Source organism: Candidatus Berkiella cookevillensis (genome assembly GCF_001431315.2).
Lineage (GTDB): Bacteria > Pseudomonadota > Gammaproteobacteria > Berkiellales > Berkiellaceae > Berkiella_A > Berkiella_A cookevillensis.
On sequence record NZ_LKHV02000001.1, the window covers coordinates 2,595,217 to 2,652,887 of the forward strand.

Here is a 57,671-nt window from a genome sequence, read left to right on the forward strand (position 1 = left end):
ATCTTTAAAAACAAATTCAGGAATATCATTTGGGATTTGTTTTTCTTTAAACAAATGATTGAACGCTGCTTCAGCTTCTGCTGCTGCATCCACACTATGAAATCGTTCAATGATTTCTTTAGCTAATAATACTTTTACTTCTTTGGGATTTAAGCCAGCCTGCACTTGTGCTTTCAATGCTTTTATTTCTGCAAGTGATTTTAAACTGATCAAATCGTAGTATCGCCACATCAAATCATCTGAAAGCGACATGATTTTACCAAACATATCATTAGGCTGTTCTGCAATACCTATGTAGTTACCTAACGACTTAGACATCTTTTTAACACCATCTAAGCCTTCTAGTAATGGCATTGTCATAACCACTTGAGGTAACTGACCATTATTTTTTTGTAATTCTCGCCCTACTAATAGATTGAACTTCTGATCTGTTCCGCCCAATTCTATATCTGCTTTTAGTTCAACGGAGTCATATCCCTGAAGCAAAGGATAGAGAAATTCATGGATAGCAATGGGCTGGCCGTTTTTATAACGCGTTGAAAAGTCTTCTCGCTCTAACATACGAGCCACATTATATTGAGCAGCGAGCTGAATGAGATCTTTAGCCCCCAAAGCCCCTAGCCACTCAGAGTTAAACATTATCTTCGTTTTATCTTTGTCCAAGATTTTAAAAATTTGTGATGCATAGGTTTTCGCATTCTCTTGCACTTCTGCTTCTGTCAAAGGTTGGCGTGTAATATTTTTACCTGTTGGATCCCCAATTCTGCCAGTAAAGTCTCCTATCAAAAAAACAACTTCGTGGCCTAACATTTGGAATTGTTTTAACTTATTAATGAGCACGGTATGCCCAAGATGTAAATCAGGTGCGGTGGGATCAAAGCCAGCTTTGACACGCAAAGGACGATTTAATTTTAATTTTTCAATCAATTCATCTTTAACAAGCACTTCTTCTGTACCACGCAATATTTCATCTAACGCGGTTTTGTCACTATTCATTCTACGCCCTTATCGCTCAACATAAATTTAATTCTGCTTAAAACTAAATTAAGATAAAATACTAACCATATCAAAGATATTTGTATGCCACCAAACACAAAAATTGCATTTATCCCAATTGGGGATTAACTTAAGGTAGATATATTGTCAATGCAAGTTATTAGACATATTAAAACCGATTTTAAAAACAGCGTTTCTGCAATTTCAAAAACGCGCAAACGAAAAGTATCCCATTGGAAATGGCCCCTTGCTATAGGCCTGTTACTTTTTGCTGTTGTATGGCGCTCTGCTCAATGGTGGTCAACTACCTCTATTGATAACCCTACATTTGATGAAGAATCCTTATCCTTTTCTGTGGCTGTACCTGATTTCCCATCCGTGAATAGTTCTGATGAAATGCTCGACTATGAGCAAAATACAACAGAACCCGCAGAGGAAGTAAGCTCTGAAACCAAATCAAAAACCATCGATCCTGAACTCATTTCTTCTGTTGCAAAACTCAGTAGCCAAAGCTTTACCATCCAACCTGGCGGTAATTTAGCGCACTATTTTCAACAAGCAAATGTGTCTGCTGTTGAGCTGCATGAAGTCTTAAACACGGTCAAACATGCACAGCAACTCAAAAAGATTCAGCCTGGCCAAGAGTTAAACTTTGAATTCGATCTTGAAAACAAGCTAAAGAATCTCTGTTTGAAAATAGATGGTTTTAAAAGCTTGTTGATTAAAAGGGACAGTAACAATACTTTTACCAGTGAGATCATTAATAAGCCAGTTGAACGAAAAACCTCTTACGGCAGTAGCAAGATTACCGATTCTCTTTATATGGCGGGCAAAAAAGCAAAGCTAACAGACAAACTTATTATGGAGCTTGCCAAGATTTTTGCCTATGATATCGATTTTGCGCTTGATATCAGACCCGGAGATGCCTTTCGCGTTCTCTTTGAAGAACAATATGTTGAAGGTGAGAAAATTGGCGTAGGCCCTATCCTAGCGGCAGAATTTACTTCTCAAGGTAAAAAATACCACGCTTTTTATTACAAAGATGCGGATGGAAACAGTGGCTATTATGGCGCAGATGGGAACAGCCTGAAAAAAGCATTCATCAGAACCCCTGTAGAATATACAAGAATTAGTTCTCATTTTAATTTAAATCGCAAACACCCCATTTTACATAAAATCAGGGCGCACAAAGGCGTTGATTATGCAGCCCCGCATGGCACACCTGTCAAAGCAGCCGGCAATGGGAAAATCATCTTTGTGGGCAAAAAAGGTGGTTATGGAAATACCATTATTTTGCAACATGGCTCTCAATACAGCACCTTGTATGGTCATTTATCTCGCTTTGCAAAAGATCTCAAAGTAGGAAAGCCCGTGAAACAAGGACAACTGATTGGTTATGTCGGCAGCACAGGACTTGCCTCTGGCCCTCATTTACATTACGAATTTCGTATTAACAATGTGCATAAGAATCCACTTACTGTCACATTGCCAAATGCAAATGGTGTTCCAGACAATAGAAAGCGAGAGTATATAAAACAAACACAATCTTATCTTGCTGTAATGGATACCTATGAACGCGTACAGTTTGCAACCAATGAAGTTGCCAATAAAGGATAATTCATGTATAGCATCGGCTTAATGAGTGGCACGTCTATGGATGGCATTGATGCCGCTCTGATTGAAACAGATGGCACCCCTATGATGCTACAATCGATTGCTCATTTTTCTCTGTCCTACGATGCTTCTTTTGCACTACTACTCAAAGCAACTGAATATGCTATCAAACAAGCAAAAGGAAATCTGAGAAACGCGAATGCAAGTTATCATGAAAGCTTGTCACAGTATTTACAAAATACTTTATGCCTCACCGGCACAAAGCTCACCCAAACCATCATACAACTCTATGATTATTTAAAGATCGCCTATAAAACCACCCCCATACAAATTGAAGATGTAGTAAAGCATTCTACCCACCAACATGCTTTAGCAGTAAACGCGCTTTTAGAAAAAACAGGACTATCTGCCACTCAAATTAGGGTAATTGGCTACCACGGACAAGCCATGTTTCATCAGCCCCATGAAAAAATTTCTATTATCCTTGGCAATGGCCAATCACTTGCCAATCAACTCACCATACCTGTTATCAATGATTTTCGCAGCCAAGATATTGCCACGGGCGGACAAGGTGCACCTTTTGCCCCTATTTATCATCAAGCGCTCGCTATTCGTGATAAAAAAATTCCATTAGCCGTTGTTAATTGCGGCGGCATCGCAAATATCACCCTTATTAATGGCGAACAAAACTCAGATCTCATTGGTTTTGACACAGGTCCAGGCAATGGATTGGTTGATAGCCTTATTCGACAACGAACTGCCGGCACAGCCTTTATGGATAAAGACGGGCATTATGGAAAAAAAGGCGTGGTGCATCCCGAAGTGCTGCAAGCCTTATACGCAAAAAGTATTTTTAAAAACAATCAGAACTATTTTTCCCTACCACCACCTAAATCTCTTGATTATGGGGATTTAAGGCTTATTCCTGAAGTACAAGCCTTAAGCTTAGAAGATGCAGCCAGAACTTTAGAGGCTTTTACAGCTGATTCTATTATCAAAAGTGTGTTGGCTCTTAACATCCCTCCCCCTAGACATTGGGTGCTTGCAGGAGGTGGATGGCAAAATCCTGTCATATTAGAAGAAATGACAACACGCTTAAAAAGCTACTTAGATAAAAAAATTACAATCAATACGGCGGATGAAGTGGGTTGGAGTAGTACAGCAATGGAAGCTGAGTTATTTGCTTATTTGGCAGTTCGCTCTTTGCATAAGCTGCCCATTAGTTTTCCAAACACAACCGGCGTCAGAGCACCAAGCTGCGGAGGAACTTATTTTCCCCCTCAGCAGTAAAATCAAATTGTCACTTAAGCAAAGCTTAAAGATCCAAAGAAAAAGACGAACCACAACTACACGTTGTTTGTGCATTCGGGTTATTAATTTTAAAACGCGATCCTTGCAAATTCTCTACAAAGTCAATCTCCGCGCCCTCTAAATACGTCATGCTAACGGGATCGACGGCTATTTTGATGCTATTCGTTTGAGTCTCATCTAATGGGATTTCAGTAATAACATCATCGGGCTGCTGGGATGAATCAAAGGTAAAACCATACTGAAAACCAGCACAACCGCCGCCCGAAATATAAACGCGCAGCTGCAAAGCGGGATTTTCTTCGTCTTGAATCAACTCCTCTACGCGTTTAAGCGCAGCTGCACTGATTGAAAGTCCTGGATGGACATTGTTACTCATAAAACCTCATCATTTAAATGATATGCTTAGTGATTTATTGTAAGGCATTATAGGCTTTGTGCTTAATACCTGTCATATATTAAGTAGGTTATGTTAATTTCTTATATTTTACTACTATCTCATCTTCAGCAGCAATTTTTATCCTCAATGTACGCTTCACATTCGAATTTTAGGTTTTGCGTGTAGAATAGTGCCTTTCCTAAAATCTAAAAATAAGAGAAAAAATGCTTTGGGTTAAAGCTTTACATATTATTTTCATGGTGACTTGGTTTGCAGGCCTCTTCTACTTACCTAGATTATTTGTCTACCACTGTGAAATCACAAAGGATGAAACCGTGCATTACCAACGATTTTGCAAAATGGAGAAAAAACTCTTTTGGATTATTATGACCCCAGGCGCATTATTAACCATTGGTTTTGGTGTTTGGCTACTTACACTGCTTGGACATGAATACTTTGCGACTCAACCATGGCTGCATCTTAAAATGACGCTTGTCCTTGCTTTGATTATTTATCACTTTTATTTATTAAAACAACTTCTAAGCTTTCAAGCCGGCAAAAATACACACAGTGCTCGCTTCTATAGAATACTCAACGAGTTCCCGTCCATTATTTTATTTGCTGCGGTTTTACTCGCCGTTTTAAAGCCAAGCTTTTCTTAAAAAGAAAGCTTGGCCTCTTAATCTTAAATTTCAACCATTTCAAAATCTTCTTTCATTGCACCGCAGTCTGGGCAGCACCAAGTCAATGGGATCTCCTCCCATTTCGTGCCTGGCTCAATACCTTCATCAGGCCAGCCCAAAGCTTCATCATAGATAAAGCCACATAACAAACACATAAATTTTCTCATATTTAAGTTCTTAGTTTATAGAATGATATTTTTAAAGGCTGAAATTTTCTCACATCTAGTCGCTTAAGCGAAGAGCCAGCTATGTTACACTACTCAAAATTTACGGGCAAAAAATGTTAGTCAGATATATTTTATCTTGGCACTTTCAACACTTATATTTATAGACACAGGCAGACATAATGAGCTACTCAGAAATTCTATTTGAAAAAGCAAAAACCGTTATTCCAGGTGGCGTTAATTCACCCGTTCGCTCATTTAAAGGCGTTAACAGCACCCCCATCTTTTTCTCAAAAGCCAATGGCGCACACCTATATGATGTAGATGGTAAATCCTATATCGATTTTATAGGATCTTGGGGACCCATGATCTTGGGACATCAACATCCCGCTGTGCTTGAAAGCGTACGCTCTACACTGCAACAGTGTATGTCTTTTGGTGCCCCTTGCTCTCAGGAGGTTGAATTAGCAAATCTTATCTGCACTTTAATCCCTTCCATAGAAAAAGTACGCATGGTCAGTTCAGGCACCGAAGCAACAATGACAGCAATTCGTCTTGCAAGAGGCTATACCGGACGAGATAAAATTATCAAATTTGAAGGCTGCTATCATGGTCATAACGATAGTTTATTGGTTAAAGCAGGCTCAGGCGCACTGACTTTTGGACAGCCTAGCTCTCCAGGCATACCCAGCTCCCTCACAGAACATACGCTCAATCTCCCATTCAATGATAAAGAAAAATTATATGAAGTATTTTCACAAAATGGCGAAAATATTGCAGCGGTTATTATTGAACCCATTGCAGGCAATGTAGGCTGCATCCCTGCTGATACAGAATTTTTAATGGCTTTACGCAAACTGTGTGATGCTTATGGGGCTGTTCTGATCTTTGATGAAGTCATTACAGGCTTTAGAGTAGGCTTAACGGGTGCACAAGGTCACTATAATATTACGCCCGATCTCACGACGCTTGGAAAAATTATTGGTGGTGGCATGCCTGTGGGTGCCGTGGGTGGCAAAGCTGCTATTATGGATCATCTTGCGCCTGTTGGCCCTGTGTATCAAGCCGGCACCTTGTCTGGCAATCCTGTTGCGATGAGTGCGGGTATTGCAACACTCACACAATTGCAACAACCTGATTTTTATAAGCATTTACAAGCAAAGACCGAATTCTTTGTAAATACCTTAAGTGCTCAAGCAAAAGAGCATGGTATTCCACTTGTCATTAATGCGGTAACCGGAATGTTTAGCCTATTCTTTAGCAAAGAAGCTAAAGTAAACTCGTTCGAACAAGCCATGACAACCGATGTTGCGCAATTTCAACATATATACCACGTACTCCTAGAAAAAGGCATCTATTTAGGCCCCTCTGCTTATGAAAGCGCATTTTTATCTAGCGCACATGATCAAGCAGTGCTTGACGAAGCATTATCTGCTTTTGATGCTGCTTTTCTGAGCTTAAAAACACATTTGGGTTAGGAGAAAAAAAATGGATGCTTCATTCATTCAGACGCTGCAAAACCCTCGTATTTATCCGCATGAAATTCATCAATTTGAAATGATCCAAACACATTTGTCTTGGATCATTTTAACAGGTAACTACGCCTATAAAATCAAAAAACCTCTAAATTTAGGTTTCCAGGATTTTACTACTTTAGAAAAACGCAAATACTATTGCGAACTTGAAACCACACTGAACAAGCGACTTGCCCCTGATCTTTACATCGATGTTGTTGCAATTACAGGGACAACAATAAATCCTGAACTGAATGGCACTTCTGCACCGATTGAATATGCAATTAAGATGCATCAATTTAGCCAAGAACATATGCTGTCATTCATGGCATCTGAAAATCGTTTAACAGCAAAAATAATAAAAGGTATTGCAGAGCAACTCGCATCCTTTCATATTAACGCAGAAAAGGCTGCACCAGAAAGCGCATATGGCACACTCACAGCAGTCATTGCCCCCATGCGAGATAATTTTCAAGCACTTTTTAATATGCCCATTACCCAACCGTGGCATGCAACACTCAAAAAATTATCATCTATTACTGAAGAAAAAAATAAATCCCTGCAAAATATTCTAGAGCGTAGAAAAAAGGATGGGTGGATTCGTGCAACTCATGGCGATGTTCACTTAGGTAATATTGTCCTTATCAATGATACGCCAGTTATTTTTGACTGCATTGAGTTTAATGAAGATTTTCGTTGGACCGATACAATGAATGATGTGGGTTTTCTTTTTATGGATTTAATGCATAAAAATTTACCCGATCTTGCCTATATGTTTATTAATCATTATCTTGAAATCAGTGGCGATTATGAGGGGTTGGCCTTACTATCTTTTTATGCTTGTTACAGAGCAATGGTTCGCGCAAAGATCACAGGCTTTCAAATGGCACAAACGGATCCTGCGTCATCTCAATATCAACAACTGTATCAAGAACTAGGCACCTTCATTCATCTTGCAGAAAAATTCTTAGCAGAAAATCAACCCACTTTAAGCATTACGGTTGGCGTCTCAGGTTCTGGAAAATCTAGCTACACACAAAAATTGATGACACAACAAGGCGCTCTTCGTTTGCGTTCAGATGTTGTGCGCAAACAATTACTCAACTTGCCACTCTATGAGCCTACACCAGACACGCAAAAAGCCATTGTTTATAGCGAGGAAACATCGCAAACTGTTTTTGAAAAATTAAGAGAATATGCAAAACTTTATCTCCACCAAGGGCAATCCGTCATTATTGATGCGACTTGTATTAAGTTTTGGCAACGCGCTTTATTTGCTTCTCTTGCACAAGACCTAAAAGTACCCTTCAAAATATTTGCTTTTGATGCAGACTTAAATGAACTTGTCGCACGATTAGAAAAAAGGCAAAAATTAAAGCAAGTATCCGATGCAACCATTGAGGTTGTTCGTTCTCAATTGAACAATTTTGATGCACTAACGCCGCAAGAGAAAAGCATAACAACTTTTGTCACAAACAATGAAGTCATAGATGCTATAGGGGATTAACATGAAGCAATTAACTGAACAAGAAACCCTATGTGTTGCGGGGGGTAACCTAATCACCGCAGTAACCGTTCTGTCTCTTAGTCACATTTTTGATTAAGCTACAGAGTTATATTTTTAACAGAACGCTTGATGAGCGAAGCGAATAAAAAATCCCACTTTTTGAAGGGGGACGCGCACTGACAAGTGCGCAAGGGGGATTTATGCTGTGGATTTAAGGTCAAACAGCTAAATCCCTCTGCTCGGTGCAGCTACGCCGCACGAGCCTCTCCCTTTACAAAGTGAGAACATGTTCGCTTTGCGAACGAAGAAAGCAACGTAGTATAAAGTAAAACTGCAAAGAGCATTAATCACTTTTTTCAGAGCGAGGCGTATACAGCATCCTCGCAGGAATGCACACTTCCACAGGTTCGGTGACGACCATTTCTTCTAAAGTAATATGAACTCGATAAGCCATCACTTCTACCCCACGAATAACAGCTTGTCTTAATAAGCAGCCAAAATCAGGATTGATATGATCGGCGGGAAATATTTTATTAATACCTGTATTCATTACACAATATACCCAAACTGCACGATACCCCAGCTCTTTGGCAGCAATTAAGGCAGATAATTGTTTGGTAATACGCTTATCATCTGTATCTGGGTAAAAACCACGATGAATTTCATCTCCCATGGTGACACTTTGCACAACGACAAAACAATTGTCATGTTTAGGAGCCTCTGACAGTTTCTCTTTGTCATTAAAATGTGGATATTCTGATAATAAGAAATCAAATTTCTGATTGTTAAATTTTACATCAGACAATACATGCTGATAGCCACTTAGGGGGGCAATTACATTTGTGGCAATACCATCTAAGATAATTTGTTTAGCACGTTGATGATTTACACAGACCAACTTACCTCCCTCTATTTCTACAAGTTCCCAAGTATCATGGTAAGTTTTATTTGGATTTGAGCAACGAGAAAACCATACTCGGCTCCCCAAAACATTACAGCCAATCAAATTACCGGCATTGGGACAATAAATGGTGTGCTTCTCTTGATTTGCTAACACAATATCTGCCAAAAAGCGTTTATAACGCTTTAGTAAGATGGCTTCTTGTAATGGGCTTGGAAACTTCATATCTGTTTTCTTGTGTATTTTATATAAGTTTATCACCTAATTATAAATGTAGACTAGTTTCAGTTATTATTTAAACTTAAATTTATAAGCAGTGTGTATAAGTACGGTATTGTTTAAGGGTAATTAGCTATAGCCATTATAATTTATTACGTGTATATTCGCTCCTTATAATGAAAAAAACATAGTTTTATCAGCTGCATAATAAATCTTATGATTGGGAACTTAATCTGAAATTTGCCATTCATAGATAAAACTGATATAGATGTTCGTCGTTCCAAGGCGACCTGTTACTTCAGGAAGGAGAGTGCCATGTCTACAGAAGTTAAACGCGATGGTACAGAAAAGAAAAAAAATACAAAATCATCCAATCCGTCTGAACCCAGCACATCACAGACGCTGCTCTCTTATGGGGTAAAACCTTATGAGTCTAAAGCAGACGAAGAATATATGTGTAAGGCGCAACTAGATCATTTCCGAAATTTATTAAATATTTGGAAAAATGCCTTATTACAGGGCGGCGACGATACCATTCATGAGCTAAAATCACAGGCGGCTGAAGTCCCAGCAGATGTCAGCGATCAAGCAACGCTTGAAGAGACATTTGCATTACGCTTACGTGCCCGTGATCGCGAATACAAACTCATCAACAAAATCGATTCATCTATTAAATTGGTAGATAGTGGTGATTATGGTTTTTGTGAAGAATGTGGCATTGAAATCGGTATACGTCGATTAGAAGCCAGACCTACAGCAACGTTATGCATTGACTGCAAAACACTGGCCGAAGTCAGAGAAAAGCAAGGTCGATAGTTCAGTTCACAAACAACTAAAAGATAAATTTTTATTTTATGGATGTTATTTCTGCAATCAAAGAAAGGCGCTCTGTTCGGGCTTTTCTTGATAAGCCTGTATCGCAAGACACGATCGCTCAAGTTCTAGAGATCGCTAGGTGGGCTCCCTCGGGTGTGAACACCCAACCCTGGCGTGTTGCAGTACTTGGCGATCGTGTACGCAAACAAATCACTGAACGCTTCATTCTTGCGCGAGAAACGGGTGTGGCAGAAAATCCTGACTACCCATATTACCCAAGCAATTGGTTTGATCCCTACAAAACAAGACGCCAGCAATGTGGCATGGCATTGTATGGTGCCTTAAACATTCGTAAAGATGATATAGAAAAACGAAAAGCCCAATGGTATAAAAATTATGCTTTTTTTGATGCGCCCTGTGCCATGATTGTGTATATGGATGCAAAGCTTTGTACGGGTTCATGGATGGACATCGGTATGTTTATTCAAAACATCATGCTAGCTGCCCGAGGCCTAGGACTGGAAACCTGTCCTCAAGCCGCACTTGCAGAGTATCCTGATATTATTCGAGCACTGTTAGGGTTATCAACGCAATTTCATATTGTCTGCGGGCTTTCTATTGGATTTGCTGATTGGTCAGAAGCTGTTAATCAATACAGAACTGAACGAGAGACGGTTGAATCATTTACAACATGGCATGAATAATAATGCGCACAGCTCAAAAACCAGTTAACAAACTTGACTTTGCTTGTTTCCAAACGTTACACTGAGTCCACGATCGTACTCAAATCTTATTTCAAGGCTCTACTTGCATGAAGTTTTATAGCGCGTATGCACTCTTAATCACCACTTGGGTAATCTTGAGTATCACCGCTATTAATCTATGTGTGGCAAATCCCGAATTCACATCTATGCTATACACATTCTTAGTCAGCCCCTTATGGGGCTTTAGCTTATTGGGGATGGGCTTAGGATTCATCATCCTATTGATTGCAACGCTCTTTAGCTGGGTTCAGCTCTATTTATTAATTACAGGCAGCATTGATCCACATTTGGCTCAATCAGATTTTTTTAAAGCACTGGAAATTTTTATGAAAACGTTATTCGGCTACAAAGCGGGATAACTACTATCAAAATTTTCAGGGCAAACACACTGTGTTCACCCTGATATAATCAGATTAAGAGCAACGCTTTACTATTTTTGTGTTGTCTTTAAATCTGGCTTGTTAAATTGGCTGGCATATTTCTGATAAAACTTACCACACTCTTTAATGCCTTCTTGCGCTGTTGCAAGTGTTTGCTCAGCGTATTCAAAAGCCTTAGGTGCTTGTTTATTAGCCCATTTCGTTTGCTGTGCCATAAACTCTTCAGGGCTTTTAGCTTGTGCTAAATGACCTAACTGTTCAGATTGAGACTGAACAAAGTCACTACCCGCTTGCAAATTTTGTTTAGCAAGATCGCTCCAGAAACGAGTACATAGCGCACCAAACTCAAGCATGGGTTCCGTTGTTGATTTACTCATTTTAGCCCACTGTTCAAACATATTCGCTGTCATTGGATTCTCCCTTTGTTCTATTTTTGCATTGCAGCAGCTTGTGATTTCAAGGATAGACTCAATCAATCAAGTCAGTCAAACAAATTTCACACTGTTTATTTTTCACTCATTTCTGGCTCTTTGGCCACATGGCTAAAATCCGCTGGATCCTTCTGATTGTTAAAAGAAGTTGCCCAGCCTTGGAAATTCTGCAACCACATTTTTTGAAATTGCTGCCATTGATTTACATTGTTTTTGGTAAATTCTGAAAGTGCCTGTGCTGGATCGGTGCTACTCGTAGGTGCTGCGGATTGCGCAAAAATATTTTTTTGCCATGCTTGTTGTTGCTGTGAAAAATATTTCATACCTTGCTCAAACATGTCGCCAAACATGTTATGCATAGAATCACCATAAAATCGAATCATTTGCTGCAATAATTCGGTTGTGAATAAAGGAGGGCCATTCTCTTCTTGCTCTAAAATAATTTGTAATAATGTGTTATGCGTAATATCTGCTTGCGTTCTTGCTTCGATAACACGAATTGCAACTTGCTCAATTACTAATCGTTTTACATCTTCAAGTGTAATATAGCTACTAATCGCTGTATCATACAGTCTTCTGTTTGGGTATTTTTTGATGATGCGAAAATCTTTTTCTGTATCCAAACTTGTTTCATTTGTGGTGTCAATCATTGATCATTATCCTAATTTTAATGGTAACTACTCATTCCGGATCACGGAACGTCCCTTCTTGAGCCATATTGAACAGAAAACAAACGTTCTTTTCGTCTATCGGGATTAGGGGGCGAATAGCCACTTTGTTATGAAATTCCTAATAACGAGAACTCATAGATTAATACATGTGTTGGCCACCATTAATGGCAAAATTTGAACCTGTAATAAATCCTGAGGCATCCTCTGCAAGAAATGCAACAAGGCGTGCAATTTCATCTGGATTGGCCAATCTGCCCACAGGAATCTGAGCAACAATTTGTTCAATCACTTTTTCCGGCATTTGTTTAACCATTTCAGTCGCAACATAGCCAGGAGAAACGGCATTCACGGTTACACCTTTATTGGCAACTTCCAAAGCAAGTGACTTGGTAAATCCATATATACCTGCTTTTGCAGCCGCATAATTGGTTTGTCCAAATTGCCCCTTTTGGCCATTGATAGATGAAATACTAATAATTCTACCAAATCCTCTGTCCATCATGCCTTGAATCACTTGGCGCGTAACATTAAAAATTGAATCTAAATTTGTGCGCAATACCATGTCCCAATTGATGAGATCCATTTTTTTTAAGGTTGTATCTCGTGTGATCCCTGCATTATTGACAAGAATATCTATAGGGCCTACATTTTTTTCAACCGCTTCAATCAATCCAGCAGCGGATTCAAAGTTTGAAACATCACCATAAAATACTTCTATATTAAAATCTAATTCTCGCATTTTTGCTTGCCACGCTAACGCAGCCGCACTATTGCCACCACCATTATAACCCGCTACAACACGCGCACCTCGTTTATATAATGCTTTACATATTTCTGTACCTATCCCACCTGTTCCGCCGGTAACAAGCGCTACTTTTGCTTTCATTGTGCGAATCCCTTTTGCTGATTGGCCATAAACTGAAGTTTTAACATAATACAAGATCAACTGCCAAACTAAACTATTTTTTTGACTTATGTTTTATTAAGTCTTCTATCACATCTGCTTCTGCCAGTGTAGAAACATCACCCAGCTGATCCAGTTCATTATTAGCTATTTTTCTAAGTATTCTTCTCATAATTTTACCAGAGCGCGTCTTCGGTAATCGAGGTGCCCACTGAATAGCTTCAGGTCTAGCGAATTTTCCAATTGTATGTGCTACCAAGTCTTGCAATGCATTTTCAAGTGCTAAAGACCACTGTTCCTTGTTATTCAATGTAACAAAAGCATATAAAGCTTCCCCCTTAATTTCATGCGGCACACCAACAACAGCAGCTTCACTGACTTTTGGATGTTGTATTAATGCACTTTCAATTTCAGCAGTGCCTAAACGATGCCCAGACACATTAATGACATCATCCATTCGGCCTGTTATCCAGTAATCTCCCTCAGCATCGCAATAAGCGCCATCTCCTGTACAATATTTGCCCGGAAATTGTTTAAAGTAAGTGTTCTGAAACCGAGCATGATCTTGATACACCGTTCTCATTTGTCCTGGCCAACTGCTCTCAATCAGTAGTGCGCCTTTTTCATTTGCAGTACAATTTTTCCCCTCTTGAGAAATGATGCTAGGTTTGATCCCAAAAAAAGGTAAACACGCAGCCCCAGGCTTTTGATGACTGATGTAAGGCAAAGGTGCCATTAAAACGCCCCCTGTTTCCGTTTGCCACCATGTATCAACAATCCAACACTTCGCATTACCTACAGAATGATGGTACCAATGCCAAGCTTCTGGGTTAATGGGTTCTCCGACTGTTCCCAGGACACGCAAGCTATCCCTTTTAGAAGTTGTTAATGGTTGCTCACCTTGTGCCATCAAGGCACGAATAGCTGTAGGTGCCGTATAAAAAATATTGACTTGATAGCGATCAATTAATTTCCATACCAAACTAGGATCAGGACCTGTCAAAACGCCTTCATAAATAACACTACTTGCACCATTGGCCAATGGACCATACACGGTATAGCTATGCCCTGTTATCCAGCCAATATCTGCCGTACACCAATACACATCATTGATTCGATAATCAAATACATAACGATGCGTCATTGCTGCATAAAGCAAATATCCTCCCTGTGTATGCACCACACCCTTAGGTCTGCCAGTTGAACCAGATGTATACAAAATAAATAAAGGATCTTCGGCATCCATCCACTCTGGCTCACAGACAGATGATTCATGTAATGAATATTCGTGATACCAATAATCTCTCTTGGAATGCATTTTTATTTTGCGTCCGCTGTTCTTCAGCACCAATACTTTGGCCTTGTGTGCATAGAGTGCTAATGCTTCGTCTACACCTTCTTTGAGCGGAAACATTTTATTGCCACGCACAGCATCATCTGCAGTCACAATATATTTACAATTTGCATCTACAATTCTTTGGCCGAGCGCATGCGCTGAGAATCCTGCAAAAACAACTGAATGAATCGCACCGATCCTTGCACATGCCAACATTGCTACAATTGTGCTTACTATCATAGGCATGTATACACAAACAACGTCACCCTTTTGAACGCCTAATTTTTTAAGCGTGTTTGCAAATTGGCATACTTGCTCATAAAGCTCACCGTAAGTAATGGCCTGTTGACGCTGCGCACCATCTCCTTCCCAATAGTACGCAATTTGATTTTGACGTTGCGGCAAATGTCTATCCAGACAATTATAAGAAACATTCAGTTTTGCATCCAAAAACCAATTAATTTTTGCCTCAGATAAATCAATTTCAGAAACTTCTTGCCAAGGTTTAAACCAAGTGACAAAACGCTTAGCTTGCTCACTCCAAAATAAATCTGGATTCTTCAGAGAATCTGTATACCATTTTTCATAAGTTGCAAGATCCAAGGCTTTTCCTATCGCATTCTGAGCATCTATAGTTTGTTTATTTACTTCTGTTATTGATTGAACTGTCATCGTTTCCCTCATTTTTTAGCACATTTTTAGCATTTTTTGTTTTTATTTCTCTAACTATCTGTGGATAAGTCGCAAAATTTTGACGTAACGAAAAAACATAGGTACATTGCATCCGTACATTGTAGATGTATACACATTTTTTTAAAAACGCAGCGCGAGGTATGGAATTATGCGTACATTAAGTCAAATGGAACTTCAATCAATTTCTGGTGGTAATTTAGATAAACCATTGCTGCAATCAAGCTTTTCTGATGCTGCAACTTTCTATGGAATCTTTAGCGGTTTTACTTATGGGTTGGCTCAGGGTGCAGAACTATTCAGCTACACTGTGCGCGGATTTGATGTTGGTAAACTGCTTAGCCAAACTGCAGGTGGCGCAGCTGGCGCAGCAATAGGTGGTTTACTTGCTAGCTTAGCTACTCATTATGTTATTCCTGCTGCAACAGGTCTCATTGGAGACTAAAAGCAACACAAATCACTTTGTATTGCTTTTTGCCACACAGCATTGATGTTTAATTAATTGATGCTGTGTTAATTCTTCTCAATAACTGCATAGTAGAGCTGTCAACAGGCTCTTTAGCTTCTTTGCCGTTTACTATGTTTGTTAAATCGTCTGCTAATTTCTTACCAAGTTCAACACCGGGTTGATCAAAAGAATTGATTTGCCAAATGATTCCTTGCACAAATACTTTATGCTCATACAAAGCAATTAATTGACCTAAGGCATAAGGATCTAAGGCTTCAAGCATTAAGGTATTGCTTGGTTTATTGCCTTGCATTTGATTAATGCTCACATCTGCGCTTTGCAAAGCTCTATTCCCTTCCATCAATGCTTTAGCTTGCGCCAAACAATTGATAACTAATTGCTGATGTTGCACTTTGTCTTTGGCTTTGGTGTTCTGTGCGACAATAAAATCAACGGGGATAAAATGTCTGCCTTGATGCAATAATTGATAAAAAGCATGTTGCGCATTGGTGCCTTCTCCCCCCCAAATAATAGGCGCGGTATCTTTAGCAACCATATCGCCATTGGGTTGTTGTGATTTCCCATTACTTTCCATGTCTAACTGTTGAATATAATCCGCAAAGCGTCTCAAAGAATAACTATAGGAACACAAAGCATGTGTGGGTGCCTGCCAAAAGTTGCGATACCAAATACCCAATAAGGCTAATAAAACAGGCATGTTTTCTGCTAATGGCGAATTGCTAAAATGCTTATCCATATCATGCCCGCCTTCTAAGAATTGCTTAAACCCTTGCACACCAATCAATAAAGCAACTGGAAAACCAATACTAGACCATATCGAGAATCTTCCACCAACCCACTCCCAAAATGGCAACACAAATTCTTTTGCAATACCCCATGCGATCGCACGCGCCGGATTTGCTGTGATTGCAACAAAATGCTGCGTTAACTGCTTGGTATGTAGCTTATTTTCCAACCATTGCTTTGCAAGTTGTGCATTAGCTAAAGTTTCTGAAGTTGTAAAAGATTTTGAGGATAACAAGAACAATGTAGTTTCAGGATTTAGATTTGCTGTTACTGCTTCAAATTGAACGGGATCAATATTTGCAATAAAATGTACATTGAGATTTGTGTTCCAATATGGCTTTAAAGCTTGTGTCAACATTTGTGGCCCTAAATCCGATCCACCAATGCCAATATTCACAACATCTGTGATAGCTTGCTCTGTCGCACCTAACCATGCGCCTGATTGCAATTTCTCAACAAAATTAAACATTTTATTTCGGATTTCTGTTATATCTGTAACAAGATTCTTAGCATTTACCATTAAGCTTTCTGTTTCAGGCAAACGCAGTGCCGTATGTAAAGCAGCTCGATCTTCTGTGACATTAACATGCACACCAGACATCATTTGATGAATTGCATTCTGAATATCATAGCTTTCAGCAAGTGCGATTAACGCTGCAAGAATATCTTTGCTAATAAAATTCTTTGAATAATCTAAAAATAAACTATTTACCTGCAATGAAAACGCTTCAGCGCGCTGCGAATCAGCCCCAAATAATTCAGAGAGATGGGTTGTTTGTATATTTTCAAACATCTGTTGCAACTGCATCCATACCATTTCTCGCTCACTTTGTTTGGAACTAACACTTCTTAAAGCACTTTGCATCAAGGAATCAACAACCGGCATAACAAACCTCTATAGTTTCATATATTCATCAGGGTTAAACTGCTCGACCAATGTCTGCAAGCTTTTCCCATCGTTAAAGATAAAATTTGGCGCAATTTCGAAAAACGGTATAAGCACGAAGCTTCTCTTTGTCATCTCAGGGTGAGGCACTGTCAAGGCAGGTATTTGGATTGATTGATTGCCATACAATAGAATATCGCAATCTAAAATGCGTGGCCCCCATTTTATTTCTCGCTTCCTGCCACGACTTGCTTCAATGTTTAACAATGTATCGAGTAATTCCATCGGCCTCAAACTTGTTAAAATACTGATAACGGCATTCACAAAATCAGGTTGTTTGGGTCCTAATGGCTTTGTTTGATACAGCGACGATTGGTGCTGCAATGTAATGTCTTTGATTTGACTTATTTCATCTATCGCAGACTTGACCTGATACACAGGATCTTCAAGATTACTGCCTAAGCCAATATATGCTACTTCAGGAATCATTTTTTTTCTGTATCTTCTTTTTTCCGCTTCTTCTTTTTGGGTTTCCCTGATGCTTTTTTAACCAAATTGCGACGTTCGGAAGGATCTGCTTCCACATAGACTTGCCACCAATCTGCCAATTCCTTGATAGGCTCACCCGACGTTGAGCGCAACAAAAGAAAATCATAGGCCGCTCTGAAACGTGGCTCAAGCATCATGCGTTCAGCTCTTTTTCCCGCCCTATTTTGCATTCTAGATTGCAACATCCAGATCTCTTTTGCCCCGAATGAAATACGCTTGGGCATACTAATACGCTTAATCTGTTCTGATAAGCATATTTCCATTGCCTTGAGTCTTGCGGAATACAGACTCATACCATCGTCCATATATTTTTGTGCCAATTTTAAAATAGGATGCCATAATAATGCAGCAATAATAAAAACAGGCGTCACACCTTTATCTTCACGAATACGCTTGTCTGTATTTGTAAATACATCTGTCAAAAGCGCTTTTGTTGGATAAACATCATCCTGTAAGCATGCGAAAGTTTGCGGAAATAATGCCTCAAACAAACCATATTCTAATAATTGCTCAAAGGCTGGGTAGGCTGCACCCGAATGGAAAAGCTTTATCACTTCTTCAAAGAGTCTTGCAGGCGGGACATGCGTGATCAAAGATCTTGAAGCTAACATTGGCGCGACTAGCTCATCACTGAAACTCAAGTCTAACTTACTTGCAAAACGAATTGCTCTTAACATTCTTACGGGATCTTCACGAAAACGTGTCGCCGTGTCCCCAATCATACGCAGCTTTCTATCTTTTAGATCTTGAATACCGCCGGTAAAGTCTACAACAGAAAAATCTGCAATATTGTAATATAAAGCATTGATGGTGAAATCTCGACGCCAGGCATCTTCCTCTATCGAACCATATACGTTATCTCTTAAGACCATGCCTGCGGCAGAATGCGCAACCTCTTCATGCGCATGCTCAACCTGTTTTCTAAAGGTTGCCACTTCTATAATATCTCGACCAAAATGCACATGCGCTAAACGGAAACGACGCCCAATCAAACGACAATTTGAAAATATTTTACGGATCTCTTCAGGCAAAGCATTGGTTGCCACATCAAAGTCTTTTGGATGCTTATTGAGTAATAAGTCTCGCACACCACCACCCACCAAATAAGCTTGGTAGCCATGTTTCTTCAAACGATAAAGCACTTTTAGTGTATTTTCACTAATGTCCTTGCGAGAGATACTGTGATCTTGGCGCGTTAAAACCATCGGCGCTTTAGTACGAGGTGACATTGAAGAGGCAGTCGGCTTGGATGGCCGCCTACACATCAGCAATTTGGCTTTCTTAATTAGTCCGGTTATCATGCATTATCATGTAAAAGCTAGGTAGAAATGAATTTTCTGTCGTTAAAATGATGGGATATGATATCATTGCCACGGGTTTAAGGTAAACGAAACACCTAAAATATACCAAAAAAATTGAAATTTAAGGCGATACACGCGGATTGCGAAATCCTAAAGACAACAACGCCTAAAGCTTGATCGAGATTTTTTTATACTCGAGCGAGGAAGTTTTAGGCTAGGCGTCAAGGGTTGAGCAACCGAAATGTACAACAGGTACATGAGGATTGCGAAATCCCGAAGACAACAACGCCTAAAGCTTGATCGCAATTTTTATACTCGAGCGAGGAAGTTTTAGGCTAGGCGTCAAGGGTTGAGCAACCGGAATGTACAACAGGTACATGAGGATTGCGAAATCCCGAAGACAACAACGCCTAAAGCTTGATCGAGAAGAGTATTTAGCTCCCTTCGTCTAGTGGCCTAGGACACCGCCCTCTCACGGCGTAAACAGGGGTTCGAGTCCCCTAGGGAGCGCCAATTTAGTAATATGATGTTTTTTAGTAGGAAGCCAATGCCAAGGAAATCAAAAATGCTCGCAGAAGAATTTTTTAACGATGCTATTAATACTTATGTTGAACACGCCACAAGCGATGAATCTGCTTTACTTAAAAATCTTCGTATAGAAACACGCACACAAACCAACATGATTAACATGTTAAGTGGCCCTGTTGAAGGTCGACTGCTGCAATTACTTGTTTCTTTATCCAAAGCAAAAAATTGCTTAGAAGTTGGTACTTTTACAGGCTACTCTGCTCTCAATATTGCTGCCAGCTTACCCGCAGAAGGCAAATTATATACCTTAGAATTTAACCCAGAATATGCAAAAATTGCCCAAAAATTCTTCAATTTGTCTCCTGACGGACACAAAATTGAATTATTGCTCGGCAAAGCCGAAGATAGCATCCGCAACCTGGATGTTCAATTTGATTTTGCATTCATTGATGCAGATAAACAAAATTACCCTTTGTATTATGATTTAATTCTTCCTAAACTACGTTCTGGTGGCCTCATTATCGTTGATAATGCATTATGGGGTGGTGAAGTGGTTGCGCCCGTTGAGAAACAAGCGCATGCTATTCATGCGCTGAATCAAAAAGCAAAAAATGATCCACACGTAGAAACCGTTATGCTCACTGTGCGCGATGGTATTTTTATTATTCGTAAGAAGTAAAGCTTTTTTTAACCCTCACCTGGCTTTCAGCCACCCTCTCCCAAAATTGGTAGAGGCGTTTTGATTCGCTACGCTCATCGATAAGAGAAAGCGGAAAGGTACACAGTGAATGATTTTCTTCCCTTGGAATCAAGAGAAGAGGCTTACTAGAGTAAGCAGATGGATTTTTTTAAATCTATGTTTTAAAAATCCCTCCGCCGCAGACGGCGACTCCCTTTGATTCCAAAGGGAGTATACCGGCGCTTTGCGCCTGACTGGTGCCAGCCTTCGCTAACATGACATATTGACTGAATTTTTCAGTATAAAAATCTTGTGGAGATCACTCAGATTGCGAGAAGCGTAACGACGAAGCAATCTATTCTTAAAATATACCTATCTGAGTTTAGAAACAGCCGCAAAATCCTTCATTTAACAACTAAAATTTAATTCTTCTATAATTCTTTATATTATTCTCAAAAAATAATATATTTAATGCCCCTATTATTATCAGTTATTTTATATCTCTTGCTCATTCCCTTCAGCTTTGCAGCGAAGGAAGAGAACTATCAGCTTAAAATTGTTTATCCTTATAAACACCCTATTCCCCATCAAATATCATTAGAGAATGCAACAGAAACCGTGCAATTACAGTCTAAATCCGGTTTACTATTTGTCAGCACGATGCTTAATGGCAAAGGCCCTTATTTATTTTGGCTCGATACTGGCTCTGAAATCAGCATCATTTCAAAAGAGGTGGTTGATGATTTAAAACTACCTTTATTAACCAAAACACGACATAACATTCAAGCCTCTCATGGCAGCGAAATATTGACGAGCTATTTAAGTCTTGCACCCAGTTTAGAAATTGGTAAAACGACTTTTAAAAATGCGCCATTTATCACGGTTGATAAAAATCACAACGCAAATACACTTTTTACAAATTTAGGTGTGGTTGGCATGTTGGGGATCAATTTATTTCATGGTATTACTATTACCATTAATTTTCCTCAAAAAACTTTATCCTTTCAAAAGCATTATGTACCCGACAAAAACAATATGCAGATGAACAGCGTTTATTTTTTTCCTGTTGTCTCTGGCAAGGTATTTCATAACAAAACTGAAAAGGCCTATTCTTTTTTGATTGATACTGGATTTAATGGTTCCATTGAAATGCCCAACTGCAATAAAGAAAAATTGCAAAATGTTAAGACCAATAATTCAATAGATTTTTTTAATAATATTGAGACGGGATTTCTATCAACACTCAATGGTATGATTCGTTTTGGGCAGCTAAGCCAAATCAATCCTGTTGTACGCTATGCCGATAGCTATTGCAAAAAGCCACGTTCCTTTGGATTGATTGGTACGCAATTCCTGAAAGACAAAACACTCACTATCAATCTGGAAAAAAGAATACTGAGTATTGTGCCTGCAAAATAGCACTTAAGTTGTGCTCAACTCCATCAATACTTCTGATAAAGCAATTGCCTTAATCGCCGTATTATAATGGTACATTGTTCTATCTTGACTCGGCCAATGACCTGCCTCATCTTGTGTGGATACAATCTGTTCTGCGCCTTTTTTTGCCTTATGAATGTAACGCGCTTCCTTTGTTATATTGGCTAAAATAGCAGCACCCCACACCATGTTTGGCTCTATGGATGGATGATACTGATAAGCTGTTTCAAAATAGGATTGTGCAGTTCTTAAATAAGACTCCTCATGCGTGGCCTGATACAGTTTGGCTAAGAAGATCACCGGCGTAGAGAGATAATGCACATTATGATCGGTGTTTTGCGCAGTCACCATATAAAATCTTGATTGCTCAGAAGGGAAGCTCGTAATAATGCGACCATCTTGCTCCAAACGCAGATAAAAAATCTGATCCTTCGTACTTTGCAAAGAAATACATCGTTGTAAAAAATTGCCTGCTCTTTGCGCTTTTTTCATATCGCCTGTATACAAAGCAAACCAACCCAACATCGTTGAACTAAATAAATCCAATACGGCATCAATGCTGCCGTAAGGTGCAATCGTTGTGAATGCACCTTGATCGGGATCATAATAGCGTCTCAAATATTTTGAATAAGTATAAGAAACATCAAAACGACCTATAGCATGCGCAGCAATCGCTATCCAGCTCATGATTTTAGGTAGCTGCTCCGCAAGTGGTTGATGCGTGGAATCAGATAACTTACGCCGCAATCCTCCATCTTGGGTAGAAAAAGAATGCAGCAAATAATTGATCATCCGATAAGCTTCTTCTTTTAACCCCAAATTGGCATATAAATAAGGCAAGGCATAATAGGCTAATAAATCATCTATATTACCTTCTAAGTTGCCTTCAACAGTGATGGATTTTAAGCTCCATAACTTTGCTCTGTCCAAACACTGTTTGTATTGCGTCATCAGTTGTAAATCCATGACATCTATCCTTTATTTTTTGTGTTAGTTAATAACGCCACACGCAATGCGCGCACCGCCACCACCTAAGGGTAAAGGTTCATCAGAATAATTATCGCCCTTTTCATGAATAATGAAGGCACGATTCATAATATCAGCGATTTTAAGATCTGGAGCGATCATTTCCTGTTCAACAATATTGTCTTGATTAGCAATGAGCTTTTGTAAATCACCTAAATGGCCTTTTTGACCAGGGCCTGCATGTATTTTTGTGTGATGAGGATCATAATGCCCACCCGCCAAAGCACCGGATACTACTTTTCCGTCTTGGATCTGGAAAGCACAGGAAGGATTTTCATGGATATGAAAACCATGCTCACCTGCAGGAATGTCTTTTAGGCGTATCGTGAGTGCCATTCCTTCTGGCGTATCTTTAAGCGTCACTGAACCAATCGCCTCACCAATACCTTGAGTCGACTTATTTTGATTGAGCGCATGTATTTGGATTATTTTTTCATCTTGTACTTTCTCATCTTGTTGCGCGAGTAACGCGGTTGATAATAAAGTACTCAATAATAATATCTTAGCTTTAAATATGAGATTTTGTCGCATTCCCTTTCTTCCTTGATAGCTAAACCTTGCTGAAAGAGAATATTCACACAAGCTATTGTGTAAATCCACCCTATTCGCAACCGTGTTTTTGAATATATTGCTCAATCTCATGACAATACTATTATAAGTATGGTAAATTTCTACTACATTATCTAATATGCTGAGTAAATAACTACAATATTATGGAATATTTGAACCTTTCTGGATATCAATTTAAGAAGTTAACTAATTTGGAAACTCTAAGAGAAGATCTGAAGCATTACTGTAGAGAAATTGGTCTCAAAGGCAGCATTTTACTCAGCCATGAAGGCATCAATGCTTTTGTAGCAGGCCCTCAAGAAGTCATCGATCGCTTTCAAGCAAGCTTAGAGCGCTTTAACTTACTCAAATTAAATTTCAAAATAAGCTACTCTGACAATATTCCTTTTAAGCGTATGTTGGTAAAAATCAAACCAGAAATTATATCAATGGGCGAAAAAGATATTGATCCTGAAATGCACCCTGCACCTTATATTTCTCCTGAAACACTGAAACAATGGATAGACGAAGATAAAGATATTGTTATTTTAGATACACGTAATGATTATGAAGTACATCTAGGTAAATTTAAAAACGCCGTTGATTTGAATATTGATCATTTTCGTAAATTCCCTGCGGCATGCCAAAACCTACCCAGTGAATGGAAAAATAAACCCATTGTTACCTATTGCACAGGTGGTATTCGTTGTGAAAAAGCAGCGCCTTACCTACAATCCTTAGGTTTTAACGATGTCTATCAGCTAGATGGTGGTATTTTAAGTTACTTTGAAAAATGTGATAAAACACACTTCGAAGGTGAATGCTTTGTCTTTGATAAACGTATTGCAGTTGATAATACACTTGCAGAAACTGCAACAATACAATGTTATCAATGTCGTATGCCAGTGACAGCAGAAGCGCAACAATCAGAACATTATCGCATTCGTGAATATTGCCCAAGCTGCTATCCTAATCAGGGTGAAAAACCTTAAGTTTGGCTAAGATTAAAGCATACAAGAAATAATTTAGTTGATAAACAAAAAATAGCACCAATCAAACATGAATACACAGACTGCCATAAAGGCGTATAATGATCTTCGCACATGACCTTTACTCGTAGTAGAAGGCGTGTGCTGTGACAACAAGACTTCAGATTTCATTTTTATTCATTACTCACATTGCAATTTTAAAGGTTTTTACATGGGCTTATCTCTCGTAACAGCTGGGCAGAATCTTCCACATGATATTAATGTCATTATTGAAATTCCTGCGCATAGCGAACCCATCAAGTATGAAGTAGACAAGAAAACAGGTGCCTTGTTTGTTGATAGATTTCTCTCAACCTGCATGCATTATCCCTGTGACTATGGCTATATTCCCAAAACACTTTCAAGTGACGGTGATCCTGTTGATGTATTGGTGATTACCCCCATCCCTGTTAACCGAGGAAGTGTAATCCGCTGCCGTCCTATCGGTATGCTGATGATGGAAGACGAAGCAGGACACGATCAAAAAATTCTTGCTGTACCAACCAGCAAACTAACAAAATTATATGAGCACGTACATAAACCTGAAGATTTGCCCGCACTGCTCTTAAAACAAATTGCACATTTCTTTACCCACTACAAAGATTTGGAAACAGACAAATGGGTAAAACTGGAAGGCTGGGCTGGTAGAGAAGCAGCTGAACAGGTCATTTTAGAAAGCATTAAGAGCTATCAAGCGACTGAGATAAAGCCACCGTTTTAGGATTTTTTAGAGGGCGGGCACAGAGACCCGCCCCTACATGCACCTATTCAATAACAGCCAAACGACATTCAGCCCACTGATAAAGAATTAATATTCTGATAAGCAGCATTTGGCTATTAGATTAGTCTGATGTATGATTGCTACCTTAATAATGCATACTAAACAGAATGATAAATAACTCATTATTTTTGCTCAGTTTATTCTTGATCACAGCTTGTGCATGGGGATTCTTGAGGCTCGGCAAAAGTGCGCTCATTACGTGGATAGCCTTCATTAGCTTATTTGCGAATCTCTTTGTCTTAAAACAAATTACACTCTTTGGATTGAATGCAACTGCAAGCGATATTTTTGCGGTAGGCGGACTGTTTGGACTCAATTTACTACAAGAATATTATGGCAAAGCGGCAGCCAAATCAGCAGCATGGCTTTCTTGTGCCTGTCTCTTTTTCTTTACCTTAATGAGCCAAATACATCTCTATTATGAACCCAGCGCTTTTGATACCACGCAACAGGCTTACCAACATATTTTCCAACACGCGCCACGTATTATCCTTGCCTCACTCTTTACTTTGTTTATCGTGCAACAATTCGATATACGACTCTATCCATTGATTAGAGGCTTTTTTCCAAAGTTACCACTCTTGTTTGCCAGCGCGAGTTCTATATTGATCAGCCAAACTTTAGACACAGCGTTATTCACTGTGCTCGGCTTGTATGGGATTGCAGAAGCATTGTGGCAAATTTTTATCGTTAGTCTCAGTATTAAATTATTAACGATTGTATGTTTACCTTTTATGGCTCAAATAAGTAAGAAATTAATACGTTATGATCGAATCACAGCCCCAAATTAATAGCACTTTTCAATTTGAAATTTTGTATCAATCCAAACATTCTCAAGCGCGGGTGGGTCGTATTCATACGCCTCACGGTATCATTGATACACCCAATTTCGTAGCAGTTGGCACCAACGGTACACTGAAGGCATTACCAAATCATTGGTTAGATGAACTCGGTTTACAGCTTATGTTTTGTAATACTTATCATTTGTTAGTGCAGCCTGGCACAGAGGTGATTCAACAGGCGGGCGGGTTACACAACTTTATTCAGCGCAAACGCCCTATCATTACGGATTCGGGCGGCTTTCAGGTCTTTAGTCTTGCTTATGGTGGTATTGCGAATGAATTGAAAAGCAAAGGCACCAAGAAATACACGGGCTCAGTCTTAAAAATTACCGAAGAAGGTGTGGTATTTCGCTCCTACTTTAACGGCGAGAAAATTTGCTTAACGCCTGAATCCTCTGTACAAGCGCAAAAAGCATTTGGTGCAGATATTATTATCCCACTTGATGAATTAACGCCTTATCATATCAGTGATGAAGCGTTGTTAGATTCTTTTAAGCGCACACATCGCTGGGAATTACGCTCTTTAGCAGAACACAGGAAAAATCCCAATAACCAAGCCATGTATTCGGTGATTCATGGTGGTATCCATCCAGAATTGAGACATAAAAGCTGTGAAATATTAGATAATGCTGATTTTGATGGTCATGCCATTGGAGGTAGCTTAGGCAAAAATATTACGGAGCTTTATGCCACGGTACAGACAACCACGCCCAAGCTGTCCCCTGAAAAACCACGCCATTTATTAGGTATTGGTGATTTACCCTCTATTGATCAATGTGTGCCACTCGGGATTGATACCTTTGATAGTGCTTACCCCACACGTTCAGCACGTCATGGTGTACTGTTTAGTTTTGATGGACCCATCAAGATTGATAGACAAATACACCGTTTTGAACATTTTCCAGTCGATAAGGACTGCCACTGCCATTTGTGTCAAAACTATACACGTGCTTATTTATATCATTTGTTTAAAGCCAAAGAGCCTACCGCAATGCTACTTGCAAGCACGCACAATGTGGCCTTTATGATGCGCCGAATGGAAAGCTATCGTAATCAGATCTTAAGTGGGCTGATTTAGTTACTTACCGTCTAGGATTGATGAGCGCGCGAATCAAATTCCCACTTTTGTAAAGGGGGAATGATGCCCTTAGGCATCAAGGGGGATTTATACCCCAATACCCGCCAGTGCGGTTAAATCTCCCTTGCGCCCCGCGCTTTCCCTCTTTACAAAGAGGGAAGATTTATTCGCTATGCTCATTATTGAGATCAAAAAAAAGGGAGCCGAAGCTCCCTTTATTGTACCCTTTGATTGTTCTTGCAAAAGGCTTAGGCGTCTGCACCACCAATGGTGACACGTAAGAAAGGTCCGACTCTACCGAAGTCATGAGAAGCACCTGTCCATTGCGCAAAGTTTTGAGCATTGCCATTTAAAGCAGATGGATTCCAAGAAGTATTGCCTGCTTTAAAAGCATTGATAGCATTGACATAACGAACACCTAAAGCAGCGTGGAACAATACACGTGCCATATCGCTATTGATAACACGACGATAATCGACACCAAACTCAGCATCTAATTTAGCAACCACTGAATGACTGTCTTCTGGGTTATAGAAGTAGCTAGTTGCTGCAGCACCAGTACTGTTTGTTTGTGCGTACTCATTTTGAGCATAGAGCAAAGATGTATTGGCACCACCAAAGATACCGAATTCTGGGCAGTAGCTAAATGGCGTACCACGTGCAGCGGCACCAAAACCAGGACCAAAGCCTTTCATTTCATCTTCCGTTGTTCTTGCATGATGAGCTGTTGCTTCACTGAATGATCTATCTAATTTCAAGTATTCTAAGAAACCATTTAAGGTTACATCCAATCTTTGACCAAAATGTAAAGTTTGGGTAACGCCCAATCTGAATTGTTCAGATTTTTGATCTAAAATAGCTTGGCTTCCAACACCATTACCACCTGCATTGCCAAGATTTCTTATGCCAGAAGCGCTTCTAACTTCATCATCAGAGAAATGATCATAGTCAAGATAAAGACGTGTGTCAGAGGCTGGGTTATTACCACCTAAGCGATAGCTTAAGCCAATACCAAAATCTAATTCATTATCAGGCTCAACCACAAAGGCGCGACGAAATTCTGGATTACCACCAGCGACGATTAAAGCATCGCCCATTGTTGCAGCATTGCTGGTTGCTTCTGTGTAGGTTGCTGTACCGGTTACAGCTACGCGATTCCATGAACCTGCTTGCGCTGTTGTAGCTGCAAAACCTGCTACTAACATTGTGCCAAGAGTTACTTTGATTGCTGTCTTCATATTACGATCTTCCTTTCCTAGAACTAAAAACCAAAGGGTGAAATTTTTATTTGCAGTTTCTACCCAACCTTAAAACCCAAACACAAGTACCAGTTCGAAGTTAGTATAGTAATCTCTGCAAGCTTTTCAACTTCGTGCTTACTTAAATCTATTTGCTTAAAGCATTCCGTGCGCACACTTAAATGAGGCCACACAATAGTAAGTAAGATAAACTAACAATTCTTGAACAATCAAGCGTAGATTATCACAACAAACGGGATTGTACACTCTATGTCTATATTTTTTGAGCTTAAATTTAAGGGCAAATCAAGTCTTAAATCATGAGAATTTGCGTTATTTTTGGGCTGAACGTGGTTGTTTAATCACAACTGTTAGAGTTGGATTTGAAAACAAAATTATTAATATGCCTGTTTTTTTCAATTTATTTTTATATTGGAAGATCAACTAAAAACAAAGCGCAAATATAATAAAGCAAAAGCGATGTATTAAAAAAGCACATACGCTCTTTGTTTTGCATAGGGAAAAGTCTTAAGGAAAAAAAAGCAAAAAACGATATTGATAAATAGGATTTGAGGCGTTTCTAAATTATTTAGACGCTTGTAACGGGGCAAAAATGGTGGGCCGTGATGGATTCGAACCATCGACCAACGGATTAAAAGTCCGCTGCTCTACCAGCTGAGCTAACGGCCCCGAAAACATTAGGGTGCAATAATACCCTAAGTTCAGGAAAATACAAGCCAGAATTTGCACTTAATTGTAAATTTCTTACATGAACCACAACTGTAGTGGTTATTTAGGCTTAGAAAGCCTTGAAGAACGACGTACCTGAGGCTCTTCTGTAGAACTTATACCACCATGTTTGTTTGATGGCTTCCCTATATTTGTAGGTATTATATCTTTTTGAGTTGCAGGGCGCGTTGCTGCTTTTGAGTCAGAACGCTTTGCCTCATAGTGTGGCAATATATTTTTTTGAGACTCTGAAGTCGACACAATGGGCGATGCAGAATGATTATTGCTCACGCCAGGTATTGGGCTCGTTGCGGGCTCAACAGCATCATTTGGCTGAGCAACAGGCGTCATCATGCGCTTAGTTACCCGCATCATCAAATGATTCATGTACTCTTGGCCATTTTTTATGAGACCTACCCCGCCCCCAACCAAAGCAGATAAACCAACGGTGCCTAATAAGTTGTTGTAAACCGTCATGCCTTGTGAGACACGTACTGCAAACCATATTGTAGGAATGATCCATGCGCCTACAACGTAAATTGTATCTACGAGAGAATGTCCTTCAACGGTGTTACGTTTAGGCTTGGCTTTTTCTTCTGGAAATAATTTATCAAGTAGTTCACAGACAATCGGGAAAGCAAAGATTGCAACCATAGAACCGACACAGATCAAGGTTGCATGAGGCGCTAACGCAGCTGGTAAAAGATTCGCAAATATACCCATAAATGCATTAAAAAACCCAGGCACAATCACACGACCCAGCACCGTATCATTGATTGCCCACCCCATTGTTAACAGGCTAGCAATACCTACGGCTTGCACCAATGCAGCTAAAGCACTTTTCAAAACCACACCCAAGATCCCAAAGAGATCTCGTCCAGACAATTCATTTTTCATCATTTGAAAAGGTGACTGCTGTGCTGCTGGCTGTTGTTGTTGCTTAGCAGCTGCGCCTGATTGGGGTAGCGTTACTGCTTGAGTAGAAGGTTTAGGTGTAGTGGGACCCGACTGCATAAGGACGTACATCTCTCAAAATTTAAGAAAGTAGACTTTATCACAATCCGCAAAAGAATAAAATAGCGACTATAAAGAGAGCCTGGAACAGGCTGTATGATTAAAAAACATATATAAAACAGATGGTTATTATATATTTTGCAGAGACAAGCACGCCGCTTAAAAGCTATAAGCGACCTTCTTGTTGCATTCTTTGTAGACGTGTATTAGCTAAACGTGCAGAAGCGGTGCCTGGAAACTGCGTCTGAACTTTGGCCAAGAGATTACCTGAATGCTGCCATTGACCTTTAGAATATTGAACATAACCTAATTTTAAAAGTGCATCCGATGCCTTAGTATGTTGCGGATAATCTTGATAGACAATATTAAATTGTGCAGATGCTAAATCTAATTCACCTTGCACCATGTAAATTTCGCCCATCCAATAATGTGCATCAGGTTTGTATTGCCCATTGGGAAAAGCTTTGAGCATTGCCTGAAATGCCACCAAGGCGCTGTCATAATCTTTATTTTGGATGAATTGATAAGCACGATTGTAAGCACTTTCTTCACTGGCAAGGTCAATGCTGTTGTTTGATGGTGCATTAAATTCATCTTCTGTCAGCGTCGCATTTGTAAGTTGCCCATTGTCATTGCTTAATGCATTGTCCATCTGAGCGACTGCGGCAACTGGCGCACTGAATTGGGTATCTAATTTCCCTGCAACCAAAGTTGGTTTCAGCGCTGAATTTTCTGATAAGGGTTGAGTAAAGGTGGTGCCACTTGCTTTAGGCGCAGTCACATGACCTTGCTGCTGAGCTTGTCGCAAAATCTCTAACTGATATCCTTGCTCTTCTAACTTACCTCTGAGTTCTTGAACTTCCATCTGCAATGCATCCATACGCTGCATGAGATTCAGCATAGGATTTTGAGAAGAGGGGTTCGAAAATCCCTCTTCTCGATAAGCATCGGATTGAAAAGAAGCGGTTCCACTACTTCTATCTTGCCAACCTGTCGTCGCATTAGAAGACGCAGAGGGTGGAGCAGAAAGAGACTCAACTCTTGGTAATTCTGCAAAAGCAGCCCAAGCCGGAGACAATAGCAGCCCAACCCAAAATACAGACGATAAAACCTTTCTTTTCTTTTCCATCACTCAATCCTATTGTTCGTAAACAATAATAGCACGACGGTTTTGGCGATAAGCATCTTCACCAGAACCCATTGCTTCTGGCTTTTCTGCGCCATAACTTACAACATTAATTTGGCTAGGAGAAACGCCATTAGACATTAAGAAACGGCTAACTGCATTACCACGTCTTTCACCTAAGCCCACGTTATATTCACGGCTACCTTGTTCATCGGTATGACCTTCAATACGAATGACTTTATTGTGATTATTTTTTAAATAATTTGCATGCGCATTCAAAGATGCTTGATCGTATGATTTGATATCATCACGATCGAAGTCGAAAAAGAATTTTCTTTTTGCTAACAACTCTCTTTCTGAGTCGGTTAAGTTTCTGCCATCAAAAGCATCGCCTTCACCAGCGCCATAAGCATTCGCCGCATATGTTGAATCGCCACCGTGACTTGCATGACGATTGCTTGCACCTTTGTTTGAGCAACCAACCACCATCATGGATAAAGCTATACCCACTAAACAAATTTTTGCCCCTTTGATACTCATCATTATCTCCTCGATAACTAACTATTATGATAAAAACGGTGACCACGCTGGCTCTTGAACACTACCTTCGCGAGCGGGAAGGCGCAAGTGTCCACGACCGTCAATGGTAACTAAGCCCAACACACGGCGATCCCCTTCTTTGGTTCCATACAATACCATAGCGCCGTTCGGAGACAAACTGGGGGATTCATCTAAACGAGAATCTGTTAATACTTTAACCTCTCCCGTTACTAAATTCTGAGATGCAATATGGAAAACACCTGGAGTAGAGCGATGTATCATAACTAAATATTTTCCATCTGCGGTAAGCTTAGGTCTGGCATTATAACCACCCACAAAGGTTACGCGTGATACTTGTTTGCTAGCTACCTCGGCTTTGTAAATCTGCGGCTTACCGCCACGATTGGAGGTAAAGTACAACGACCGACCATCTGGTGTCCATGTAGGTTCTGTGTCAATGGAATAGCCTGTTGTAATTTGTTGCAAATTCTTAGAAGCAATATCCAATACATAAATTTTAGGGCTACCATCTTTGGATAAAACCAAAGCGAGCTTAGATGCATCTGGCGACCAAGCGGGCGCGCCATTAATACCAGGAAATTTAGTGAGTAATTGACGTCGCCCTGTTGCAACATCTAATAAATAAATTTCTGCTCTCTTTCTTTCAAAAGAAACAAAGGCAATTGATTTTGCATCTGGCGACCAACTCGGTGACATAATCGGTTCAAAAGACTCTAACATCACTCTTGGTTGATAACCATCCATATCAGAAACTTCTAAGCGATACTGCTTTTTGTTTCCCATGGGCGTTACCATAATATAGGCTATCTTGGTTGAAAAAGCCCCTCTGATACCCGTTAACCTTTCGTAAATAACATCACTGATATGGTGTGCAAGCGATCTGAAACTATGTGCAGAGATATTTTGATATTCTTTGGAAGTCAAAACCCCACTATCCCCAGCCCTTACAACCAATTCACCATTGGAGAGTTGAGTACCAGCCGATTGTGTTTTAAAGACATCATATAATTTAAAAGATACTGTATAGCGATCGCCACCATTGGCTTGTATGGCACCCGTAATTAAGTTTTCAACCCCCAAATCTTGCCATTGCGCAGATACGGAAGGATTTGCTCTAAATGCATTGGGTATATCATTGGGCGATAAAGGCTGAAAGCGCCCACTGGTTCGCAAATCATTGCGCACAATACTCGCAATTTCCTCAAAGCTGACATTACTATTGCTACTTTCAGAAAGAACAGCAATCGGCACAGCACCCGCCATGCCTTTGGTAATTTCAATATTTAATTCCGCTGCGCTCAAAAGCGGCCATAAGCTGAGTGCACATAAAAACGATAGTGCATGTTTTAGTTTCATGCTGTCTCCGGATTAAAAGTAAAGGTAAATTTCATAAAACTCTCTAGAACATCCCTATCTTCAGGCAAAGGCAAGGGAGATGCCTTTCGAACCGCTAATTCAGAAGAACGATCGAATTCAAGATTACCGCTCGACTCCACAACGCGCGCCTCTAATACATCGCCGGTAGAAGATAAACGCACGGAAAGTTTGCATTTAAAGCCTTGGATTTCTACACCGACAGGTTGCCGCCAATTTTGCATCACTTTATTACCAATCAATGCCGCATGTCTCATTGTTTTATCTAAAATTGCTTGGCTGTTACGCAAATTAGCTAAGCGTTCTTCCTCGGCTTTTTGCGCTTTGGCTTTCGCTAAGGCTTCTGCCTCTGCTTTCTTTTGTTTTGCTAAAGCCTCTGCCTCCGCTTGTTTCTTTGCCTCTTCTATTTTTTGTTTCTCTTTCAATAAAGCTTCTTTTTCTTGCTTGATTTTCTCAAGCGCTACTTTCTCTTTCTCTAGTTTTTCTTTGGCTTCCTTCTCAGCCATTTTTTCTTTTTCAATACGCTCTTTTTTTTGCTTTTCTTCAGCGAGCTTCAGCTTTGTTTGTTCTTCTTTCAGTTTTGCAATGCGTGCTTCTTCTTGCTTACGCAAACGGACAGCTTCGTCCTTTTGCTTTTGTAAGGCTTGCTGATGTTCTTTTTCTTTCTGGCGTTTTTGCTTTTCGATATTCTCTAAGCGCGATACTTCACTTGCGATTTCACTTTCATTGATGGCAACGGCATCAATGATGGGTTTAGCAGGCGCTGGCGCCATAGCCATTGGCTCTATGTTGATGGTTTTATCAAATTTAGAGAAGAGCAAAACGCCCAACACAATATGCAGCAATACAGCTAAACCAAAATACATCTTATTGGAAGTGGTATTCACACTTAAAATCTCTTTATTTTTGCGCGACATTATCAGAATCACCATAATCTTGCGTAATCAAGCCAACCCCATTTGCTCCCGCGCGTTGCACTAACACCATCGCCGAAACCACTTTGCCATAGTTCACAACTTGATCACCTTTTACTAATACCTTGCGATGTGGATTTCTTTTCAACTCAGCCGCAATTCTTAAAGTTAAAGCATTATTATCGATAGTGTGTGTTGGGTTATCTGCAATATTCAGATAGTAATTACCCATTTTATCAACACTCACAATGATGGGTTCTAAATCTTGCGGCGGCAAAGCCTCTGCAGAAGCTTGTGGCAAATCAACTGAAACCCCTTGCTGCAACAAAGGTGCCGTCACCATAAAGATCACGAGCAATACCAGCATTAGATCGATATAAGGCACAATATTGATTTCAGCCGTTACGTGATTATTTGCACGTTTTTTGCGCATGTAGACAGCTCCTATCTTAAAATAGCCGTTTCAGTCTCTGCTTTGCTATCGCTTGAATCTGTAGCATAAAGCTTACGATGCAGTACATTTGAAAATTCATCGGCTAAATTATCATAACGTCGCATCAAATCTTGTACACGAAAACTGAGGCGGTTATAGGCATAGACCGCAGGAATGGCTGCAAATAAGCCTAAAGCCGTTGCGACCAGCGCTTCAGAAATACCAGGCGCAACCATTGCAAGCGTTGCTTGCTGAACATTGCCGAGTGCTCTAAACGCTGTCATTACACCCCATACGGTTCCAAATAAACCAACGTATACGCTAATGGAACCAACGGAAGAGAGAAAGGATAAATGCGCTTCTAATTGCTGCTCTTCTTTAGACAATTCAACACGCAATACTCTGTCTGTACCATCCATAATGGCTTGTGGTAATGCATCTTGATTGTACAATTTAAGAAATTCTCTTAAACCTGATTTGAAGATTTGCTCAATACCCGTCACAGCGTGACGTTTAGAGGCTAAATAATTATAAAGTTGATTGAGATCGTAATTGCCTTGAAAACGCTCTTCAAAGTCATTTAACCATTTTCTTGCTTTAAGCAAAGCTGAACCACGTTGAAAAATAATGGTCCAAGATAAAATAGAAATGATTAATAAAATAACCATCACAAATTGAACCAAGAGGCTCGCATCTGTAAATAAAGTAACCAAAGATAAGTCAGCTTTCACTCTTTAATCTCCCCTAAAATACGCTCAGGTATTGCACAAGGTTTATACTGTAAATCTGTACACACAATAACGACGTCGCCTGAACAGACCAATGTCTCAGGGCGCGCTACATCAATAAAAATATTTTGCTTAAAATGCATGCTTGCTCGACCAAACTTAGTAATTTTTGTTGCTACCGTCAAGGATTGCTCCAATCTGGCGGGTCTTTCGTAAGAAATACTCGCAGCACGTACCAAAAACTGTACCTTATCTTGAGCAATGATATCGCTTAGTCTAATGCCTTTTTGCTGTAGAAAAATAGTTCTGGCACGCTCCATAAATTTTAAATAGTTTGCGTGATATACAACACCCGCTGCATCTGTATCTTCATAAAAAACAGTGACGGGGTAATAAAATGTGGGCTGCATTGCGTCTATCATCTTCAAAGATCTTTTTTAGGCGTCAAGCCAAAATGCAAATAAGTTTTTTCAGTTACTTTTCTGCCTCTTGGGGTGCGAATCAAGTAACCTTGCTGAATTAAATACGGCTCAATCACATCTTCGATGGTATCTCTGACTTCTCCAATGGCAGCAGATAAACTATCTAAGCCAACCGGCCCTCCATCGAACTGTTCAATTGCGCAGCGCAGTAATTTTCGGTCTAGTATATCAAAACCAAGACCATCTACCTCTAATAAATTTAAAGCCAACTTTGCAACCGCCTCTGTAATGCTACCTTGCGCCTCTACCTCAGCTACGTCACGTACACGTCGCAATAATCGGTTTGCAATTCGAGGTGTTCCACGCGCACGCTTTGCAATTTCTTGTGCGCCTTTTAGATCAATGGGAATTTTGAACACATCCGCGCTTCTTTGCACAATGGTGGTTAATTCTGCATCACTGTAAAAATCTAATCGCAGCACAATACCAAACCTATCTCGCAAAGGTGAGGTTAACATGCCTGCACGTGTTGTCGCGCCAATCAATGTAAAGGGTGGCAAATCCAGCTTAATGGAACGTGCAGCCGGCCCTTCACCGATCATAATATCAATTTGCCTATCTTCCATTGCGGGATACAAAATTTCTTCGACATGAGGGCTCAGCCGATGAATCTCATCGATAAAAAGTACATCCTTAGGCTGTAAATTTGTGAGTAAGGCAGCCAGATCGCCTGCTTTTGCAATGACTGGGCCTGACGTATGCCTGATGTTAACCCCTAATTCATTTGCAACAATACTGGCTAAGGTTGTCTTGCCTAAGCCAGGAGGACCAAATACCAACATATGATCCAAAGCGTCTTGACGCATCTTAGCTGCTTCACTAAAAATCTGTAACTGCTCACAGGCTTTCTCTTGTCCAATATACTCAGACAAGTACCTAGGTCTTAATTGTTTCTCGTTTTGTTGATCAGGATAGCTTAAATTGGGATCAACTGTTCGTATTTCTACGTCATCTTCTATGAAAGCTTGTTTGCTCATGCTCTGGCAAGTCCTTGTAAGGCAACTTTGATCATATCTTCACAGGCCAGTGATTTATCTTTTATCTTATTGACCGCACTTTCGGCATCTTTGTTTTTATAACCCAATGCAACCAATGCTTGTATTGCCTGATGTATGGGAGACACAAGTTCATCACCACTGTTAGAGGATAGTAGATCACTACCGTATTGCCATTTATTTTTCTTGTCTTGCAACTCAACAATAATACGCTGTGCTGTTTTGGGGCCAATACCAGGAATTTTCTGCAAATTATCAATATCTGCTCGACTAATGGTAGCCTTCAAATCTTGGGTGGTCATGCCTGAAAGCAAAGCCAAAGCTGCTTTTGCACCGATCCCATTTATTTTAATAAAATCTTGAAAAAGCCTGCATTCCTCTTTCGTCAAAAAACCATATAAAGACTGTGCATCTTCTCGAACAATAAAATGGGTATGCAAAATAATTTCTTGCTCCGTCATGGGCAAATAATAGAAAGTACTCATCGGCACTTGTAATTGATAGCCAACCCCCATCACATCAACCAAGATCCACGGTGGCGCTTTTTCAATCAACAAACCTCTTATTCTTCCAATCATGGTATCCCCCAGGGTTGGTGACTGTGTAAATGGCAAATAGCGATAGCTAAGGCATCTGCTTCATCTGCTTGTGGATTCTCCGTTAAACGTAACAGAAATTTCACCATGTGTTGCACTTGCGCTTTCATACCATTGCCTGAACCCACCACCGCCTGCTTAATTTGCTTAGGCGCATATTCATAAATAGGTAATTGATGAGCCACAGCCGCTGCAATCGCAACCCCTCTGGCTTGACCTAATTTCAAAGCACTCTGTGCATTTTTGTGCACAAACACTCTTTCAATCGCAATTTCAGTCGGTTTAAATTCAGTAATAAAATGATGAACGGAAAAATAAAGCTGACTTAAGCGCTCTCCCATTTCTTCTTGCTTGAGCGACCAATGCCCACTGGTAATCCAGGTAGGCGCTTTTGTCCTGTCAACGGATGACACCAACCCGAAGCCCGTGATACGCGATCCTGGGTCTATGCCAAGTATTCTTTTAGCTTGCAAAAAAGCTCCTTATATAGTCACAGCACATGAGTTTTCGAGGGTGTTGTCTGCGCGCTCTCGCAATCCTCATGTACTTTTATGTACATTCCGGTTGCTCGAGGCTTGACGCCTACCCGAAAATTCATGTGCGAAGACTATAATTGCTTACCAATTGCTTCCGATATTTCTGCGTTTGAATAGACATCTTGCACATCATCTAAATCTTCTAACATGTCTATCATTTTCATAAAGGTTTGCGCATCTTCTAAATCATCCAATGCAACAGTAACCATTGGCACCATATTGATTTCAGAGTCTTCAGGTTTCAAGCCTTTTGCTATCATCTGATCAACAACAACATTTAAACTTTCAGGCGCAGTATTAATAATAAAACTACCATCTTCTTGACGCACCACATCTTCTGCACCGGCGTCAATGGCAACTTCCATCAAGGTATCTTCATCCATTTTAGAACTAAAATAGATTTGCCCATATTTATTAAAATTAAAGGCAACGGATCCAGTCGTGCCTAAATTACCACCCATCTTTGTAAAGGCATGGCGCACATCTGATACCGTACGATTACGATTATCGGTCAAGCAATCAACAATCACAGCAACACCATTAGGACCATATCCTTCATAGCGAATTTCTTCTAAATTTTGATCATCTCCCCCACCAACACCGCGCTTAATCGCACGATCAATGGTATCTCGAGTCATATTTTGACCCAGCGCTTTATCAATAGCGGTTCTTAATCGAGGATTTGATGCAGCATCACCTCCTCCTATTTTTGCGGAGACAGTGATTTCACGAATCAACTTAGTAAAAATCTTACCTCGCTTAGCATCTTGAGCACTTTTCCTATGCTTGATGTTAGCCCACTTACTATGACCTGCCATTACCTACCTCTTGTAATCGATTTACCTTTAATTATTTAACGAAATTTTTAATTGCAGATTGGTTAGAGGGTGAGGCCATTATTCTAATCGCCTCCTCCTTTGGCAACCAACAATATTTTGTATGTTCATGGCTTATACAAATGTGCTGAGGTGTCCTCATCACAAAACAAAATACATGTTCCAAGTTAGTCGTTACACCTGGTGCATAACGATGTAACCACTGCGGATAAATTGCAAAATAGGCTGAATGCTGACAATCGACCAAGGTGCCATCTGCTTCGCACAAGCCTGTTTCCTCATATAGCTCCCGTAGTGCCGCTTCCTGTGGCCGTTCTCCCTCCAGTAAACTCCCTGTCACCGATTGCCAAAAGTCCGGGTAATCTGTTCGCAAAAGGCATAACACCTCTTGCGTCACAGAATAGACAACCACTAACACAGATTCAGGTCGTTTGACTTCAGAATGTGCTGATAGCTTATTTTCCAGGACTAACCTCTGCTATTTTGACACCCAATTCTTTTAATTGCTGCGGATCAACTGTGCTGGGTGCATTGGTCATCATACAACTTGCGGTTTGAGTCTTTGGAAATGCAATCACATCTCGAATAGAGGTTGAGTTTGTCATTAGCATTACCAATCTATCTACCCCAAAGGCTAAACCACCATGTGGAGGGCAACCATATTCCAAGGCTTCCAATAAGAAACCAAATTTTTCTTTGGCTTGCTCTGGATTAATGCCCAAAATATCAAAAATACACTGCTGCATTTGAGGGTTATTGATACGAACAGACCCGCCTCCCACTTCCATGCCATTTAAAACCATATCATAGGCGCGGGAATACAGTTTCTCTGGATTTGCTTTGATCTCTTCTGGATCGTTGGTATTGGGTGCTGTAAAAGGATGATGTTGTGCTTCAAAGCGTTTCTCTTTTGGATTGTATGCAAACATGGGAAAGTCAACGACCCATAATGGCTGCCATGCCGCATTCACCAAGTTTAGATCCAAACCTATCTTCACACGCAACGATCCCATGGACTCAGAAACAATCGCACTATCACCTGCCCCAAAGAATAACATATCGCCATCTTGTGCATTTATTTGTTTCAGCAAAGCATTCACAATGGTATCGCCCAAGAATTTAACAATCGGAGATTGGCAGCCTTGTGCACCCTGAGAAACATCGTTTACCTTGATATAGGCTAAACCTTTCGCGCCATAGATGCTGACATAATTTGTGTAATCGTCTATTTCTTTACGAGACAATTTGCCACCTTGTGGCACTTTCAAAACAACAACACGCCCCTTAGGATCATTGGCTGCTTGACTAAACACTTTGAAATCAGAGGTTTTAACCAAATCAGCAATGTCCACAAGTTCTAGGGGAATGCGTAAATCTGGTTTATCCAGCCCAAAACGACGCATCGCCTCATCATAGGGCATTTTGATAAAAGGGGTTGGTAGCTCAACATTTAACAGAGTCTTAAATAAACCAGAGATCATTTCTTCCATGATCGCCATGATTTCAAACTCATCTAAAAATGAGGTTTCAATATCAAGCTGTGTGAATTCCGGTTGTCTATCCGCTCTTAAATCCTCATCCCTAAAACAGCGCACAATCTGATAATATCTATCAAAACCCGCCATCATAAGGATCTGCTTAAATAACTGTGGCGATTGCGGTAAGGCAAAGAAATTTCCAGGGAAGGTGCGAGAAGGCACTAAATAGTCTCTTGCCCCTTCGGGTGTCGCTTTGGTTAAGAAGGGTGTTTCTATGTCCAAAAAGCCGTTTGAATCCAAGAAATTTCTAAAATACTGTGATACTTTGGCGCGCAGATGGATCTTTTTCGCCATCTCTGGGCGCCTTAAATCCAAATAGCGATATTTTAAACGTGCCTCTTCTCCAACCTCGTGGTAATTATCCAACATGAAAGGCGGCGTTTTAGACGCATTTAAAATTTCAAGCGAATCAACCACAACCTCAATTTTACCCGTTGCCAAATCTTGATTTTGGGTACCTTCAGGGCGAGACTTTACAACCCCTTCAATTTTAAGTACAAATTCATTTCTAATTTTTTCAGCAATAGTAAATGCTTGTTTATTATCAGGATTGATAACAACCTGTACCAGCCCTTCCCTATCTCTTAAGTCAATGAATACCACGCCACCATGATCACGACGCCGATGCGCCCAACCATAGAGCGTTACCTTTTTATCCAGAAACTTTTCTGTAATGTTGCCACAATAATCCGTGCGCATAGAATTGGCCTTATATTTAGTTGGATTTGTTTTGCTTAGCCAGACAGAATGACGCTACTTGGAAGCGGCTGCAGGCTCATCCTTTGTCAGAACATTTCTTTGTTTTTCTTTAGGTTTCTCGTCTGTTTCATAATAACCCTGACCACTAAAGCGCACTTTAGGGGCAGAAACCAGCCGAGCCAAGGTATTCTGACCACAGCCTTGGGGACAAGCCTGATCTATGGTTTCATTCATTCCATGCAAGATTTCAGTCTCATGGTGACAAACAGAGCATCGATATTCGTAAATGGGCATCTCAAAAACCTCTTCAACCTTTTTTGCTGGGAAAATTATAACATGTTTATCTTTTACATAAAGATAAGTGACAAACTCCTTGATGAGAAACTATCGATCAAATTAAATGTGTAAATACAAAGATTAATGGCTAAAACTTACATATAATGATGTTTCAAGTAGAAAATAAGTTTGAATAATTACTTTTGGAAGAAAATGCTAGTTCGTATACTCATGTTTTTCTTAATTCTATGGTTATTTGCGGTAGGCGCAATTTGGTTTGCTATCCGACAAATTAAAAGCTGGTTTAGCGGTACACGCGCTGGAACACAACGATCTTCGGGGGCTAACCACTCAAACACGCAGCATAACCAAAGTGGCAACCAAGCCAAACAACAAAAACCACTGGCTGCACAACTGGTTAAATGTGCAAAATGCGAGAGCTATATACCTGTTGAGCAAGCCATATTGGAAAATAATTGTTACTATTGTGATCCACCTTGTGATAATTAATATACCCAAAACAGATGGGAAGGGTCATTAGGATTTTTATGTTGCCACTTAAGGACATCGCGGCACACTCTGACACAGTAAACCCAAGCAAAGAGCTTTGGAAGACCTTACAACTTTATTCTATTTATCGATTTATTTTGTCGGCGACCTGCCTCGTCATCGCCTATCAAAACAAACTCATACCCGTCTTTGGACAATTTTCAGAAGGTCATCCCACGCTCTTTTTGCAAACCAGTGCTGCTTATCTGCTCTTTGCGATCTTTAACCTACTCATCAGTTTAATTCAAAAACCCAACTACTCTATACAAGCCAACTTAGGAATCTTCTTAGAAATCGCTTTTCTCATTATTATCATGCATGCCTGCGGTGGCGTGTTATCCGGCATGGGGCTGCTCTTCATTATTCTCGCTGCAGCACATAGTATTCTTTATCCGGGTAAATTATCTTTTCTAAGCGCTGCGCTTATTAGTATTAGCCTCTTGTTGGAATATTTTTATGCCAATACTGATGGCTATAATCTGTTAAATTCTTCCAATCAAGTCGGATTATTAGGTCTCATTGTTTTTGCAACCTCTCTTTTAACAAATTTTTTATCGCTAAAAGCACGAAAAAATCAGGCTATTATTCTACAACAAGCAAAGCAATTAGCCTCTTCTTTTCAATTGAACTCTTTTATTGTCGACTTGATGCAACAAGGCGTTATTGTCCTTGATAATGATCAGAATATTCGGATCATTAATTTATCTGCCCAAAAACTTCTGGGTATTCCAATGAGCCAAAAAATTCAACGCTTATCTGAGCTACCCAGTAGTTTTCAACACTGTGTACTCGCTTGGTTAATGAAACAAAAAAATCTTTCCCCCATACAAATAACCCCCATGCACCCTAAAGTACGATTAGATTTTCAATCGATTGATCCTAACAATACTCCGGGATTGATTATTTTTATTTATGATTTTCAAGCCGAAACCCGCAAAGCTCAAGATCTTAAACTCAGCTCTTTAGGACATTTAACGGCTAATATTGCGCATGAGCTTAGAAATCCGCTAGGCGCAGCAAGTCATGCGGCTCAAATTCTTATGGAATCCGAAGATCTCAATCAAGAAAATGCAAATCTTGCGGGCATGATTCAACAAAACTGCGAACGTATGAATCAAGTGATTAAAAATGTGCTCTCTATCTCAGGTCAAAAATCAAATATCAAAGTACTTGAATTGAACAGCTGGATTAAAGAAAACATTCATCATTTGAAATTTACACAATATCCAAATGCACAAATCATCTTTTCTCCCAGCGAAGAAGATCTCTGGGTAGGTGTTGATCCCAGTCAACTGATGCAGATTATCGTCAATCTGTGTGAAAATGGTTTACGCTATAGCGAAAAGAAAATTGGCAAGCCGACGGTAAGCTTACATACTCAATCAGGGATCCATCCTCATGGTGTCTACTTGGATATCATCGATCAAGGAGATGGCATACCCGAAGAGAATAGGGATTTTGTATTTGAACCTTTCTTTACAACCGAAAAAACAGGCACAGGTTTAGGTTTGTATTTAGCAAGAGAATTAAGTCAAATTAATGGCGCGCACATTGACTATTGTCAAAGCGCATTAGGCTCTCAATTTCGCATTATTTTTCCACATGAAATAAATATTTAAAGGTAGCTTATACACTAAGGTGCATATGAATAGAAAATCTATTTTAATCGTTGATGATGAGCCAGATATTTGTCAACTACTCGGCATAACACTCTCAAAGATGGGGCTTGAAACACAAACTGCCTCTACTTTTGATTCTGCTCAAAAATTATTATGCCATCAACAATTTGATTTATGTTTAACGGATATGCGCCTACCTGATGGAAATGGGCTGGATCTAGTGCGTCATATTCAAAATAACTCACCGCACACACCAGTCGCTGTTATTACCGCACATGGAAAAATGGAAACGGCCATTCAAGCTATGAAATTAGGTGCTTTTGATTTTATTAATAAACCTGTCGATCTAAAAATATTAAGAAATTTAATAGAAGATGCACTGAATATCAATTACAGTTCAGATAGTAAATCCTTCAATTTAATTGGTGAAAGTGAATGTATTCTTCAACTCAAAACACAAATTGAAAAAATAGCAAGAAGCCAAGCGCCTGTTTATATCAGTGGACAATCCGGTGTGGGCAAAGAACTGGTTGCGCGCCTAATTCATCAAAACAGCCCAAGAAGAGAAAAACCATTTATTCCTGTAAATTGTGGCGCAATCCCGATTGAACTCATGGAAAGTGAATTTTTTGGCCATAAAAAAGGCAGCTTCACAGGTGCGCATCAAGATAAAATGGGTTTTTTTCAAGCAGCGCATCAAGGCACGCTGTTTCTCGATGAGGTTGCCGATCTCCCGCCCAACATGCAAGTTAAATTATTACGTGGTATTCAAGAAAAATCTTTTCGACCCGTCGGCGACACAAAAGAGCACAGTGCAGATGTGCGTTTTTTATGTGCGACACATAAAGATTTAAGCAAACTTGTACAAACTGGTTTTTTTAGAGAAGATTTATTTTATCGATTAAATGTCATTGAAATAAAGGTTCCCTCGCTGATACAGCGCATTAATGATATTCCACTACTTGTCACCTATATTTTAAAGAAAATTATTCCAAACGATGTCACTATACCCAAAGTATCAGTCGAAACCTTGGAAGCATTAAAACAATATTCTTTTCCAGGTAATATTCGAGAACTAGAGAATATTCTAGAAAGAGCTTATACCTTAAGTGATGGCAAAGAAATTCTAACAACAGATTTACAATTACCACTTCAAGCACGCAAAATGCATTCTCATGATTTTAATATGTCTTTAGATGAACATTTAGAACAGGTAGAAAAAGAAGCTATTTTAAAAGCATTGGACGAAACAAAAGGTAACAAAACTTTGGCCGCTAAATTATTAGGCGTTACTTTCCGCACCTTAAGGTATCGCCTCAAGAAGCTAGGCATTGATGATGATTCGGAGAGTTAAAGGCTTTTCCATATTTGAATTATTAATAACACTCAGCATCCTTGCCATTATCATAGGAATGTCTAGTAACACATTTGTGGATCGTATACAAAAAGAATCCAGCGAAACCATCGTACAACAAATATTTCACAGTTTGCATTTTGCACGCATGGAAGCAATCAAAGGCAATCGAGTGGTTAGTGTATGTGGTACAAGTGATTTTCAAAATTGTAGTTTAGATTGGACGCAAGGCAGCATGGTATACATCGATGTTAATCGGGATGGAAAATTCTCTCCAGAAGATATTGTGCTCAGAATAAATAAACACAAGCCCAATATAGTTCAAGTGACATCCGGTAAAGTGATCTCCATTAAATACGCACCCAATGGAAGATGCACGACACGCAGCACACTCACCATACACAGTAACAACATACCTGCATGCAAGATTGTGGTTTATGACAGTGGTCGTGCACGTATCGAATATGGTCTCAAGACTTAAAAGTAGGTGACGGCATAAAATTTAAAACTTGCAGCTTAAGCCCAATTCATCTATTCCATAAAGTATGAATATCGATCCCAAAAACCGTGGTTTTACACTCATTGAATTGATTGTAAGCGTTTCTCTTTTGGCCATCACAATTGCATTTGCGGCGCCTTCTTTTGTGGCAGTCATTCAAAATAACCGCTCTGTTAATTTGACCAACGATCTGATTGGCAGTCTTAACATGGCTCGAAGTGAAGCTATCAAACGAGGCTTAAGTGTCTCGGTCTGTGCTGCGAGCAATCAAAATTTTAACAGCTGTGGTAATAACTGGAATCAAGGCTGGATCGTTTTTGTGAATCCTGATGAAAATAACACATTCGCCAATAATGCCACAGAGCCGATAGTTCGACTGCAACAAATACATACCCAATCTGCCGATATTAGCTTGAGTCCCACCGGTATAATTACTTATACCAGTAATGGCTTTGCTGCCTCTACCAGTGCCAACAAGCGCTTTAGCATTTCCTCTCATAATTGTACGGGTAATAATGCACGCCGCATTACAATTTCGCCAACCGGACGTGCCATTCTCACACAAACGGCCTGCCCCTAATTACTTGGTATTTTCAAACATAACCCTTCTACTGTATATTTTAGCGTTTTTTTCATAACTTATCCCTCATTCCTTGCCTCTTATCTGCGATTTTTAGCATCTACAACCACTCCGAACTATACCTAGTAATGAGGCAAATTCTCTTCTTAGCATGTGTATTGAATGGAGTGTGTATTTAATGTCAGACAGCATTGGTTGCAAAATATCGGGTTTCACCTTACTTGAAGTACTCATCGCAGTGCTCGTCTTTTCAATCGGCTTACTCGGCTTAGCCAGCTTACAGGTAACAGGACTGAAATTGGGACATGACTCTGCATTACGCTCTGTGGCAACCATCGCAGCCAGTGATATTGCAGACAGAATGCGCACTAACTTGCCTGCTTTAGCACGAGGCACTGGAAGCCCATACAATAACCCCGCAGCAAACATGACTGGAAATCCTAACTGCTTGGGCAAAAATGCTTCAGGGGTAGCAATCAATACACAGTGTGATTCGAATGCAATGGCATTACATGATTTTTATGAATGGTATGCAAGCCTCCGAGGTCAAACGGCGACAAGCTGGCACCCTCAAATACGCCAAATTCTACCAGCAGGTGATGGTATTGTTTGTATTGACAGTACCCCCAATGATGGCGTACCCAGTAATCCACAATGTGATGGAATTGTTACAACAGCAGGTAGGCCTGTTTTTACCATTAAAATTTGGTGGCGAGAAAGAAAAGATGAAACATCACCAGGCACTTTACAACGATTTGTCACGAGTTTATCACTATGAATATAAATAAGCACAGTGGTTTCTCCATTCTTGAAATTATGGTCGCAATCACGATCAGCCTCATTTTATTACTAGGCATTTTGCAAATTTTTGTCAGTAATAAAAATACTTATCGCCTCCAAAATAATCTCGCCATCTTACAAGAAAATGGCAGATTCTTGCATGAGTATTTAAATAAAGTCATACGCAATACCGCTTTTAGAAGCCCTGTGCTAAATCAACAGTTTGTTACTTTAGATAATGTTTTTAGCGCCAGTATGGGATTTATCTCTGGCACAGATAATACCGGACCCAATGGTAGCGATGTTTTAATCGTTCGCTTTCAAGGCAGTGGCACAGGTTCAGGAACCCCCGATAATACAATCAGAGATTGCCTCAATCGTGGCGTTGATGCGCTCACGATTGCAACCAATACCATTTCTCTTAACGCCAATAATCAATTAACTTGTCGCGCTCAAAATGCAAATGGTGCTCCCGCTGATGATACGCAAGTTATTCTAGACGATGTTGAAAATTTTCAAGTGCTTTATGGCGAAGATCTGAATAATGATAAGACACCCGATAGATTTGTGTCCGCCAACCATCCTTCGCTCAATTTTAATAATGTTGTCGCTGTAAAACTTGCCATTCTCTTAAGAAGCACAGAACAAAATAATCCTGTAGCCGATTCAAAAGCTTACAATCTATTAGGAACGCTGCACACAGCGGGTGGAGACAGATTTACCCGTCAAATACTGAGTTTCACCATCATGCTACGAAATGCGGTCACTGAAGTCGCTTTGTGAGGATTTATGAAAGTCATTTTTATTAGGTCTGAAAAATATGAAAAAGGTGTTATCCTAATCACTGGACTTATTTTACTGTTGATCGTCACTCTAATAGGCATAACCAGTATGCAATCTGTCATATTGTCTGAAAAAATGACTTCTAATATGAGAGATACCAGTATTGCATTCCAAGCCACTGAAAGCGCTTTATCAGATGGAGAACGCTGGATAAAATCACAAGCCGCAAAACCGGATGCAGTTGCATCTTGTACATCTAGCCCTTGTAATGTCTGGCAAAACAGCACACTTTCCAATATTTATACAAACTCCCCAAGCTGGTGGCAAAGCAATGCAAGACCTTATTCGACGAGCCTCTATGGCATCCATACGCAACCCTATTTTATCATTCAAGAATATGGATTTGTGCCCTATGAGCTTTCACCTGATGCACGTTCAAAAGGAGCGGGCTATCATTATTATCGCGTGACAGCGCGAGGCACAGGTGAGGTTGATACAACGAAAACAATGATTGAATCAATCTATGCAACACAATTTAATTAGAGAATCTTATGAACAAAGCGCTGAAACTATTGGCAATACCCTGTTTACTACATAGCAGCATTTCACAAGCTGCACTACTTGGATTGACCGATACCCCCTTATTTTTAGGTACATCCGTTGATCCCAATGTATTTTTTGAAGTAGATGATTCCGGCTCAATGGATTGGGAAGTATTAACAAAACCGTACTGGAATGTATGTGCTTATGATCCACGTGCAACCGGCTCTTTTTCAAGTGCAACGACCTGTGGCACAACCGTTGATAATAGTTTAGTGCGCAGTTATGGAAATAACAATTTCCGCTATTTCTCTTATATATATAACAACAATGACAATCTCTATACCGATAACTGTTCAAATACGGATTACAATTCAATAGAAAGCTGCAGCTCTGCTGGCACAAAAGAATGGCGTGTTTATTCTTCTGATCTCAATTTTACTTATTATAATCCTGAGAATAGCTATACACCTTGGGCAGGTGCCTGCTTAACAAACGGCACCTTATGCAGTAACGCAACCTTTACCGCAGCAAGAAGCAACCCTCGACAAGGCACCAGTGGTTATTCTCTTACCAAAAATCTGAGTGGCGCAATTTATCATGTTTGGATTGACACACGAGGTTATAGAGAAAGTGATGGCAGACCATTACGCGCCTCTGCGGTTAATGCAACCAATACACCTAATGGTGAGGTAGATCTCTGGGATGCGCACTACTCTATCGAGTTAAATTCAAATAATGCTGAAATTCGCAGAATCACTTATGACCCCAAAACCAATACGATTGGTGAAACAAGTACGCTAGAAGCCACCTTGACCAATACCAGTGCTTGCTACAATATTCTTGGCTCATCAACACTCGTAAGACAGATCTTCAACAACACACTGAGCGTAACCAGCACAGGTGCCGATGGTTGCAGAACGATTACAGAAGCCAAACAAAACTTTGCAAACTGGTATCAATACAGCAGAAAACGCTCACTGGCTGCCAAAGGCGCCATCAGTACGGTTATTAATCAATACCCCAATTTTCGCTATGGATTAAGCGTTATTAATGACTACCAATCTTTATTTCATCAAGTACCTGCCAGTAATGTCACCAATTATACTTCGCACAATGCAGCATTGCTCTCTAATCTTTACGGCTATCGCTGGCAAGCATTAGGCACGCCCTTACGCAATGGATTGAACCGTACTGGACAATACTTTGATAATACTTTATCTGGATACACCAATCCCATTGTTTACAGCTGCCAACAGAATTTTACGGTTTTATTAACGGATGGATTCTGGAGCGAAACCAACCCTACGGGTGGCCCTGGTGACGATGATAAAGATGGTATTTCTCTTACCCTTGCCGATGTCGCAAAATATTATTATGACAAAGATTTAAGCCCCTTGCCCAACAACGTTATTCCAAGTGCCGCTGATCCCGCAACACACCAACATATGGTCACCTATACCGTTGCATTTGGCGTATCTGGATTATTGGTAGATACAGATGGAGACAAATGGCCTAATCCTCCTTTAATAGAAAGCAGTAATTGGGGCAACCCTTATAATTCAGATCCTGAAAAGATTGATGATTTATGGCATGCTGCCTATAACTCCAAAGGAACCTTTGTTAAAGCACAAACACCGAATGCATTGGCAGCTGAACTTGGCAATGCACTCGCCAATATTACCAATCGCATTAGCTCAGCAGCTACTGTCGCACAAAACTCTACTGTTCTTAATACCGATTCACAAGTTTATCAAGCACGGTTTGACAGCAGCCAATGGCGAGGTGAATTACTGGCCTTTGCTATCTCTCCTACCGGCAAGCTTGCACAAACTCCGAGTTGGAATGCCGATTGCAAACTAACAGGAGGTGCTTGTATTTTACCGCTCATGGATGCAAGCAGCAATCCAGGCACACCGCATGCACAACGAAAAATTATCACACGCGCTTTCAATGAAAGTAATCAAGGCACAGCTTTTCAATGGCCAAGTAATTATACAACACTCAAAGTCAGCGGTAGTCTGCCACAAAGGATCGCTGATTTTCTGCAATATGCACCTTATAACGCAAATACAACAACAGCCACTGAGATCACAGCAAACCAGGCTTATGGTGATAAACTCATCAAATATCTACGTGGCAATCGTGCAGATGAGCAACAAAATGGCAGTAGCTATGCCTTTAGAAATCGACAAGGCTTGTTGGGCGATATTATCAACTCTGATCCTTTGTTTGTTGGACCTCCTAATCGATATTATCCATCAACCTTAGAAAGCGCTAGTTACGACAGCTTCAGAACACAATATGCAAATCGCCAAAGCATCGTGTATACCGGCAGCAATGATGGAATGCTACATGCTTTCCGCGCAGATACAGGTCAAGAAGTACTTGCTTATATTCCTGGTGATAGAAGATTGTATAAAAATTTATCTGAATTATCGAAAACAACTTACACCCATAAATTTACCGTCGATGGCTCTCCCACTGAAGCAGATGTTTTTATCAATGGCAGTTGGCGCACAATCTTAACAGGCGGCCTCAGAAAAGGCGGTCAAACAGTTTATGCCCTTGATATCACTGATCCCTCTCAATTTACGGAAAGCAATGCTTCTCAATTATATTTATGGGAATTTTCCGATGTAAATGATGCAGATCTAGGATATATCTACGGCAATGTAAAAATTGCAAAAGTACGATACAACTCAACAACAACAAAATGGGCTGTTATTTTCGGTAACGGCTATAATAATTCTGAAGATGATGGTTATGCCAGCCCAACAGGGAAAGCAGCGCTGTATATACTGTTTATTGAACGAGGCACAGATGGTACTTGGACAGCAGACACGGATTACATAAAAATCCCAGTGGGCACAGGCTCAACCACAACTCCCAATGGATTAAGCGAACCATATGTTGTTGACATAGATGGTGATTATGTTGCCGACTATATTTACGCGGGCGATCTTAAAGGCACGCTCTGGAAATTTGATTTAACAAGCACCACGCCTACTCAGTGGAAAACCAGCGCCACGGCTTTATTCACCGCACAGCAAACAAGCTCAGGTGATCAAGCCATTACCACAGCGCCTATTGTTGGACCTCATCCCACAGGCTTAAAGCAGGGCGTTATGGTTTATTTTGGAACAGGAAAATTTTTAGAAAAAACAGATAATGTTTCAACAGGTGCGGTCACCCAAGCCTTCTACGGAATTTGGGATAAACTCGATGGCAGCACAGTAAACAAATCTCAATTATTGCAACAAAGTATATTGCAAGAATTAGCCATTAATGTAGATACAAACGGAGATAATGTGACAGATACCACTACTTCCGTTAGACAGATCAGTGCCTTGTCCATCAACTGGGCTGCGCCTACACGTGCGGGCGATCCTACCCAACATCGTGGCTGGTATATCAATCTAATTGCGAAAGGGGCAGCTTCCAATTATGGTGAAAGGCAAATCTCAAAAGCATTGCTTCGCAATAATAATGTAATATTCACAACTTTACTTCCCTCTAGCTCTGCCTGCGATTTTGGTGGCAGTTCTTGGATCATGGAATTAGATGCGGCTTCTGGTGGTCAGCCCAAAACCACACCCTTTGATTTAAACAATGATGGTGTCTTTGATAGCATCGATTACATCAATGTCGGTGATACAAATGGTGATGGCAAAGATGATTTTGTGCCTATCGGTGGTCAAAAATCATCTGTCGGTATCACACCCACACCAGCGGTATTTTTGTCTGGCGATAAGTCTAAAGAAATAAAAGTATTAAGTGGCTCCATGGGATTAAATACCCTAACAGAGAATCCTGGTACAGGTCCTCTGGGTCGCCAAAACTGGAGACAAATTCTGCAATAGGAACTCATGATGAAAAAAATATACTCACAACAGATGATTTTTCAGGTAGACGCACAGCCTCCGAGCAACCAGAGTGTATATAAAATACATGAAGATTGCGAGGTAGATGCAGGCAACAACCCTGAAAATTCATCTGTGAAGGGTATATATGCTTTTTTTTGCCTCTTGTGTAGCCTGATATTTTATATCAATCCTGTAATAGCCAAACCAGAAACAATGAATATGACAGGCGTACAATATCAAGGGGTTATTACAATGCTCGATCCTGAAGCAGGACAAATAGACATTAACCAAAAACCCTTTGCATTAGCAACACCGCTTAGGGTCACTACAGCTGATAAAACCATTGTCAATACATCCGTGCTTGCCAGTGGACAACTGGTTGAATTTTGGCTAGATGGACAGGCTGCTAAACAAAATACTGAATTACCATATGCAACCATTCATCAACTTCGTATAATCTCTGATGTGAATCCACAGACTATCACACACTGACGATATTTATCTTAGAAAGGCACTGACATGAAAAAAATATATGGATTTAGTTTAATGGAATTGATGATTGCAGTGACGATTGTAGGCATTATTGCGGCAATTGCATTTCCAAGCTATACCCAACATGTGCAACGTACACGCCGTTCAGATGGACAAGCCGCATTACTCAATCTTGCTGCACGAATGGAGCATTATTACACTGAAAACAATACTTATGTTGGAGCAACCACACCCGCAGCGGTTGGCGCAAATACAAATTCCCCAGAAGCTTTTTATACACTTTCTATTTCTAATTTATCTGCAACAAGCTTTACACTCACAGCAACTCCTGTTGCAGGTGGCCCACAAGCAACAGATGCTTGTGGTGCATTGACATTAACAAATACAAATTTGAAGGGACCGACAACAGCGAATTGCTGGTAATCTATAGCCACAGCACATGACTATGCGATGTTAACTCACCGTCTCTAGCACAGTGTTGACCGCTTTAAAAGGATTATGAATTGGCACATCTCTTAATTCTTTTGGCATGGAAAAAGTCATATTTTCGTCAATACCTTTGACATTATTGACTTTCACTACCTTAAATCTTGATTGTATAGCTTGAATGATTTCAGTCACTAAGATCTCAGGCGCCGATGCACCGGCTGTAATGCCAATGTTATTTACGCCCTCAAACCACACCCAATCTAACATTGCAGCATCATCAATTAAGAAACTTCTTGTACCACAATGCTCTGCTAATTCTTTTAAACGATTTGAATTTGAACTATTGGTTGAACCAACCACCAACACAATATCACACAATTTTGCCAATTCTTTTACAGCGTCTTGGCGATTTTGCGTTGCATAGCAAATATCATCCCGTTTGGGTCCTTGGATCTCTGGATACTTCGATTGTAGAGCAGCAATGATTTGTTTGGTATCCTCTACAGACAAGGTTGTTTGTGTGACATAGAATAAATTGGAGGGATCTTTCACAGAGAGCTTTTCAACATCTTGTATATTCTCTACCAGGTAAATACCACCAGCCTTATTCTCATATTGCCCCAGCGTTCCCTCAACTTCAGCATGACCTGCATGCCCAATCAACACACATTCATAACCTTTCTTGCTCTGACGTGCAACTTCCATATGTACTTTTGTCACCAATGGGCAGGTTGCATCAAAAACTAATTGCAAATTTCTGCTTTTTGCTTCTTCTCGCACAGCTTGCGATACACCATGTGCACTGAAAATAACAATACTCTGCTCCGGTACTTCACATAACTCATCCACAAAGACAGCGCCTTGCTCACACAAACTTTTTACCACATAACGATTATGTACCACCTCATGACGCACATAAATCGGCGGACCATATTTTTGTAATGCAGCCTCAACAATATCAATTGCTCTATCGACACCTGCACAGAAACCTCTTGGGTTGGCTAAGAATATCTGAACTGCTTTGCTCATGCTTTTACCTTTGGTGATTTTTTTTCTTCAAAAATAATGGTTTTTAATAACAATATGGCACCTACCGTAATAAAACTATCAGCGATATTAAAAGTCCACCAGTGCCAATTTTTATAGTAACAATCAATAAAATCAATCACATGCCCATGCATAAATCTGTCAATAATATTGCCTAAGGCACCCCCTAAAATTAGCACTAAGGCACTACACACCCATTTATCAGTGCGAGGTGTCTTATAGAGCCATACACTAATAAAAATAGTAATTGCAATCGCAATACCTAATAAGATAAATCGTGTGATTAATAAATTATCATTATTAAACATACCAAAAGCGATACCATAATTATGCGCCAAGGTTAAGCGCAAACCTGGTACTAATGGTATTGTTTCACCTACGCTCAGTGTTTTTAATATCCAGCTTTTGGTTAATTGATCTAGCAACACCAAAAAAGGTACCCAGATAAACCATCGTAATGATGTTGTTTTTTCTTTCATTTCTCAAAGTCTCTCAACTTATTTTAGATAATTAGGCATACAATCGCTGCTCGCCCTTTTGATGTGTATCAATATTCTCAACACAACGACCACAAATTTCAGGAAAATCTGGGTTTTTGTTTACATCTTCTCTGCGATGCCAGCATCGCTTGCATTTGGGATGATGAGAAGCAACGATGGTTACAGCCAATCCTGCAATCTCTGTCTCTATGGCATGAGTCGGCTTTTGAGACATGGGTCGAAGCTCTGCCTTTGAAGTAATCAACAAGAATCGCAACTCATCTTCGAGTTTAGTTAACAACGAATACAATGTGTCATCTGCATATAAAGTGATCTCTGCTTCTAATCCTGCACCAAATGTCCCTTTTGCACGTTCAGACTCAATTGCCTTATTCACTGCATCACGAATAGCTATCATTTCTTGCCAGAAATCATTATTAAATTCAGTTTCTGTGGGTAATGGCTTTAGTGCTTTGTGCCAAGTTGATAGAAAGACGGACTCTGTTGTTGCATCGGGCAATATTTCCCAAATTTCTTCTGCGGTAAAACTCAAAATCGGTGCCATCCATTTCACTAAGGCATGTACAACATGGTACATCGCACTTTGTGCAGATCGTCTTGCATGGCTGTTCTCGCGCAGCGTATATTGTCGGTCTTTGATAACATCCAAGTAGAAGCTACCTAATTCTAATACACAGAAATTGTGTATTTTTTGGTAAACTGTATGAAACTGACATTCGTCAAACGCTTTTATAATATCTTCTTGAATGTAATAGGCTCTATCCACTATCCATTTATCAAGCGGCAACATTTCATCAATCTGAATTTGATGTTGGTGCGAAAAACCACTTAAATTGCCCAACAAAAATCGAGCTGTATTACGAATACGTCGATACGCATCACTGGTACGTTTTAAGATCTCATCAGAAACATGTAGTTCACCTTTATAATCTGTCGCAGCAACCCATAAGCGCAGCACATCTGCGCCTAAAGCCTTGATGACTTTATCTGGCGCAACGACATTTCCCAAAGATTTAGACATCTTTCGGCCTAATTGATCAACGGTAAAACCATGTGTTAACACAGATTCATAAGGTGCTTGTCCATCAATTGCAACAGCAGTCAACAAAGAAGATTGGAACCATCCCCTATGTTGATCCGAACCTTCTAAAAACAATTGCGCAGGATATTGCAATTCTTTGCGGCGTTTAAGCACGCTGACATGACTTACCCCTGAATCGAACCATACATCTAAACTATCTTTTGATTTTTGATAATCCGACATATCTTTAAACGGTAAAGAAGCCATATCTAAAGCATGCCATGCCTCAATCCCTTCTTGCTCCACACGCTGAGCAACATACTCAATGATTGCAACAATGTCTGGATGAACCGCTTTGGTTTCTTTGTGCGTAAAAAGTGGGATTGGCACCCCCCACGTTCTTTGTCTAGAGATACACCAATCAGGTCGTCCTTCAATCATTAAGCTAATACGAGATTCACCCCATTCAGGGATCCAATTTACTTGCTTAATTTGTTCTAAGGCGGTTTGTCTCAGTTTGCTCTCATCCATACTAATGAACCACTGTTGTGTCGCTCTAAAAATAAGCGGCGTTTTATGACGCCAACAGTGTGGATAACTATGAGATAATTTTTCATCATGCAACAATCGATTTTTTTCTTTTAAAAGTGCAATGACTTGTTCATTTGCTTTGAAAACATGTACCCCCCCTAAAAAGGGGGTGCTTGCATAATATTTACCATTATCATCCACAGGGCCATCGAGCGCTAAGCCATATTTAATACCCAAATGATAATCATCCATACCATGCGCAGGTGCGGTATGCACAGCACCTGTACCTGCTTCTGTCGTCACATGCTCACCAAGGAGTATAGGTACATCTCGTTCATAAAAAGGGTGCTCTAGTAAAACATGCTCAGCCATCTGGCCTTTGAATGTATGAACAATGCTATATTCTTGGCAACCGTAACGAGACATACAGCTCTCAAGCAAGGATTCAATCATAATCAATGCATCAAAAGGCACGCCGTCAAGCGAAGCTTTGACAAGGACGTACTCCAATTCAGGGTTAAAGGCAACGGCCTGATTCGCAGGGAGTGTCCAAGGTGTGGTTGTCCAAATAACCACAGCCGCTGTATTGATACTCTTATCAGCGCCTATTTTTTCTAAAAGTGCTTTGGTATCTTTGACTTTAAAGCACACATCAATGGCTTCAGAAGTTTTGTCTTGATGCTCTACTTCTGCTTCTGCTAAAGCAGATCCGCACTGCGTACACCAATGCACAGGTTTAACACCTTGTTGCACGTGACCATTCTGATAAATCTGACCGAATGCGCGCATGATGTCCGCTTGGTATTGATAATCCATCGTTTTATAAGGATTGTCCCAATCGGCAATAACACCTAAGCGCTTAAAGGACTCACGTTGTACATTCACTTGAGAGTTAGCATATTCACGACATGCTTCACGAAAGGCTGCCGGCGTCAAATCTACATTGGGCTTACCTTTTGCTTTCTCGACATTTAATTCAATGGGCAAACCATGACAATCCCATCCTGGAATAAAGGGCGCATCTTTATCACTCAGTGTCTGCGCTTTAACAACCATATCTTTGAGAATTTTATTTACGGCATGACCAATATGAATATCGCCATTGGCATAGGGAGGCCCATCATTCAAAACATATTTTTCTTTGCCTTGTTGCTGAGTTCTGATTTTTTTATATAGATCTAAGTGCTGCCATTTTTTTAGAATCTCGGGTTCACGTTGCGGCAGATTAGCACGCATGGGAAAAGAGGTTTGAGGTAAATTGATAGTATCTTTGTAATCCACTTCGCTCATGATTTAGCCTTAAGTTATTCAAGCAACATTTGAATCTATAATTGAGAACTTACTTGGTTTGCGAAAAATTCTTTCGCCACTAGTGTATCATGTTTAATTCGCTCTATCAGTTCGGAAACATTCTGAAATTTCTGTTCATTGCGAATTTTTTTCAAGAATTCCACTTTCAAATACTGACCATACAAATTGCCTGTATAGTCTAAGAGATGTACCTCTACTTTTTTTCTGAAACTATTAACCGTAGGCTGATATCCTACATTACAAACTGCCGGATACTTCTGATCACCCACAATTGCCCAACAAATATAAACACCGTTTAATAAAATTGATTTAGGTGCAAGCGCAAGGTTAGCGGTTGGAAAGCCAAGTGTTCTACCTAATTTTTTGCCACTTCGAACCCGCGCTATCAAGGTAAAGGGATAACCTAATAATTGATTCGCATGCTCAATATCGCCCACAATCAATGCTTGCCGAATTTTTGAACTGCTTACTTTTTCGCC

Annotated in this window: 59 protein-coding genes, 2 tRNA genes and 1 pseudogene (2 of these 62 only partly in view); 28 read left to right on the forward strand and 34 right to left on the reverse strand. The window is 40.1% G+C overall.

Annotated features, from left to right (window positions below):
* On the reverse strand, positions 1-996 hold the 5' portion of the coding sequence (gene tyrS / locus CC99x_RS11040) for a tyrosine--tRNA ligase (RefSeq protein ID WP_057624194.1). It extends 213 nt beyond the left edge of the window; the window shows 996 of its 1,209 coding nt (coding positions 1-996); the start codon lies at positions 994-996; its stop codon lies off the left edge, out of view.
* Positions 997-1,146: 150 nt separating this feature from the next.
* Between tyrS and CC99x_RS11045 the strand changes: the two genes are divergently transcribed.
* Positions 1,147-2,613 carry a M23 family metallopeptidase gene (locus CC99x_RS11045; protein WP_057624195.1) on the forward strand — a complete coding sequence of 489 codons (1,467 nt, stop codon included), beginning with the start codon at positions 1,147-1,149 and terminating at the stop codon, positions 2,611-2,613.
* A gap of 3 nt (positions 2,614-2,616) precedes the next feature.
* The gene (locus tag CC99x_RS11050) at positions 2,617-3,900 is read left to right on the forward strand and encodes an anhydro-N-acetylmuramic acid kinase (RefSeq protein WP_057624196.1); all 1,284 of its coding nucleotides are present in this window, start codon (positions 2,617-2,619) and stop codon (positions 3,898-3,900) included.
* Positions 3,901-3,925: 25 nt separating this feature from the next.
* Here CC99x_RS11050 and erpA read toward each other — a convergent pair whose 3' ends face one another.
* Complete coding sequence (erpA, locus tag CC99x_RS11055; RefSeq protein ID WP_057624197.1) at positions 3,926-4,297, reverse strand: iron-sulfur cluster insertion protein ErpA; 372 nt, start codon at positions 4,295-4,297, stop codon at positions 3,926-3,928.
* 224 nt (positions 4,298-4,521) lie between these two features.
* Between erpA and hemJ the strand changes: the two genes are divergently transcribed.
* Complete coding sequence (hemJ, locus tag CC99x_RS11060) at positions 4,522-4,959, forward strand: protoporphyrinogen oxidase HemJ (RefSeq protein WP_057624198.1); 438 nt, start codon at positions 4,522-4,524, stop codon at positions 4,957-4,959.
* A gap of 23 nt (positions 4,960-4,982) precedes the next feature.
* On the opposite strand, the gene CC99x_RS11065 is transcribed toward hemJ, so the two are convergent.
* Positions 4,983-5,147, reverse strand: a complete 165-nt coding sequence (locus tag CC99x_RS11065; protein WP_057624199.1) for a rubredoxin — start codon at positions 5,145-5,147, stop codon at positions 4,983-4,985.
* A gap of 179 nt (positions 5,148-5,326) precedes the next feature.
* On the opposite strand from CC99x_RS11065, the gene hemL reads away from it, so the two are divergent.
* Both hemL and CC99x_RS11075 read left to right on the forward strand, forming a co-directional pair.
* Positions 5,327-6,622, forward strand: coding sequence for a glutamate-1-semialdehyde 2,1-aminomutase (gene hemL, locus CC99x_RS11070; protein WP_057624200.1), 1,296 nt, complete (start codon positions 5,327-5,329; stop codon positions 6,620-6,622).
* Between the two features lie 10 nt (positions 6,623-6,632).
* Positions 6,633-8,165, forward strand: coding sequence for a bifunctional aminoglycoside phosphotransferase/ATP-binding protein (locus tag CC99x_RS11075; protein ID WP_057624201.1), 1,533 nt, complete (start codon positions 6,633-6,635; stop codon positions 8,163-8,165).
* 343 nt (positions 8,166-8,508) lie between these two features.
* Here the strand turns inward: CC99x_RS11075 and sfsA are convergent, their stop codons facing one another.
* Positions 8,509-9,291, reverse strand: a complete 783-nt coding sequence (gene sfsA / locus CC99x_RS11080) for a DNA/RNA nuclease SfsA (protein WP_057624202.1) — start codon at positions 9,289-9,291, stop codon at positions 8,509-8,511.
* Between the two features lie 309 nt (positions 9,292-9,600).
* Here sfsA and dksA point away from each other — a divergent pair, with 309 nt between their 5' ends.
* The 3 genes from dksA to CC99x_RS11095 all read left to right on the forward strand — a co-directional run bounded on the left by dksA (position 9,601) and on the right by CC99x_RS11095 (position 11,224).
* Positions 9,601-10,101 carry an RNA polymerase-binding protein DksA gene (dksA, locus tag CC99x_RS11085; protein WP_057624203.1) on the forward strand — a complete coding sequence of 167 codons (501 nt, stop codon included), beginning with the start codon at positions 9,601-9,603 and terminating at the stop codon, positions 10,099-10,101.
* 38 nt (positions 10,102-10,139) lie between these two features.
* Positions 10,140-10,805: a nitroreductase gene (locus CC99x_RS11090; RefSeq protein ID WP_057624204.1), complete on the forward strand. Its 666-nt coding sequence runs from the start codon at positions 10,140-10,142 to the stop codon at positions 10,803-10,805.
* A gap of 107 nt (positions 10,806-10,912) precedes the next feature.
* A complete protein-coding gene (locus tag CC99x_RS11095; protein WP_057624205.1) occupies positions 10,913-11,224 on the forward strand; it encodes a hypothetical protein in 312 nt (103 codons plus the stop codon).
* 71 nt (positions 11,225-11,295) lie between these two features.
* Here CC99x_RS11095 and CC99x_RS11100 read toward each other — a convergent pair whose 3' ends face one another.
* The 4 genes from CC99x_RS11100 to acs form a co-directional block, all read right to left on the reverse strand.
* Positions 11,296-11,655, reverse strand: a complete 360-nt coding sequence (locus CC99x_RS11100; protein WP_057624206.1) for a phasin family protein — start codon at positions 11,653-11,655, stop codon at positions 11,296-11,298.
* Between the two features lie 95 nt (positions 11,656-11,750).
* Complete coding sequence (phaR, locus tag CC99x_RS11105; RefSeq protein WP_057624207.1) at positions 11,751-12,326, reverse strand: polyhydroxyalkanoate synthesis repressor PhaR; 576 nt, start codon at positions 12,324-12,326, stop codon at positions 11,751-11,753.
* A 160-nt stretch (positions 12,327-12,486) separates the two neighbouring features.
* A complete protein-coding gene (gene phbB, locus CC99x_RS11110; RefSeq protein WP_057624208.1) occupies positions 12,487-13,233 on the reverse strand; it encodes an acetoacetyl-CoA reductase in 747 nt (248 codons plus the stop codon).
* Positions 13,234-13,306: 73 nt separating this feature from the next.
* Entirely contained in the window at positions 13,307-15,259 is a 1,953-nt protein-coding gene (gene acs, locus CC99x_RS11115; RefSeq protein ID WP_057624209.1) for an acetate--CoA ligase, read from the reverse strand.
* Between the two features lie 169 nt (positions 15,260-15,428).
* Between acs and CC99x_RS11120 the strand changes: the two genes are divergently transcribed.
* Positions 15,429-15,722: a hypothetical protein gene (locus CC99x_RS11120; RefSeq protein WP_057624210.1), complete on the forward strand. Its 294-nt coding sequence runs from the start codon at positions 15,429-15,431 to the stop codon at positions 15,720-15,722.
* Between the two features lie 49 nt (positions 15,723-15,771).
* Here CC99x_RS11120 and pgi read toward each other — a convergent pair whose 3' ends face one another.
* From pgi to pcnB, 3 genes are read right to left on the reverse strand one after another with little or no spacing between them, the layout of a single operon-like run.
* Entirely contained in the window at positions 15,772-17,418 is a 1,647-nt protein-coding gene (pgi, locus tag CC99x_RS11125) for a glucose-6-phosphate isomerase (protein WP_057624211.1), read from the reverse strand.
* Between the two features lie 9 nt (positions 17,419-17,427).
* Positions 17,428-17,907: a 2-amino-4-hydroxy-6-hydroxymethyldihydropteridine diphosphokinase gene (gene folK / locus CC99x_RS11130; RefSeq protein ID WP_057624212.1), complete on the reverse strand. Its 480-nt coding sequence runs from the start codon at positions 17,905-17,907 to the stop codon at positions 17,428-17,430.
* Entirely contained in the window at positions 17,904-19,196 is a 1,293-nt protein-coding gene (gene pcnB, locus CC99x_RS11135; protein ID WP_057624213.1) for a polynucleotide adenylyltransferase PcnB, read from the reverse strand. Before pcnB ends, folK begins: the two co-directional genes overlap by 4 nt.
* Positions 19,197-19,705: 509 nt before the next feature.
* On the opposite strand from pcnB, the gene CC99x_RS11140 reads away from it, so the two are divergent.
* From CC99x_RS11140 to CC99x_RS11150, 3 genes are all read left to right on the forward strand, one after another.
* Positions 19,706-19,781, forward strand: a tRNA-Glu gene (locus CC99x_RS11140).
* Between the two features lie 34 nt (positions 19,782-19,815).
* Complete coding sequence (locus CC99x_RS11145; RefSeq protein ID WP_077065369.1) at positions 19,816-20,475, forward strand: O-methyltransferase; 660 nt, start codon at positions 19,816-19,818, stop codon at positions 20,473-20,475.
* A 471-nt stretch (positions 20,476-20,946) separates the two neighbouring features.
* Complete coding sequence (locus tag CC99x_RS11150) at positions 20,947-21,894, forward strand: retropepsin-like aspartic protease (protein ID WP_057624215.1); 948 nt, start codon at positions 20,947-20,949, stop codon at positions 21,892-21,894.
* 3 nt (positions 21,895-21,897) lie between these two features.
* Here the strand turns inward: CC99x_RS11150 and CC99x_RS11155 are convergent, their stop codons facing one another.
* Positions 21,898-22,878 (reverse strand): hypothetical protein, encoded by a 981-nt coding sequence (locus CC99x_RS11155; protein ID WP_057624216.1) that lies wholly within the window; start codon positions 22,876-22,878, stop codon positions 21,898-21,900.
* Positions 22,879-22,902: 24 nt separating this feature from the next.
* Positions 22,903-23,469, reverse strand: a complete 567-nt coding sequence (locus CC99x_RS11160) for a superoxide dismutase family protein (protein ID WP_077065370.1) — start codon at positions 23,467-23,469, stop codon at positions 22,903-22,905.
* Between the two features lie 182 nt (positions 23,470-23,651).
* On the opposite strand from CC99x_RS11160, the gene trhO reads away from it, so the two are divergent.
* From trhO to tgt, 4 genes are all read left to right on the forward strand, one after another.
* Entirely contained in the window at positions 23,652-24,479 is an 828-nt protein-coding gene (gene trhO, locus CC99x_RS11165; protein WP_077065371.1) for an oxygen-dependent tRNA uridine(34) hydroxylase TrhO, read from the forward strand.
* A gap of 208 nt (positions 24,480-24,687) precedes the next feature.
* Positions 24,688-25,236: an inorganic diphosphatase gene (gene ppa / locus CC99x_RS11170; RefSeq protein ID WP_057624217.1), complete on the forward strand. Its 549-nt coding sequence runs from the start codon at positions 24,688-24,690 to the stop codon at positions 25,234-25,236.
* Between the two features lie 167 nt (positions 25,237-25,403).
* A complete protein-coding gene (locus CC99x_RS11175; RefSeq protein WP_057624218.1) occupies positions 25,404-26,087 on the forward strand; it encodes a queuosine precursor transporter in 684 nt (227 codons plus the stop codon).
* Positions 26,062-27,216 (forward strand): tRNA guanosine(34) transglycosylase Tgt, encoded by a 1,155-nt coding sequence (gene tgt, locus CC99x_RS11180; protein ID WP_057624219.1) that lies wholly within the window; start codon positions 26,062-26,064, stop codon positions 27,214-27,216. The genes CC99x_RS11175 and tgt overlap by 26 nt, the downstream gene beginning before the upstream one ends.
* A 248-nt stretch (positions 27,217-27,464) precedes the next feature.
* Here the strand turns inward: tgt and CC99x_RS11185 are convergent, their stop codons facing one another.
* The 17 genes from CC99x_RS11185 to CC99x_RS11265 form a co-directional block, all read right to left on the reverse strand.
* The gene (locus CC99x_RS11185; RefSeq protein WP_057624220.1) at positions 27,465-28,454 is read right to left on the reverse strand and encodes an Lpg1974 family pore-forming outer membrane protein; all 990 of its coding nucleotides are present in this window, start codon (positions 28,452-28,454) and stop codon (positions 27,465-27,467) included.
* A 614-nt stretch (positions 28,455-29,068) separates the two neighbouring features.
* Positions 29,069-29,144 (reverse strand) — tRNA-Lys (locus CC99x_RS11190).
* A 99-nt stretch (positions 29,145-29,243) separates the two neighbouring features.
* Positions 29,244-30,197 carry a hypothetical protein gene (locus CC99x_RS11195; protein ID WP_057624221.1) on the reverse strand — a complete coding sequence of 318 codons (954 nt, stop codon included), beginning with the start codon at positions 30,195-30,197 and terminating at the stop codon, positions 29,244-29,246.
* A 166-nt stretch (positions 30,198-30,363) separates the two neighbouring features.
* Complete coding sequence (gene ybgF / locus CC99x_RS11200) at positions 30,364-31,326, reverse strand: tol-pal system protein YbgF (RefSeq protein ID WP_057624222.1); 963 nt, start codon at positions 31,324-31,326, stop codon at positions 30,364-30,366.
* Positions 31,327-31,335: 9 nt separating this feature from the next.
* On the reverse strand, positions 31,336-31,866 hold the full coding sequence (gene pal / locus CC99x_RS11205) for a peptidoglycan-associated lipoprotein Pal (protein ID WP_083477321.1): 531 nt from the start codon (positions 31,864-31,866) through the stop codon (positions 31,336-31,338).
* A 21-nt stretch (positions 31,867-31,887) separates the two neighbouring features.
* Positions 31,888-33,240, reverse strand: coding sequence for a Tol-Pal system beta propeller repeat protein TolB (gene tolB / locus CC99x_RS11210; RefSeq protein WP_057624224.1), 1,353 nt, complete (start codon positions 33,238-33,240; stop codon positions 31,888-31,890).
* Positions 33,237-34,175, reverse strand: coding sequence for a cell envelope integrity protein TolA (gene tolA, locus CC99x_RS11215; RefSeq protein ID WP_057624225.1), 939 nt, complete (start codon positions 34,173-34,175; stop codon positions 33,237-33,239). Before tolA ends, tolB begins: the two co-directional genes overlap by 4 nt.
* Positions 34,159-34,605, reverse strand: a complete 447-nt coding sequence (tolR, locus tag CC99x_RS11220) for a protein TolR (protein ID WP_057624226.1) — start codon at positions 34,603-34,605, stop codon at positions 34,159-34,161. Before tolR ends, tolA begins: the two co-directional genes overlap by 17 nt.
* 11 nt (positions 34,606-34,616) lie before the next feature.
* Entirely contained in the window at positions 34,617-35,336 is a 720-nt protein-coding gene (gene tolQ / locus CC99x_RS11225; protein WP_057624227.1) for a protein TolQ, read from the reverse strand.
* Positions 35,333-35,755: a YbgC/FadM family acyl-CoA thioesterase gene (locus CC99x_RS11230; protein ID WP_057624228.1), complete on the reverse strand. Its 423-nt coding sequence runs from the start codon at positions 35,753-35,755 to the stop codon at positions 35,333-35,335. The genes tolQ and CC99x_RS11230 overlap by 4 nt, the downstream gene beginning before the upstream one ends.
* 2 nt (positions 35,756-35,757) lie before the next feature.
* On the reverse strand, positions 35,758-36,792 hold the full coding sequence (ruvB, locus tag CC99x_RS11235) for a Holliday junction branch migration DNA helicase RuvB (RefSeq protein ID WP_057624229.1): 1,035 nt from the start codon (positions 36,790-36,792) through the stop codon (positions 35,758-35,760).
* On the reverse strand, positions 36,789-37,388 hold the full coding sequence (gene ruvA / locus CC99x_RS11240) for a Holliday junction branch migration protein RuvA (RefSeq protein ID WP_057624230.1): 600 nt from the start codon (positions 37,386-37,388) through the stop codon (positions 36,789-36,791). The genes ruvB and ruvA overlap by 4 nt, the downstream gene beginning before the upstream one ends.
* On the reverse strand, positions 37,385-37,879 hold the full coding sequence (gene ruvC / locus CC99x_RS11245) for a crossover junction endodeoxyribonuclease RuvC (RefSeq protein WP_102134510.1): 495 nt from the start codon (positions 37,877-37,879) through the stop codon (positions 37,385-37,387). The genes ruvA and ruvC overlap by 4 nt, the downstream gene beginning before the upstream one ends.
* Positions 37,880-38,013: 134 nt before the next feature.
* Positions 38,014-38,760 carry a YebC/PmpR family DNA-binding transcriptional regulator gene (locus CC99x_RS11250; RefSeq protein WP_057624231.1) on the reverse strand — a complete coding sequence of 249 codons (747 nt, stop codon included), beginning with the start codon at positions 38,758-38,760 and terminating at the stop codon, positions 38,014-38,016.
* Between the two features lie 31 nt (positions 38,761-38,791).
* Positions 38,792-39,244, reverse strand: a complete 453-nt coding sequence (gene nudB, locus CC99x_RS11255) for a dihydroneopterin triphosphate diphosphatase (RefSeq protein WP_057624232.1) — start codon at positions 39,242-39,244, stop codon at positions 38,792-38,794.
* Positions 39,234-41,015 carry an aspartate--tRNA ligase gene (gene aspS / locus CC99x_RS11260; RefSeq protein WP_057624233.1) on the reverse strand — a complete coding sequence of 594 codons (1,782 nt, stop codon included), beginning with the start codon at positions 41,013-41,015 and terminating at the stop codon, positions 39,234-39,236. Before aspS ends, nudB begins: the two co-directional genes overlap by 11 nt.
* A 54-nt stretch (positions 41,016-41,069) precedes the next feature.
* Positions 41,070-41,309, reverse strand: a complete 240-nt coding sequence (locus CC99x_RS11265; protein WP_057624234.1) for an FmdB family zinc ribbon protein — start codon at positions 41,307-41,309, stop codon at positions 41,070-41,072.
* 195 nt (positions 41,310-41,504) lie between these two features.
* Between CC99x_RS11265 and CC99x_RS11270 the strand changes: the two genes are divergently transcribed.
* The 12 genes and pseudogenes from CC99x_RS11270 to CC99x_RS11320 all read left to right on the forward strand — a co-directional run bounded on the left by CC99x_RS11270 (position 41,505) and on the right by CC99x_RS11320 (position 52,776).
* The gene (locus CC99x_RS11270) at positions 41,505-41,801 is read left to right on the forward strand and encodes a hypothetical protein (protein ID WP_057624235.1); all 297 of its coding nucleotides are present in this window, start codon (positions 41,505-41,507) and stop codon (positions 41,799-41,801) included.
* Positions 41,802-41,839: 38 nt separating this feature from the next.
* On the forward strand, positions 41,840-43,459 hold the full coding sequence (locus CC99x_RS11275) for a two-component system sensor histidine kinase NtrB (RefSeq protein WP_057624236.1): 1,620 nt from the start codon (positions 41,840-41,842) through the stop codon (positions 43,457-43,459).
* 25 nt (positions 43,460-43,484) lie between these two features.
* Positions 43,485-44,813, forward strand: a complete 1,329-nt coding sequence (locus CC99x_RS11280; RefSeq protein WP_057624237.1) for a sigma-54-dependent transcriptional regulator — start codon at positions 43,485-43,487, stop codon at positions 44,811-44,813.
* A pseudogene (locus CC99x_RS13060) lies at positions 44,797-44,871 on the forward strand (prepilin-type N-terminal cleavage/methylation domain-containing protein); the annotation flags it as partial. The gene CC99x_RS11280 and the pseudogene CC99x_RS13060, both read left to right, overlap by 17 nt.
* An 18-nt stretch (positions 44,872-44,889) precedes the next feature.
* Positions 44,890-45,294 (forward strand): GspH/FimT family pseudopilin, encoded by a 405-nt coding sequence (locus CC99x_RS11285; protein WP_259596687.1) that lies wholly within the window; start codon positions 44,890-44,892, stop codon positions 45,292-45,294.
* 64 nt (positions 45,295-45,358) lie between these two features.
* Complete coding sequence (locus tag CC99x_RS11290) at positions 45,359-45,892, forward strand: GspH/FimT family pseudopilin (RefSeq protein WP_057624239.1); 534 nt, start codon at positions 45,359-45,361, stop codon at positions 45,890-45,892.
* 178 nt (positions 45,893-46,070) lie between these two features.
* Complete coding sequence (gene pilV / locus CC99x_RS11295) at positions 46,071-46,670, forward strand: type IV pilus modification protein PilV (RefSeq protein WP_057624240.1); 600 nt, start codon at positions 46,071-46,073, stop codon at positions 46,668-46,670.
* Complete coding sequence (locus CC99x_RS11300) at positions 46,667-47,455, forward strand: PilW family protein (RefSeq protein ID WP_057624241.1); 789 nt, start codon at positions 46,667-46,669, stop codon at positions 47,453-47,455. The genes pilV and CC99x_RS11300 overlap by 4 nt, the downstream gene beginning before the upstream one ends.
* A gap of 6 nt (positions 47,456-47,461) precedes the next feature.
* On the forward strand, positions 47,462-47,998 hold the full coding sequence (locus CC99x_RS11305) for a pilus assembly PilX family protein (protein WP_057624242.1): 537 nt from the start codon (positions 47,462-47,464) through the stop codon (positions 47,996-47,998).
* An 8-nt stretch (positions 47,999-48,006) separates the two neighbouring features.
* On the forward strand, positions 48,007-51,858 hold the full coding sequence (locus CC99x_RS11310) for a pilus assembly protein (RefSeq protein WP_057624243.1): 3,852 nt from the start codon (positions 48,007-48,009) through the stop codon (positions 51,856-51,858).
* A gap of 6 nt (positions 51,859-51,864) precedes the next feature.
* On the forward strand, positions 51,865-52,353 hold the full coding sequence (locus tag CC99x_RS11315) for a hypothetical protein (protein ID WP_141651887.1): 489 nt from the start codon (positions 51,865-51,867) through the stop codon (positions 52,351-52,353).
* Positions 52,354-52,380: 27 nt separating this feature from the next.
* Positions 52,381-52,776, forward strand: a complete 396-nt coding sequence (locus tag CC99x_RS11320) for a type IV pilin protein (protein ID WP_057624245.1) — start codon at positions 52,381-52,383, stop codon at positions 52,774-52,776.
* A gap of 30 nt (positions 52,777-52,806) precedes the next feature.
* On the opposite strand, the gene ispH is transcribed toward CC99x_RS11320, so the two are convergent.
* The 4 genes in view from ispH to CC99x_RS11340 are tightly spaced (at most 35 nt apart) and all read right to left on the reverse strand, a layout consistent with a single transcriptional unit that may run on beyond the window.
* Positions 52,807-53,811, reverse strand: a complete 1,005-nt coding sequence (gene ispH, locus CC99x_RS11325; protein ID WP_057624246.1) for a 4-hydroxy-3-methylbut-2-enyl diphosphate reductase — start codon at positions 53,809-53,811, stop codon at positions 52,807-52,809.
* Complete coding sequence (gene lspA, locus CC99x_RS11330; RefSeq protein ID WP_057624247.1) at positions 53,808-54,308, reverse strand: signal peptidase II; 501 nt, start codon at positions 54,306-54,308, stop codon at positions 53,808-53,810. Before lspA ends, ispH begins: the two co-directional genes overlap by 4 nt.
* 31 nt (positions 54,309-54,339) lie before the next feature.
* Positions 54,340-57,171 carry an isoleucine--tRNA ligase gene (gene ileS / locus CC99x_RS11335; RefSeq protein WP_200953429.1) on the reverse strand — a complete coding sequence of 944 codons (2,832 nt, stop codon included), beginning with the start codon at positions 57,169-57,171 and terminating at the stop codon, positions 54,340-54,342.
* Between the two features lie 35 nt (positions 57,172-57,206).
* A protein-coding gene (locus CC99x_RS11340; RefSeq protein WP_057624248.1) for a bifunctional riboflavin kinase/FAD synthetase crosses the window boundary here: on the reverse strand, positions 57,207-57,671 show its end. The gene runs 468 nt beyond the window's last position; only the last 465 of its 933 coding nucleotides appear in the window; its start codon lies off the right edge, out of view; its stop codon occupies positions 57,207-57,209.

Coding starts and splice junctions, on each gene's coding strand:
- CC99x_RS11045 (WP_057624195.1), top strand. CDS start 1,147: ATGCAAGTTATTAGACATATTAAAACCGATTTTAAAAACAGCGTTTCT.
- CC99x_RS11050 (WP_057624196.1), top strand. CDS start 2,617: ATGTATAGCATCGGCTTAATGAGTGGCACGTCTATGGATGGCATTGAT.
- erpA (WP_057624197.1), bottom strand. CDS start 4,297: ATGAGTAACAATGTCCATCCAGGACTTTCAATCAGTGCAGCTGCGCTT.
- hemJ (WP_057624198.1), top strand. CDS start 4,522: ATGCTTTGGGTTAAAGCTTTACATATTATTTTCATGGTGACTTGGTTT.
- CC99x_RS11065 (WP_057624199.1), bottom strand. CDS start 5,147: ATGAGAAAATTTATGTGTTTGTTATGTGGCTTTATCTATGATGAAGCT.
- hemL (WP_057624200.1), top strand. CDS start 5,327: ATGAGCTACTCAGAAATTCTATTTGAAAAAGCAAAAACCGTTATTCCA.
- CC99x_RS11075 (WP_057624201.1), top strand. CDS start 6,633: ATGGATGCTTCATTCATTCAGACGCTGCAAAACCCTCGTATTTATCCG.
- sfsA (WP_057624202.1), bottom strand. CDS start 9,291: ATGAAGTTTCCAAGCCCATTACAAGAAGCCATCTTACTAAAGCGTTAT.
- dksA (WP_057624203.1), top strand. CDS start 9,601: ATGTCTACAGAAGTTAAACGCGATGGTACAGAAAAGAAAAAAAATACA.
- CC99x_RS11090 (WP_057624204.1), top strand. CDS start 10,140: ATGGATGTTATTTCTGCAATCAAAGAAAGGCGCTCTGTTCGGGCTTTT.
- CC99x_RS11095 (WP_057624205.1), top strand. CDS start 10,913: ATGAAGTTTTATAGCGCGTATGCACTCTTAATCACCACTTGGGTAATC.
- CC99x_RS11100 (WP_057624206.1), bottom strand. CDS start 11,655: ATGACAGCGAATATGTTTGAACAGTGGGCTAAAATGAGTAAATCAACA.
- phaR (WP_057624207.1), bottom strand. CDS start 12,326: ATGATTGACACCACAAATGAAACAAGTTTGGATACAGAAAAAGATTTT.
- phbB (WP_057624208.1), bottom strand. CDS start 13,233: ATGAAAGCAAAAGTAGCGCTTGTTACCGGCGGAACAGGTGGGATAGGT.
- acs (WP_057624209.1), bottom strand. CDS start 15,259: ATGACAGTTCAATCAATAACAGAAGTAAATAAACAAACTATAGATGCT.
- CC99x_RS11120 (WP_057624210.1), top strand. CDS start 15,429: ATGCGTACATTAAGTCAAATGGAACTTCAATCAATTTCTGGTGGTAAT.
- pgi (WP_057624211.1), bottom strand. CDS start 17,418: ATGCCGGTTGTTGATTCCTTGATGCAAAGTGCTTTAAGAAGTGTTAGT.
- folK (WP_057624212.1), bottom strand. CDS start 17,907: ATGATTCCTGAAGTAGCATATATTGGCTTAGGCAGTAATCTTGAAGAT.
- pcnB (WP_057624213.1), bottom strand. CDS start 19,196: ATGTCACCTCGTACTAAAGCGCCGATGGTTTTAACGCGCCAAGATCAC.
- CC99x_RS11145 (WP_077065369.1), top strand. CDS start 19,816: ATGCCAAGGAAATCAAAAATGCTCGCAGAAGAATTTTTTAACGATGCT.
- CC99x_RS11150 (WP_057624215.1), top strand. CDS start 20,947: ATGCCCCTATTATTATCAGTTATTTTATATCTCTTGCTCATTCCCTTC.
- CC99x_RS11155 (WP_057624216.1), bottom strand. CDS start 22,878: ATGGATTTACAACTGATGACGCAATACAAACAGTGTTTGGACAGAGCA.
- CC99x_RS11160 (WP_077065370.1), bottom strand. CDS start 23,469: ATGCGACAAAATCTCATATTTAAAGCTAAGATATTATTATTGAGTACT.
- trhO (WP_077065371.1), top strand. CDS start 23,652: ATGGAATATTTGAACCTTTCTGGATATCAATTTAAGAAGTTAACTAAT.
- ppa (WP_057624217.1), top strand. CDS start 24,688: ATGGGCTTATCTCTCGTAACAGCTGGGCAGAATCTTCCACATGATATT.
- CC99x_RS11175 (WP_057624218.1), top strand. CDS start 25,404: ATGATAAATAACTCATTATTTTTGCTCAGTTTATTCTTGATCACAGCT.
- tgt (WP_057624219.1), top strand. CDS start 26,062: ATGATCGAATCACAGCCCCAAATTAATAGCACTTTTCAATTTGAAATT.
- CC99x_RS11185 (WP_057624220.1), bottom strand. CDS start 28,454: ATGAAGACAGCAATCAAAGTAACTCTTGGCACAATGTTAGTAGCAGGT.
- CC99x_RS11195 (WP_057624221.1), bottom strand. CDS start 30,197: ATGCAGTCGGGTCCCACTACACCTAAACCTTCTACTCAAGCAGTAACG.
- ybgF (WP_057624222.1), bottom strand. CDS start 31,326: ATGGAAAAGAAAAGAAAGGTTTTATCGTCTGTATTTTGGGTTGGGCTG.
- pal (WP_083477321.1), bottom strand. CDS start 31,866: ATGATGAGTATCAAAGGGGCAAAAATTTGTTTAGTGGGTATAGCTTTA.
- tolB (WP_057624224.1), bottom strand. CDS start 33,240: ATGAAACTAAAACATGCACTATCGTTTTTATGTGCACTCAGCTTATGG.
- tolA (WP_057624225.1), bottom strand. CDS start 34,175: ATGTCGCGCAAAAATAAAGAGATTTTAAGTGTGAATACCACTTCCAAT.
- tolR (WP_057624226.1), bottom strand. CDS start 34,605: ATGCGCAAAAAACGTGCAAATAATCACGTAACGGCTGAAATCAATATT.
- CC99x_RS11230 (WP_057624228.1), bottom strand. CDS start 35,755: ATGATAGACGCAATGCAGCCCACATTTTATTACCCCGTCACTGTTTTT.
- ruvB (WP_057624229.1), bottom strand. CDS start 36,792: ATGAGCAAACAAGCTTTCATAGAAGATGACGTAGAAATACGAACAGTT.
- ruvA (WP_057624230.1), bottom strand. CDS start 37,388: ATGATTGGAAGAATAAGAGGTTTGTTGATTGAAAAAGCGCCACCGTGG.
- CC99x_RS11250 (WP_057624231.1), bottom strand. CDS start 38,760: ATGGCAGGTCATAGTAAGTGGGCTAACATCAAGCATAGGAAAAGTGCT.
- aspS (WP_057624233.1), bottom strand. CDS start 41,015: ATGCGCACGGATTATTGTGGCAACATTACAGAAAAGTTTCTGGATAAA.
- CC99x_RS11265 (WP_057624234.1), bottom strand. CDS start 41,309: ATGCCCATTTACGAATATCGATGCTCTGTTTGTCACCATGAGACTGAA.
- CC99x_RS11270 (WP_057624235.1), top strand. CDS start 41,505: ATGCTAGTTCGTATACTCATGTTTTTCTTAATTCTATGGTTATTTGCG.
- CC99x_RS11275 (WP_057624236.1), top strand. CDS start 41,840: ATGTTGCCACTTAAGGACATCGCGGCACACTCTGACACAGTAAACCCA.
- CC99x_RS11280 (WP_057624237.1), top strand. CDS start 43,485: ATGAATAGAAAATCTATTTTAATCGTTGATGATGAGCCAGATATTTGT.
- CC99x_RS11290 (WP_057624239.1), top strand. CDS start 45,359: ATGAATATCGATCCCAAAAACCGTGGTTTTACACTCATTGAATTGATT.
- pilV (WP_057624240.1), top strand. CDS start 46,071: ATGTCAGACAGCATTGGTTGCAAAATATCGGGTTTCACCTTACTTGAA.
- CC99x_RS11300 (WP_057624241.1), top strand. CDS start 46,667: ATGAATATAAATAAGCACAGTGGTTTCTCCATTCTTGAAATTATGGTC.
- CC99x_RS11305 (WP_057624242.1), top strand. CDS start 47,462: ATGAAAGTCATTTTTATTAGGTCTGAAAAATATGAAAAAGGTGTTATC.
- CC99x_RS11310 (WP_057624243.1), top strand. CDS start 48,007: ATGAACAAAGCGCTGAAACTATTGGCAATACCCTGTTTACTACATAGC.
- CC99x_RS11315 (WP_141651887.1), top strand. CDS start 51,865: ATGATGAAAAAAATATACTCACAACAGATGATTTTTCAGGTAGACGCA.
- CC99x_RS11320 (WP_057624245.1), top strand. CDS start 52,381: ATGAAAAAAATATATGGATTTAGTTTAATGGAATTGATGATTGCAGTG.
- ispH (WP_057624246.1), bottom strand. CDS start 53,811: ATGAGCAAAGCAGTTCAGATATTCTTAGCCAACCCAAGAGGTTTCTGT.
- lspA (WP_057624247.1), bottom strand. CDS start 54,308: ATGAAAGAAAAAACAACATCATTACGATGGTTTATCTGGGTACCTTTT.
- ileS (WP_200953429.1), bottom strand. CDS start 57,171: ATGAGCGAAGTGGATTACAAAGATACTATCAATTTACCTCAAACCTCT.